Here is a 56,944-nt window from a genome sequence, read left to right on the forward strand (position 1 = left end):
GATGATGGCCAGGAACGTCCAGCCCAGCAGGTAGAAGATGTCGTTGAACGCCATCTGCGAGGCCTGGTGGTTGATCATGTTGTTGAGCACCGCTGCACCACACGGCAGGTCTCGCCACTGCATCAAGGCCACTTGCCCCACCTAAAGAGCCTCGCTCGCTAGGAAATATTTTGTCAGCTATGTTATGAGAACTTGTGTTGATGACAGAGCAAATGGATACGGCGCTGAATCCAAAATCTTTGCCCAAGAGCGGCAAGACAAAGACTGAAGACAGAACCATCGAAACCGATGTCGATGGCGGAAATTTTTCCAACTTTCATTTTTCACGCCTAGTCGCAAAGAAAGTTCGTTTTTGCAATGTTGACTTCCGATATTCCTCTTTCGACTCATGCTACTTGCGGGGCTGCACCTTCGACAGCTGCGATTTTACCGGTTGCAAGTTTGTCGGAACCAACCTTCATGGAGCTCACTTCCTCGGCTGCAAATTTGATTACGCAGTATTTGAGAGAACAGACATTGACGATCATGTTCTTTTATCAAACTGCCCCGAAAGAGAAAACCTCAAGTTAAAATTCGCAAGGACGCTGCGAATGAACTATCAGCAATTAGGAAATGCCCAGTCCGCAAACAAGGCCATTCAAATTGAACTAGATGCGACCGAGGCACACCTACTGAAGGCGTGGAAATCCAATGAATCTTATTATCGAAGAAAATATTCCGGCCTAGCGCGAGTCAGGCAATTCGCCAACTGGCTCTCCTTCAAAAGCCTGGACTGGATCTGGGGAAATGGCGAAAGTTCAATAAAGCTAGGCAGATCTGCGCTCGTTGTGATTGGCATCCTAGCCCTGAATGACACGCTAGAGTTCAAGAATCCCGCACTACTTTCGAGTTACGTCAAGTCCTTCAAAGAAGTGATTCCCATGTTTTTAGGAGTCAATACTTCAACGCCCTACACCCCCTTATTCATGGCTGGCGTCACAACAATCCGGCTCATGATGTTTGGATTCTTGATGTCCATCATCATAAAAAGATTTAATAGGCGGTAGCCATGCACATCTATGCATTTGGATCCGTTTGCCGAGGAGAGGTTGACGATGACTCGGATATCGACATGCTCGCGGTAATTGACGAAAACGACAGAAACGTGAGCGAGATGAATTTTTCCATCTACTCACAAGATAAGCTAAAAGCGATCTGGCGAGAAGGAAACCCTTTCGCTTGGCACCTGCGCCTGGAATCCGCAATGGTGTTCAGCAGCGACGGAACGGATATCATTGAAAGTCTTGGAGAGCCTAGCAAGTACTCCCGCGCACGAGCCGATTGCTTGAGCTTTATCGATCTCTTTGACAGTGCAGCCACCTCAATAAGAATGGGCACAAACAGCATTCACTTCGAGCTATCAACGATATTTATCGCAGCTCGCAATTTTGCAATCTGCTATTCCTTCGAGAAAGAAGGCCGACCGGTCTTCTCACGCCAAGCCCCACTGCTACTCGGAGAGCACAGCCTGAGGCTCCCCTCCACTTCTTACAGCACACTTGAAAGGTCAAGAATCCTAGCTAGCCGAGGCATTGGGGAACAGGTAGAAAGACAGCAACTAAATTCCACAATAGAAGATCTTCCAAAGATTAGACAATGGATGACGAAGCTGATGGAAGGACTAACGTTGTGAGCGGATTCAACGATCGAATTAGCGCACAGCGCTCAATATTAAGCCAGATAAACAGGGTCAGCTGGCCGTCAGAGCCACTCCATAGCCTTTCACAGCACGCTATTGATCGCTGGATCGCCGCCAATAGAATTGAAAAGGAAGACCCAATAGTTCTCCTCGTGTCATCGGCCGCAAAACAGCTGCTATTTCTAGCCAACAAGAGCCAAGACCAAATTACCGAAACCTACTTAGCGCGGATCACTGAGATACAAGCAATCGTTGCAGATCTAGCCAGGAGAATAGAGTTGGAGCTTGGAAAAAGAGCTCTACCTTTCCGCTCTTAAGAGAAAACCCCGCCTTCCGGCGGGGTTTTATTTTTCATCCACAACGATCGATCAATGCCCGCCGGCGGATGCCGCGCCCGCACCAGCACCGAACGGCGGCTTGGCCAGCCACAGGAACGCGATGATCGCCAGGAACACCCAGCCCAGCAGGTAGAAGATGTCGTTGAACGCCATCTGCGAGGCCTGGTGGTTGATCATGTTGTTGAGCACCGCTGCACCGTTCTGCAGGTTGCCCTGCCCCATCGCCGTCACCTGGTCCTGCATGCCCGGCTGGTAGGCCGAGATGTGTTCGGTCAGGTCGGCATGGTGCACCTGGGTGCGACGTGCCCACAGCCACGTGGTCAGCGATGCAGCAAAGCTGCCGCCCAGCGTACGCAGGAACGTGGCCAGGCCCGAACCCGCTGCGATCTCGCGACCGTCCAGGTCCGACAGCAGGATCTGCAGCACCGGCATGAAGAACAGCGCCACGCCTATACCCATGATCAGCTGCACGCCGGCCACGTGCGCGTAGTCCACCTGCAGGTTGAAGTCCGAGCGCATGAAACTGGTGAACGACAGGAACACGAAGGCGAACGAAGCGATCATGCGCATGTCGAAGCGCGAGGCGTACTTGCCAACGAACGGCGTCATGATCACCGGCAGGATGCCGATCGGCGCCGTCGCCAGGCCTGCCCAGATGGCGGTGTAGCCCATGTCACGCTGCAGCCACTGCGGGATCAGCAGCGACACGCTGAAGAACGCTGCATAGGCCACCACCATCGCCAGCGTACCGGCGCGGAAATTGCGGTGACGGAACAGCTTCAGGTCGACGATCGGATCCTTGTCGGTCAGTTCCCAGATCAGGAACACCGCCAGCGCCACCACGGCCACGCAGGCTAGCACCACGATCCTGGTCGAGGAGAACCAGTCTTCGTCGTTGCCCAGGTCGAGCACCAGCTGCAGCGCGCCCACGCCGATCACCAGGGTGATCAGGCCGACGTAATCCATCTTCGGCTTCTCGATCTGCTCCGGGCGCCCCTTCAACTGGTTGCCCACCACCAGCGCGGCGAAGATGCCCAGCGGCACGTTGATCAGGAAGATCCATTCCCAACTGTAGTTGTCGGTGATCCAGCCACCAAGGATGGGCCCGCAGATCGGCGCCACCACGGTGATCATCGCCAGCAGCGCCAGCGCCTGTCCGCGTTTCTCGCGTGGGTAGATCGATACCAGCAGCGACTGCGTGATCGGGTACATCGGACCGGCCACGAAGCCCTGCAGCGCACGCGACACCACCAGCATGCCCATGCTCTGCGCAAGGCCGCACAGCAGCGAGGTGATGACGAAGGCCAGGGTGGCCCAGATGAACAGCTTGCGCTCGCCGAAGCGACGGCTGAGCCAGCCGGTCAGCGGCAGCGCGATGGCCGTGCTGACCGCGAACGAGGTAATGACCCAGGTCGCCTGCTGCGAACTGGCGCCGAGGTTACCTGCGATGGTCGGCAGCGAGACATTGGCGATGGTGGTGTCGAGCACCTGCATGAACGAGGCCATCGCCAGCCCGACGGTGCACAGGGCCACGCTGGGCGGCAGGAACCCGGAGGCCGCACCCGGCGCCGCCGGTGCGCCCGGAGTGCCGGGCGCCGCTGGAGCTTGTGCGGACATGTCGACCTCAGCCCGCGTTGGCCTGCTGCGGCAGGTTGCCTTCGATGATCGTGTGGATCACCTCATCGGCATCATGCAGCTGCTTGGCATACACATCGGTGTCGAACACCGTGCCCTTGGCGGCGGCGGTCGGCAGCACTTCACCCTTCTGGTCGCGCAGGCTCACCTCGGCCTTCATCGACAGGCCGATGCGCAGCGGATGTTCGGCCAGCTGCTTGGCGTCGATGGCGATGCGCACCGGCACGCGCTGCACGATCTTGATCCAGTTGCCGCTGGCGTTCTGCGCCGGCAGCAGCGAGAACGCCGAACCGGTGCCCAGGCCCAGGCTCTGGATGCGCCCCTTGTACTTCACGTCACCGGCGTACAGGTCCGACTTCAGCTCCACTTCCTGGCCCAGGCGCATGTGGCGCAGCTGGGTTTCCTTGAAGTTGGCTTCCACCCACATCTGCTCGGTCGGCACCACGGCCATCAGGGCATTGCCCGGCTGCACGCGCTGGCCAACCTGCACCGAACGACGGGCGACGTAACCGGTGACCGGCGCGACGATGCCGGCGCGGGCATTGTTGAGGAAGGCCTGGCGCAGCTGTGCGGCGGCGGCCAGCACGTCCGGCTGGGTGGCGATGACGGTGTCATCGACCAGCGCGCGGTTGCGCTCGACGGTCTCGCGCGAACCGGCCACGGCGGCTTCGGCTGCGGCCAGCTCGTCGCGGGCGTGGGCCAGTTCTTCGTTGGAAATGGCGCCGGTGGCGGCCAGGTCCTTGCGGCGGGCGAAGTCTTCGCGCACGCGCTTCAGACTGACCTGGCGGGCGTTCAGGTCAGCCTGCGCGCCCTCCACGCTGCGGTACAGGCCGCGGGTCTGGCGCACGGTCTTGGCCAGGTTGGCTTCGGCCTGCTGCAGGGCGACGGAGGTGTCGGCCGGGTCCAGCTGCACCAGCAGCTGGCCACGCTCGACGCGCATGCCGTCATCGACGTTGATGGCGACCACGGTGCCGGCCACCAGCGGGGTGATCTGCACTTGGTTGCCCTGCACGTAGGCATCGTCGGTTTCTTCGAACCAACGGCCGAACATGAAGTACCACAGCGCCAGTGCGGCAAGCAGCAGCACGACGATGACGAACAGGCCGCGCAGCAGCTTGCCGCGGCGGTTGGGAGCGGCCGGGGCCGCGGTGTCTTGGGTCTGGCTCATGGCGTGGGTCTTCAGGAATGCGAGGAATCGGAATGGGAGGCGATCGGTGCGGCGTCGGCGTCACTGGGCTGGAAACCACCGCCCAATGCCTTGCTCAGGCGCACCGAGGTCTGCACCTGCTGCGACTGCAGGCCGGCCAGCTGCTGCTGCGACTGCAGCAGGATGGACTGCGCGCTGAGCACGTCCAGGTAGCTGCCGATGCCGGCGCGGTAACGCTGCTGGGCCAGGTCGAAGGCCGCGTGGGCGGTGTCCACCGCCTGCTGCTGCGCCTGCGCCTGCTGGGCCAGCGAACGCACCGCGTTGACCTGGTCGGCCACGTCGCGCAGCGCGTCCAGCACGGACTGGTTGTAGTTGGCCACCGCCAGGTCGTACTGCGCGTCGGTGTTGTCCAGGTTGGCGCGCAGCTTGCCGCCTTCGAAGATCGGCAGGCTCAGCGCCGGGCCGATGTAGGCGAAGGTAGAGCTGCTCTTCAGCAGGTCGCCCACGTTCGGGGCGACCACGCCGGCCAGCGCGGTCAGGTTGAAGCTCGGGTAGAACTTGGTCTTGGCGACCTTGATCTGCTTTTCCGCCGCTTCCACGCGCCACCGTGCGGCGACGATGTCGGGGCGACGCCCGAGCAGTTCGCTGGGCAGTACGCCCGGCAGCTGCAGGGCAAGCGGGTTCAGCGCCTGCGGGCGTTCGATCGACAGGCCACGGTCCGGGCCCTTGCCGACCAGCGCGGCCAGCGCGGTGCGGGCGGCGTCGATGCGCTGCTGCGCGGCCAGCAGCTGCTGCTGCGCGGCCGGCACGCGGGCCTCGGCCTGGCGCACCTGCAGGTCGCTGTCGATGCCGGCGCTGCGGCGCTGGCGGGTCAGCTCCAGCGACTTCTGCGAGCGCGTCAGTTCCTGCTCGGCCACGTCGTTGAGCTGCCAGGCATAGGCCAGATCGGTGTAGGCCTGGGCAATGCCGGCGGACAGGTTCAGGCGTGCGGCCTGCGCATCCACGGTGGCGGCATGGGCGCCGTCAACGGCGGCTTCCCAGGCAGCGCGCTTGCCGCCCCACAGGTCAACGCCGTAGCTGAAGTTGAAGGCGACCTGGCTGCTGCCGCCGTAGCGGCCGCCCAGCTCGTCACCGAGCATGGATTCGGGCAGGCGCAGGCCGGTGTAGCCACCAGACACCGACAGGCTGGGCAGGCGCTCGGCACGGCTGGTGCCGACCTGCGACTGGGCCTGGCGCAGGCGCGCATCGGCGGCGTCCAGGCTGGGATGGCCGGCCAGGCCTTCGCTGATGAGGGCGTCGAGCTGGGGATCGCCCAGCGCCTTCCACCAGTCCTGGGCCGGGAAGCCGGTGGCGCTCAGGTCGCTGTCGGCCAGCGTGCGCTCGCTGTGCAGGCTGTCCACGTCGAGCACGTGGCCCTGCGGGTTCAGGCCACGGCTGCTGGCGCAGGCGGCCAGGGCCAGGGCCAGCGCTGAAACCAGCAGCGCGCGCCCGGACCGGCGGAGAGTGGGATGCGGGATCGGGTTCATGGGGTCGTCAGGGAATCGCGGATTCGGGTCAGGAGGGACAGCAGCAGCGCGCGTTCGTCGGCGGACAGGTCGCGCAGGGCGAAATCCATCACCGCGTCGCCGCGCTTCTGCAGCCGCGCCCAGAGGGCACGGCCTTCATCGGTCAGAACGATCTGCAGGGCCCGCCGGTCCTGGCTGTGTGGCTCGCGGCGCACGCAGCCCAGGGCTTCCAGTTTGTCCAGCAGGCGGGTGACCGCACTGGGCACCTGGTCGATGGCCTGGGCCAGTTCGTTGGCGGTGCACGGGGCCATGCGGGCCAGCAGCTTCAGGCCGATGTAATGGGTGAAGCCGATGCCGAGGTCTTCTTCGGCCATGGACGCATCGAGCTGGCGGACCAGGCCGTCGCGCACCTGGCGTAGCAACAGGCCGAAGCTGGGAGGGTTGGAGGACGGACAGATCATGGGGGAGCATTTTCTTCCAAAAAAAATATTTCTCAATGGAAATATTCGATCTGGCATCGAATGCTGTGTTGCAGCAACGGGCTCGATCTGTGAAGGCGCTACCTTAATGGCCCGTGGAACTGGCCCGGTAGTACAATCCAGCCAATGAATGTCACATTCCAGCCACCCCCGCCGGTCGTAGCGGCAGGTGAACCGGGCCCGCCCACCCTGCTCCGCGAGGTGGCCATGGACTGGTTCGAGCGCAACGATGGCCCGCCGGTCATCGGTTTCCGCTTCGAAAGCCCGCAGGGCCTGGCCCGTGAAGTGGACTGGCACCATCACGCCCGCGCCCAGCTGATTTACGTCGAACGCGGCCTGCTAACCACCCGCACCTCGCACGGCACCTGGTCGCTGGCACCGGGCTCGGCCGGCTGGATGCCGCCGCTTGAACCGCACACGGTCAGCCTGGATGGCCCGATGCGTGGCTGGGGCATGGCCCTGGCCGCGCCGGCCTGCGCCGGGCTGCCCTCCGACCCCTGCGTGCTGGGCCTGTCCAAGCTGGCCCAGGCGGTGGCCGAGCGCATCTGCGAATGGCCGCTGGACTACGTCCTCAGCGACGACCGCGAGCACATCCTCAGCGTCATGCGCGACGAGATCCGCACCGCGCCGCGCCAGCGCATGCACCTGCCGATGCCGCGCGACCGCCGCCTGCTGAAGATCGCCTCGCAGCTGCTGGCCGAGCCCTCCGACGAGCGCAGCCTGGCCGAATGGGCGCACTGGGCCGGCCTGTCGCCGCGCAGCCTGACCCGCCACTTCCGCGACGAGACCACCCTCAGCTTCGCCCAGTGGCGGCAGCAGGCGCGGCTGGCCGAGGCCCTGCGCCAGCTCAGCGAGGGCCGCAGCGTGGCCGATATCGCCCATGCGCTGGGCTTCAGCAGCGCCAGCGCCTTCGTCACCGTGTTCCGCCGCCACTTCGGCCTGCCACCCGGGCGCTACCTGGCACGGGTCGGCCATGGCCTGGAACCGGGGCTGGATCCCGCACGTGGCTTGGCATCCCCCGCCGCATCCGGATAATCAGTGCATTGAGAGCGCCGACCGCCGTCTTCGCCTCCCGACATAGGTAACAACGCCGCATGACCGAACCTGCCCGCCCCGTATTCCACGGTTTCGAACAACTGCCGCTGCGCGAGTACGCCGAACGCGCCTACCTCGACTATTCGATGTACGTGGTGCTCGACCGTGCCCTGCCGTTCATCGGCGACGGCCTGAAGCCGGTGCAGCGCCGCATCATCTATTCGATGAGCGAGCTGGGCCTGAATGCCGCGTCCAAGCCGAAGAAGTCCGCGCGCACCGTCGGTGACGTGATCGGCAAGTACCACCCGCATGGCGACAGCGCGTGCTACGAAGCGCTGGTGCTGATGGCGCAGCCGTTCTCCTACCGCTACCCGCTGATCGAGGGCCAGGGCAACTTCGGCTCAAGCGACGACCCGAAGTCGTTCGCGGCCATGCGCTACACCGAATCCAAGCTGACCCCGATCGCCGAAGTACTGCTGGGCGAGCTGGGCCAGGGCACCACCGACTGGGCACCGAACTTCGACGGCACCCTGCAGGAACCGACTTGGATGCCGGCGCGCCTGCCGCATCTGCTGCTGAACGGCACCACCGGCATCGCCGTGGGCATGGCCACCGACGTGCCACCGCACAACCTCAACGAGATCGTCAGCGCGCTGCTGCACCTGCTGGATGATCCCGATGCCAGCGTGCGCGACCTGTGCGAGCACGTGAAGGGCCCGGACTACCCGTCGACCGCCGAGATCATCACCCCGGCCAACGATCTGCGCACGATGTACGAGACCGGCAACGGCAGCGTGCGTGCGCGTGCGACCTTCACCAAGGAAGCGAACAACGTGGTGGTCACCGCGCTGCCGTTCCAGGTGTCGCCGTCGAAGGTGATCGAGCAGATCGCCGCGCAGATGCGCGCCAAGAAGCTGCCGTGGCTGGAAGACGTGCGCGATGAGTCCGACCACGCCAACCCGGTGCGCGTGGTACTGGTGCCGCGCTCCAACCGCGTCGACGCCGACCAGCTGATGGGCCACCTGTTCGCGACCACGGACATGGAGCGCAGCTACCGGGTCAACCTCAACGTGATCGGGCTGGACGGCCGTCCGCAGGTAAAGAACCTGAAGATGCTGCTCAGCGAATGGCTGGCGTTCCGCAGCACCACCGTCACCCGCCGCCTGCAGCACCGCCTGCAGAAAGTCGAGCGCCGCCTGCACCTGTTGGAAGGCCTGCTGGTGGCGTTCCTCAATCTGGACGAGGTGATCCACATCATCCGTACCGAGGACGAACCGAAGGCAGCGCTGATCGCGCGCTTCGGCCTGTCCGAAGAACAGGCCGAGTACATCCTGGAAACCAAGCTGAAGCAGCTGGCCCGCCTGGAAGAAATGAAGATCCGCGGCGAGCAGGACGAGCTGGCCAAGGAGCGCGAGAAGATCCTCGGCATCCTCGACAGCAAGGCCAAGCTGAAGAAGCTGATCCGCGACGAACTGACCGCCGACGCCAAGAAGTTCGGCGACGCACGCCGTTCGCCGCTGGTGCAGCGCCAGGCCGCGCAGGCCATCGACGAGACCGAGCTGGTGCCGAGCGAGCCGATGACCGTCGTGCTGTCGGAGAAGGGCTGGATCCGCGCGGCCAAGGGCCACGACATCGATGCCGCCACCCTGTCCTACCGCGACGGCGATGCCCTGCAGGGTTCGGTGCGCGCGCGCAGCACCCAGCAGGTCGCCTTCCTGGACAGCGAAGGCCGCGCCTACTCGACGCCGGTGCATACCCTGCCCTCGGCGCGTGGCAACGGTGAACCGCTGACCGGCCGCTTCTCGCCGGCACCGGGCACCAGCTTCGTGACCCTGGCCAGCGCCGAACCGGATGCCCGCTTCGTGCTGGCCTCGACCCACGGCTATGGCTTCGTCACCCGCTTCGAGAACCTGATCGGCCGCAACAAGGCCGGCAAGGCGATGCTGAACCTGTCGTCCGGCTCCTCGGTGCTGACCCCGTCGGCCGTTGCCAACGTGGCGACCGACCGCATCGTTGCGGTGACCAGCTCGGGCAACCTGCTGGCGATCGCCGCCAACGACCTGCCGGAACTGGACAAGGGCAAGGGCAACAAGATCATCGAGATCCCCAAGGCCAAGCTGGCCACCGAGCGGGTCGTGGCGATCGTGGCGATCAGCCCGGGGCAGACCCTGCAGGTGCGTAGCGGCCAGCGCACCATGGGCCTGAAGTTCAACGAGCTGGACGCCTACCTCGGCGCCCGCGCCACCCGCGGCCACCTGCTGCCGCGCGGCTGGCAGAAGGTCGAAGGGTTGTCGGTGGAATGACGGGGAATGGGGTCGGATCCCTTTCCACGGGAAAGGGCTCTGACCCATCCGACATGGCGGGGGGTCAGAGCCGTTTTCGTTGAAAACGGATCTGACCCCGGACACGAAGAAGCCGGGGATTCCCCGGCTTCTTCATTTGTCGGCTGGCGGGCGGTGGAGCGGCTGGCTGGCGAAGGCTGGCTCGCGATGCTCCGGTGCTGGCGGGCGACAGAACTTTTGTAGAGTCGAGCCATGCTCGACCTGGATCCAACAGCAGCCGAGCATGGCTCGGCTCTACATGAAACGAGGCAGCCGGCCAACGGTCGGCTCTACCCCGGCGCGGAGCCGGCTCAGTGCGCCGGGGCGCCGTTGCCGTCGATCTTGCTCAGCTGGTACAGCTCCAGGCCGATGCGCTTGATCAGGCCCAGCTGCTGCTCCAGCCACCAGGCGTGGTCTTCCTCGGTGTCCTTCAACTGCGCCAGCAGCATGTCGCGGCTCACGTAGTCGCCCTTCTCCTCGCACAGCTTCATGCCGGCGGCGAGATTGTTGCGGACTGCGTATTCAGTATCGAGATCCTTCTGCAGCATCTCCTCCACGGTCCTGCCCGGCTCGGTGGCATGCGGGCGCATGTCCGGGTCGCCGCCCAGGAACAGGATGCGGCGCAGCAGCGCGTCGGCGTGCTGGGTTTCCTCTTCCATCTCGTGGTTCAGGCGTTCGTACAGCGCGAACAGGCCCTGGTCCTCGTAGCGGCGGGAATGGATGAAGTACTGGTCGCGGGCGGCAAGCTCGCCGCGCAGCAGTTCCTTCAGGCAGGCGATGACGTCCGGGTTGCCTTTCATGGGGGTGCTCCTGTGGATCGATGCGGCATAGGGTGCCGCATTTCAAAATACGGTGATCTAATCGGAATCAGTCGCAGTTGCGCCTGCGGCTACAATCCCCCACGAATGCCGGAAGGACCTGCAATGCGACGTACCTGGCGTTGGATACCGGCTGTGCTCATCGCCATCGTGCTGGTCATCGCACTGGTCCTGTGGCTGCTGCTGTGCGGCAGCCTGGCTGAACTGGAGGGCGAACAGGCCCTGCCTGGGCTGGCCGCGCCGGTCAGCATCGAGCGCGACGCGCTGGGGGTGGTCACCATCACTGCCGACAGCCAGGCCGATGCCATGCGTGCCCTCGGCCATGTGCATGCACAGGAACGCTATTTCGAGATGGACCTGATGCGCCGCAGTGCCGCAGGCGAACTGTCGGCGCTGTTCGGGCCGGTGGCCATCGACGCCGACAAGCACATGCGCGTGCACCGGCTGCGCGCGCGCACCGAAGCGCACCTCGACGCGGCCCTGGGCGACAACCCGCAGGCCGTGCGCGCCTATGTGGAAGGGGTCAACGCAGGTCTCTCTGATCTGTCGGTGCGGCCCTGGGCCTACCTGCTGCTGCGGCAGTCGCCCGCACCCTGGCAGGCCAGCGACAGCGTGCTGGCCGGGCTGGCCATGTACGCTGACCTGCAGGACCCGGGCAACCAGAACGAGCTGGCGCTGAGCCGTATCCGCGACGTGGTGCCACCGGCCCTGCATGCGCTGCTGGCCCACGATGGCAGCAGCTGGGACCCGCCCCTGCAGGGCGAGCCGCGCGGCGATGCGGTGCTGCCCGATGCCACCCAGCTGGACCTGCGTACGCTCGCCGCCGCACCGACCGCGCCTGCCGCCGACGCCGACGCGGTCGGCAGCAACAACTTCGCCGTGGCCGGTGCGCTCACTGCAGATGGCCGCGCCATCGTCGCCGACGACATGCACCTGGCCCTGCGTGCGCCCAGCCTGTGGTTCCGCGTGCGCCTGCGCTATCCGGATCCGCAGGCACCGGGTGGCCAGGTCGATGTCAGCGGCTTCTCGCTGCCGGGCGTGCCGGCGGTCATCGTCGGCAGCAACGGGCACGTGGCCTGGGGCTTCACCAACAGCTACATCGACACCGCCGATTTCCGCCGCGAGCCAGCGAATGCGCCGGTGACCGTGCACGAGGAACGCATCGCCGTGGCCGGCAAGCCCGATGTGCTGTTCCCGGTGCGCGAAACCGCCTGGGGGCCGATCCTGCACACCCATGCCGATGGCAGCGGCGATGCCCTGCGCTGGGTCGCCCACCTGCCCGGCGCGGTGCGCATGGACTTCGCCGACATGGCCCGCGCCGGTGACCTCGACCAGGCCCTGAAGACCGCCGACCACGCCGGCATTCCCGCGCAGAACCTGGTGATCGGCGACCGCAGCGGGCGCATTGCCTGGCGCCTGGTCGGTGCACGCCCGGACCGTGGTCCCGGCTGCGAGCCGCAGGGCTTCAACACCCTGCAGGACAGCGCGCTTGATGACGGCACGGACTGCGCGCCGTGGCCCATCCGCAGCGACGCCGCGCCGGCCCTGATCGATCCGCCCGGGCAGCGCCTGTGGACCGCCAACAGCCGCGTCGTCGACGATGCCACCCTGGCCGTGGTTGGCAACGCCGGCTACGACCTGGGCGCACGCGGCCAGCAGATCCGCAACCTGCTGGCCACCCAGGACCGCTTCGACGAGCGCGACCTGCTGGCGATCCAGCTCGACGACCGCGCAATATTCCTGCAGCGCTGGTGGGTACTGCTGCACGAAACCGCCGAGCACAGCGATGACCCGTCATTGAAGCGTCTGGCCGCCGCAAGCGAACACTGGAACGCCCGCGCCTCGGCCAATTCAACCAGCTACCGCATCGTGCGCGGTTTCCGTGGCGAGGTGCTCGATGCCATCGAAAGCGCGCTGCTGGCACCGGCCAAGGCGCGACTGGGGGATGACTACCTGCCGCTGCGGCTTGCGCAGCTGGAAGGCGTTGTCTGGCCGATGCTGCAACAGCGCCCGGCCAACCTGCTGCCGCCCGGCGTGGACAGCTGGGATGCACTGCTGGCCAAGGCCGCGCATACGCTGGAAGCCGACCTGGGCAAGCAGGGGCCGTTGCAGCAGCGCACCTGGGGCGAGCGCAACGTGGCCGACATCTGCCACCCGGTCTCGCGTGCCCTGCCCGCCTTCACCCGCCGCTGGCTGTGCATGCCGGCCGACCAGCTGCCTGGCGACCGCGACATGCCGCGCGTGCAGGGCCCGAGCTTCGGTGCCTCACAGCGCATGGTGGTTTCGCCGGGCCATGAAGCCGACGGCATCGTGCACATGCCGGGCGGCCAAAGTGGCCATCCGCTGTCGCCGTACTGGGGCGCCGGCCACGAGGACTGGGTGCATGGGCGCGCGACCCCGTTCCTGCCGGGCAAGGCGCAGCACGTGCTGAAGCTGGTGCCGGCACGGTAAATGTAGAGCCGAGCCCCTGCTCGGCTGCCTTGGCGTGAAGCCGAGCGCAGGCTCGGCTCTACAGCGCGGTCAGAGGTAGCGCCGGGCCATGCCCGGCGACGCGCGATCCATCCGCGCTGCGCGCTCGCCGGGCATGGCCCGGCGCTACCGGATCAGGCCTTGCGGCGTTCGATCAGGTTCAACAGCGGCCCGGTCATCGCCGTGGTCACCAGCGCCATGATCACCAGCACCGCGAACAGGCGGTCACCCAGCAGACCCAGCTCGTAGCCCAGGTTGAGCACGATCAGCTCCATCAGGCCACGGGTGTTCATCAGCACGCCGAGGCGCCAGGCTTCGCGATTCTCCATGCCGGTGCTGCGCGCGGCACTCCAGGTGCCCAGCAGCTTGCCGGCCGTGGCCACCACGATCACCACCACGCACAGCAGGATGTCGCTGGTCTGCAATGCATCGGCGCGCATGCGCAGGCCGGTCATCGCGAAGAACAGCGGCAGCAGCAGGGTCGCTGCGAACGGTTCGACCTTGGCCACCAGCAACTCGCGCAGCTGTGTGTTGGATGACACCGCCACGCCGGCCGCGAACGCGCCGAACAGCGCATGGATGCCCAGCACTTCGGTCACCAGCGCGCTGGCCAGCGACAGCAGCAGGATGCCGAGCAGCCAGCGCCCTTCGCGCCCCGGGGCAATCTGCTGGCGGGCGAACCACGGCTCCACCGCCCCCAGCATCACCGCGATGAACAGCAGCACGCAGACCAGGTTGAGGCTGGCCGACAGCCAGCCGGTCGCCTGCGCGGCGGCCACGATCAGCGCCAGCATGCACCACGCCGTGGCGTCGCCCAGCGCCGCACAGGCGATGGAGGTCTGCCCCAGCGGGGTCTGCGTGATGCCCCGGTCGGCAAGGATGCGCAGCAGCACCGGGAAGGCGGTGATGCTCATGGAAATGCCGACGAACAGCGCGAAGGCAGTGAAGCCCACGCCCTGCGGGCCGTGCTCGGGATACAGCCAGATGGCCAGGCCGACACCCATCACGAAGGGCACGGCGATGCTGGCATGGCTGACGGTGAAAGCGAATGTGCGGCGGCCACGCACCGCGCCCAGGTCGAGTTCGGCACCAGCCACCAGCAGGAACATCAGCACGCCCAGCTGGCTGAGCATGCCCAGCGGCCCCAGCGACGCGGCGGGGAACAAGGCCCCGTGCAGCTGCGGCAGCAGGCTGCCCAGCACCAGCGGGCCCATCATCAGGCCAGCGGCCATCTCACCGATCACCGCCGGCTGGCCGAAATGCTTCAGCAGCGCGCCCGCGCCCTTGGCCACCAGCAGCAGTACCAGCAGCTGCAGCAGGAACAGGCCCAGCGGCGATGCCAGGTGGTGGGCCCAGTCACTGCCGGCCTCGGCCTTGGCCGCCACCGACGGAGCGCCCGGCCCCGCGTAGTGCGCCAGCACCAGGCCGATCGCCAGCGGAACCGCCGCCCAGGCCAGGTAGCGCCATCCCCACTTCATCGGCGTCGCGCTGCCTCCGGTCTGTACGTCCATGAACATTCCCCAATGTGCAGGGGCCCGATGATACGTCCTTCTTCGCGCGCCCGCCGGGCATGGCCCGGCGCTACCGGGGAAGGTAGCGCCAGCCCGTGTCCGGCGGAATCATTCTTCGGTGGCGCCGGGCCATGCCCGGCGGAAAGATCAGGCCAGGGCCTGCTCGTGGACGCCGGCGATGGCACGGCCGGACGGGTCAGCGGCTGCAGCAAAGCTCGCATCCCAGGCAATCGCGGCCGGCGACGAACAGGCGATCGACTTGCCGCCCGGCACGGTTTCGGCCGCGGCACGGCTCGGGAAGAACTGCTCGAACAGGTGGCGGTAGTAGTACGCCTCCTTGGTCTGCGGCGGGTTATGCGGGAAGCGCTTGTCGGCCGCTGCCAGCACGCGGTCACTCACCTGCGCCTCGGCGTGCGCCTTCAGCCCATCGATCCAGCCATAGCCAACGCCATCGCTGAACTGCTCCTTCTGTCGCCAGAGGATGCTGTCCGGCAGGTAGCCATCGAACGCCTCGCGCAGAACCGCCTTTTCGATGCGGCGGCCGCCAAAGCCGGCACCGACCATCTTGTGCGCGGCATCGAAGCGCATCGCTACATCGAGGAACTCACGGTCGAGGAACGGCACGCGCGGCTCCACGCCCCAGGCCATCATCGACTTGTTGGCGCGCAGGCAGTCGTAGTTGTGCAGGGCATCGAGCTTGCGCACCAGTTCCTGGTGGAATTCGCGAGCATCCGGCGCCTTGTGGAAGTACAGGTAGCCACCGAAGATCTCGTCGCTGCCCTCGCCGGACAGCACCATCTTCACCCCCATCGCCTTGATCCGGCGCGCCAGCAGGAACATCGGCGTGGAGGCACGGATGGTGGTGACGTCGTAGGTCTCGATGTGGCGGATCACTTCCGGCAGCACGTCCAGGCCTTCCTCGAAGCTGTATTCGAAACCGTGATGGACGGTGCCCAGCGCTTCGGCAGCGATGGCGGCAGCGGCCAGGTCCGGCGACCCCTTCAGCCCGATCGCGAACGAGTGCAGGCGCGGCCACCAGGCTTCGCTCTGGCCGCCATCCTCGATGCGGCGGCGTGCATAACGCGCGGCCACGGCGGCCACCAGCGAGGAATCCAGGCCACCGGACAGCAGCACTCCGTACGGCACGTCGCTCATCAGCTGGCGCTCGACCGCCTGTTCGAAGGCTTGGCGCAGTTCGGCCAGGTCGGCCTGGCGGCCTTCCACGTCGGCATACTCGCGCCACGGCTGCTGGTAGTAGCGCACCAGTTCACCGCTGGCGCTGTCGTAGTAGTGGCCCGGCGGGAACTGCGCGACGTCGGCGCAGGAATCTACCAGCGCCTTCATTTCCGAGGCCACGCGCAGGCGCCCCTGCGCATCGTGGCCCCAGTACAGCGGCACCACGCCGACCGGGTCGCGGGCCACCAGCACGCGGCCGGCATCGCGGTCCCACAGCGCGAAGGCGAAGATGCCGTTGAGCTGTTCCAGCCACTGCGCCGGCGAGCCGCCCTGGCGGTACAGCGCGTTGATCACCTCGCAGTCCGAACCGGTCTGGAAGTCATACGCGGTGGTCAGCGCGGCCTTCAGGGCCTGGTGGTTGTAGATCTCGCCGTTGACCGCCAGGGCCAGCTGGCCGTCGGCCGACAGCAGCGGCTGCGAGCCGCCGGCCGGGTCGACGATGGCCAAGCGCTCGTGCACCAGCAGCGCGCCTTCGTCCAGGTACACGCCGCTCCAGTCCGGGCCGCGGTGGCGCTGGCGCTGCGACAGTTCCAGCGCGTGGCGACGCAGGGCGGGAAGATCGTCACCGGCCTGCAGGCCGAAGATTCCGAAGATCGAACACATGGGTGGCGCTCCTGTTGTGGGGGATTACACGGGGGGAAGGTGTTCGACCGGCCAACCAGACCCGGGAGGGCTGCGCCCGGGCACAAAAAAACCCGCATCGGCCGATGCGGGTTTTCTGGTGTCCGGGCGTATGTTGCTGTCTATCTACCCAGGGCGCAGTCCCGCATCGGCCGCGCACGATTATTCGCGCGCAGATTATTGCGGTTGCTATTGTTGACGGCGGTGGCCAGGTGGATTGACATGGCACTGACCGTATCGCGGTTTCTGGGGCCGTGCAACAGTTGCGTTGGCAACCACAGGAGCCGTGCCGACCAACGGTCGGCACCCACCAACTGCGGGGTCGCCACTCTGCCGACCATCGGTCGGCACCCACCCGGGCGGGATTGCGGGGTTACGCCAGCAGGCGCTCCACCAGCCGCTGGTACAGGCCCGGCAGGGCCTCCAGCTCGTCCACGCGTACGTTCTCGTCAACCTGGTGGATGCTGGCGTTGACCGGCCCCACTTCGATGCACTGCGCACCCAGCGGTGCGATGAAGCGCGCATCGGAGGTGCCACCGCCAGTGCTCTCTTCCGGGGCACGGCCGATGTGTTCGGCCAGCACCGCGCGCGCGGCCGCACGCAGCGGGCCTTCCGGGGTGTAGAACGGCTCGCCGCTGCGGTGCCACTTCAGCGTGTACTGCAGGCCGTGCCGGTCCAGCAGCGCGCTGATCTCCGCTTCCAGCTTCGGTGCATCCCAGTGCGGGTTGTAGCGGATGTTGAAATCCACCTCCAGCTCGCCGGGAATCACGTTGTTGGCACCGGTACCGGCGTGGATGTTGGAGATCTGCAGGCTGGTCGGCGGGAAGCTTTCATAGCCCTCGTCCCAGCGCCGCGCACTCAGTTCGGCCAGAGCCGGCGCCGCCTGGTGGATGGGGTTGCGTGCCTTGTCCGGATAGGCCACGTGGCCCTGCACGCCCTGCACGCGCAGCTTGGCCGACAGGCTGCCGCGGCGGCCGACGCGCAGCAGGTCGCCCAGCGTCGCCGTCGATGAGGGCTCGCCGGTGATGCACCAGTCGATACGCTGGCCACGCTCGGAGAACAGGCGCGCGACATGGCGCACGCCGTCGATGGCATCGCCTTCCTCGTCGCTGGTGAGCAGCACGGCCAGCGTGCCGGCATGGTCAGGATGCGCGGCCACGAACTGCTCGGCGGCAATGATGAAGGCCGCCACGCTGCCCTTCATGTCCGCAGTACCACGGCCATACAGCACGCCGTCGCGGATCTGCGGAGTGAACGGATCGCTCTGCCACGCTTCGCGCGGCCCCGGCGGCACCACGTCGGTGTGGCCCAGCAGCACCAGCACCGGTGCGCCGCTGCCGTGGGTCGCCCACAGATTGTCGACCTCGCCCAGGCGCAGGTGTTCGCACTGGAAACCGGCCTGCTGCAGGCGCGCGGACAGCAACGCCTGGCAGCCCGCATCGTCGGGCGTCACCGACGGCCGCGCGATCAGCTCGCAGGCCAGGTCGAGGACGGCGCTCACGCGCCACCCACGCCGAAGCGCGCCTTGAAGCCGTTGTCACTGAAGCCCTGGCTCACCGTGCCGTCGCCGGTGACCACCACCGGGCGCTTGATGAGCTGCGGATACTCGCGCAGCAGCAGCTTCCACTCGGCATCCGAATCAGCGGCCTTGCGGTTGTCCGGCAGCTGTCGCCAGGTGGTGGACGATTTGTTGACCATCGCGCCCAGCCCGCCCAGCTGCGCGGCCCATTCCAGCAGGGTTTCCGGGCTGGGCTTGTTGTCGCGGTAGTCGACGAAGGTGTACGGCACGCCGAAGCGGTCCAGCCACTTGGTCGCCTTCTTGCAGGTATCGCAGTTCTTCAAACCGTAGACAGTGGTGCTCATGGCCATCTGTGATGCAGGAAAACAGAGGGCCAGAATCTCACAACAGGCGCTCGGACACGACCCGCAACGGCGCGGCAGCACCCGTCCGAACAGGCTGTCGGACGGATGCCGGTAGATCGCCGACGGCGCCAGGTCCTCCGGCGCAGTCACCTTCAGTCGGCCAGGCCACGCAGCAGGTCGTTCACGCTGGTCTTGCTGCGGGTCTTGGCATCGACCTGCTTGACGATCACCGCGCAGTACAGCGAATGGGTGCCGTCCTTGCTCGGCAGCGAGCCGGACACCACCACGCTGTACGGCGGGATGTAGCCGTAGGTGATCTCGCCGGTGGCGCGGTTGTAGATGCGGGTGCTCTGGCTGAGGAACACGCCCATGCCGATCACGCTGTGGTGGCCGACGACCACGCCTTCCACCACTTCCGAACGCGCACCGATGAAGCAGTGGTCTTCGATGATGGTCGGGCTGGCCTGCAGCGGCTCGAGCACGCCGCCGATGCCGGCGCCGCCGGACAGGTGGCAGTGCTGGCCGATCTGCGCGCAGGAACCGACGGTGGCCCAGGTATCGACCATGGTGCCTTCGCCGACGTAGGCGCCGATGTTGGTGAAGCTCGGCATCAGCACCACGTCCTTGCCGAAGTACGTGCCGCGACGGGCGATCGCACCCGGCACCACGCGCACGCCAGCACGACGGAACTTCGCTTCGTCATAGCCGGCGAAGCGCGACTCGACCTTGTCCCAGAACGGCGCCGGGCGCGCGTCGACCACAGCCATGTCGTTGACGCGGAAGTACAGCAGCACGGCCTTCTTCAGCCACTCGTTGACCTTCCAGCCACCGTGGCCGTCCGGCTCGGCAACGCGGAATTCACCGGTTTCCAGGCCATCGATCACGCGGTTGACCAACGGGCGGGTGGACCCTTCCAGCTCGTGCAGGGTCAGCGTGGCACGGCGATCGAAGGCGCTTTCGATGCCGAACTTCAGTTCTTCCACGCCCGGCACCGGCGGCTTGCGCAGCGACTTGCGGGCGATGGTTTCGGCGCGTGCGGCTTCGGCGCTCTTGGCGGGGACCTTCTTCGCAACCGGCTTCTTCGCAACAGCGGCCTTCTTCACCGGAGCCTTGGCCGGGGCGGCCTTCTTCGGTGCGGCAGTCTTCTTCGCCGCTGCGCTCTTGGCGGTCGCAGCAGTCTTTTTCACGGGCTTGGTGGCCATCAGGTGGGGTCTCCGGCGTTTCGATCAGGGTCCAGGCAGGACAGCATTGCGTCATGCAGCTGCTGCCGGGCGGGTTCGGTCAGGGGGAGGTCGTGTTCGTCACTGATCACGAAGGTGTCTTCGGCGCGTTCGCCGAACGTGGCAATGCGCGCGTCATGAACGCGCAGGCCCTGGTTGCGCAGCACGAACGCCACGTCGGCCAGCAGGCCGGGGCGGTCGGGGGCGACCAGGGCGAATCGGGTCGCGCCGGGTTCATCGCGGAACTCGATGCGCGGGGCGAAACGGAAGTGGCGCAGCTGGCGGGGCACCACACGCCGCGAGGGGCGCAGCAGGGTCAGGTCGCCACCCAGCGCTTCGCGCAGCGCGGCCTCCAGATTGGCGCTGCTGCCGTCGGCGAAGGTGTCGGCCGGGCTCACTTCGAAGGTATCGAAAATGGTGTCCGACGGGCCATCCAGCACGCGTGCGCGGTGGATGCCGTAGCCCTTGCGGTCCAGGGTCATCACGATCGCAGCGAACAGGCCATCGCGGTCGGGCGAGTGCACGAACACTTCCAGCGCGGGGTCGTCCACGCTGATCCGGCGCACCTTCACCAGGGTGTGGCCCTGCTTGATCGGCACCAGCGCCGAGGCCTGCCAGGCCAGCTGTTCCGGGCGCAGGCGCATGAAACCCTCGTCGGGCATCACCGCGAACTGGCGGTCGATGGTGGCATCGTCGTAGCCCTGCTCGCGCACCAGCGCGCGCACGCTGTCGCGCGCCTCGGCCACGCGTTCGGCGGCCGGCATCGGGTGCTCCAGCCCATCGCGCAGCGCACGCCGGGTGGCGAAGTACAGGTCGGCCAGCAGCCGGTCCTTCCACGCGTTCCACAGCTTGGGGCTGGTGCCGGCGATGTCGGCGCAGGTCAGCAGGTACAGGTAGTCCAGGCGGTCGCGGCTGCCGACCAGGGTGGCGAAGCGATGGATCACCACCGGATCGGCGATGTCCTGCTTCTGCGCGGTCACCGACATGCGCAGGTGCTGCTCCACCAGCCAGGCCACCAGTTCGGTATCGCTGCCGCTCAGGGCGTGGGCGTGGCAGAACGCGCGTGCGTCCACCGCCCCCAGTTCGGAATGGTCGCCGCCGCGGCCCTTGGCGATGTCATGGAACAGGCCGGCCAGCAGCAACAGCTCGGGCTTGCGCAGGCGCGGCCAGACTTCGTGGGCAATGGAAAAACGTTCGTCGGCACGGCTGCTGGCGAACAGGCCGATGTTGCGCAGGACCATCAGCGTGTGCTGGTCGACCGTGTAGACATGGAACAGGTCGAACTGCATGCGCCCGCTGACCTGAGCGAAGGCGGGAATCCACTGCCCGAGCACGCCCAGCCGCGCCATGCGCGACAGCGTGTCGACCGGGCGCTGGCCACGCAGCAGGGCCATGAACTGCTCGCGCGCATTGGCGTCGGCGCGGTCGTAGGCCGGCAGCAGCGGCAGCGCCTCGGCCAGCGCGCGCGCGGTCAGCGAATGCAGGCCGCGAATCTGCGGGTTGTTGGCCCAGCTTGCGAACAGAGCGAAAACCTGGCCGACGTCACCGCACGGCCACTCGGCATCATTGGCGGCCAGGTAGCCGCGGCGCAGCGAAAAGCCCACGGTCAACGGTTCCGGCTGCGCCTCGCCGTCGAACTGCTCCTCGAAGCGCTGTAGCAGGCGGTCGCTGATCCGGCGCACCACCAGGGCGGCGCGGTAGAAGCCCTGCATCATCTTCTCGACGCCCAGGTTCTCGGCGTCGTCTTCGAAGCCCAGGCGCGCGGCCAGGGTCTTCTGGTAATCAAAGCGCAGGCGCTCTTCCGGGCGGCGCGCCACCAGGTGCAGGCCGAAACGCAGGCGTGCCAGCACCGCGCGCTCGCGCTTCAGCGCAGCCGCTTCATCGGCGCCCAGGTGGCCCAGGCCGACCAGCGCTTCCAGGTCACGCACGCCGAACGCACGCAGGGCCATCCAGCCCAGGGTGTTGAGATCGCGCAGGCCACCGGGGCCGTCCTTCAGGTCCGGCTCCAGGTTGTCGGCGGTATCACCGAAGCGCTCGTGGCGGTTGCGCAGCTCTTCCAGCTTGGCCAGGAAGAAGGTGCGTGCCGGCCACAGTTCGCGGTCGTCGATGGCCCCGCGCAGCGCGCGCCGGGCCGCCTCGTCGGCCACGATCGGGCGGGCTTCGATCAGTGCGGTCAGCACGGTCTGGTCGGCGGCAGCCTCACGGCACTGCGCCGCCGAGCGCACGGCATGGCTGACCGCCAGGCCGCAGTCCCACAGCAGTGCGAACAGTCGCGACAGCCCAGCCTCATGGGCCAGCTGCGCAGGCGCATCGCCGAACACCAGCAGGTCGATATCCGAGCGCGGGAACAGCTCACCGCGGCCGTAGCCCCCCACCGCGAACACCGACAACCCGCTGCCGGCCGGCACGCAACGCTGCCAGGCCAGGCGGATCAGGTGGTCGGCGGCGCGCGCGCGCAGCGCGATCAGGCGCTCGATGTTGTCGCCCTGGTCGAAGCGGCGGTACAGGCGCGCATCGGCCTGCTGCAGCGCCTGCCGTGCGGCAGACGCCCATTCGGGATCCTCGAGCGAATCGGCCGGCGCGTCCAGCAGTGAACCCGCCGGCAGCATCGTCAGGAGACCTGCGATTCGCCCGGCGACAGGGTCAGCACGTCCACGCCGGTCTCGGTGACCGCGATCATGTGCTCCCACTGTGCCGACAGCTTGCGGTCCTTGGTCACCACGGTCCAGCCGTCCGGCAGCACCTTGTTGTAGCGGGTGCCCTCGTTGATCATCGGCTCGATGGTGAAGGTCATGCCCGGCTGCAGCACCAGGCCCTGGCCCGGGCGGCCGTAATGCACCACCTGCGGCTCATCGTGGTAGACCTTGCCAATGCCGTGGCCGCAGTACTCGCGTACCACGCTGAAACGCTCGCTTTCGGCATAGCTCTGGATGGCATGGCCGATGTCGCCCAGGGTCGCGCCCGGACGGACCGCGCGGATGCCGCGCCACATCGCTTCGTAGGTGGCTTCGACCAGGCGGCGGGCCATCACCGACGGCGTGCCGACGAAGTACATGCGGCTGGTATCGCCGTGCCAGCCGTCCTTGATGACGGTGACGTCGATGTTGATGATGTCGCCGTCCTTGAGCACCTTCCCTTCGCTGGGGATGCCATGGCAGATGACATTGTTGACCGAGGTGCACACGCTCTTGGGGAAGCCGCGGTAGCCGACGTTGGCCGGCGTGGCGCCCTGCACGTTCACGATGTGGTCGTGGCAGATGCGGTCCAGCTCCTCGGTGGTGACACCGGGCTTGACGTGGGGGGTGACGATGTCGAGCACTTCGCTGGCCAGGCGGCCGGCGATGCGCATCGCCTCGATTTCCTGCGGGGTTTTCAGATTCACGCTCATGGCACCCATTATCGCCGATCCGGCCGCAATCTGAACGAACGCCACCCAACTGGGGATACTGACGATGCACGGATCCGGCAAGGACCGTGAAAACGTGACCCACCCCACGCTTTGTTCAACGCAAATATCACTGAATACAGACACTTACCCGCCCAGGCTGAACCAGACAGTCACAAATGCGGTCCAGAACGTGCCGCACCGTCCTGTTCAACAGACCCTCGGGTCAGGGAGGTTGTACATGCGATCTGTAGTCCGTTCCCCCATCATCTGGGCCGTGGCCCTGCTTCTGGCCGGCCCTGCCGCCGCCGCCGATACCACCACCTTCAACGTCACCCTGGTCGTCACCAAGGCGTGCACGATCACCGCAGCTGCCGCCACCAACGTCGACTTCGGCACGGCCGCGTCGACCACCGCCACCCCCACGGTCGGCCAGGGCACGGTCACCGCACAGTGCTCGGCACTGACCCCCTACACGATCTCGCTCAACGCGGGCGCCAATGCCGGCACCGCGAACGACGTGACTACCCGGCGGATGAAAAACACCAATGCGGCGGTCACGGCGAACAATTTCGTCGGCTACCAGCTCTACCAGGATGCCGCGCACACCCTCGTGTGGGGCGCCACTTCGGGCACCAACACCCAGGCCGGTATCGGCACGGGTCTGGCGGTGCCCTACCAGGTGTATGGCCAGATCACCAACCTGAGCACCAACAACGCCGCGGCCGGTAATTACCTAGACACTGTCACCGCAACGATCACCTATTGATGGGGTAGCATCGGATGGCCCTTCCCCGCCCGTGGCTCGCCATCGGGGTGGCGCTGCTGCTCGGCCTCGCCGTGGCGGCCACCGCGGCGGCGGCCACCAGCATGCAGGTGGCGCCCACCAGCCTGCAGATGGACCCGCGCCAGCGCGCCGCCGAACTGTGGCTGACCAACAGTGGCGCGTCACCGGTGAAGGTACAGGTGCGGGTGTTCCGCTGGAGTCAGCAGGACGGCGAGGAGCAGCTGCTGCCCACCACCGACCTGATGGCCACCCCGCCGATGCAGGAAATGGCGGCCGGCCAGCAGCAGCTGATCCGGGTAATGCGCACCGATCCGCAGCCACCTGCCAGCCAGCAGTTCTACCGCCTGATCGTCGACGAGGTGCCGGACCTGGCCACCCGCGCCGAAGGCATGCAGTTCGTCCTCCGTTATTCCATCCCGGTGTTCATCCAGCCCGGCGGTGGCGGCACGGTGGCCCCGCAGCTACAGGCGCAGCTGGTGCGGCTGGACGATGGCCGCAACGGCGTGGAAATCCGCAACAGCGGCAACAGCTATGCGCAGATCGCCGACCTGGCGCTGGGCAGCGCGAAGCGGCCGCGCATCATCTACCCCGGGCTGCTCGGCTACGTGCTGCCCGGGCAGGTAATGCGCTGGCCGCTGGAACGCACGGCGATCGACCGCGACAACGACGAGATCACGGCCAAGCTCAATGGCGAGTCCGCGCAGACACCGCTATCGCCCCCAGCGGCTCGCTGAGGCCCTGGTGAGCGCGCTGCTGGGTGCGGCCCTGGCTCCCGCGGCAACGCTTGCCGCCGATGTTTCCGGGGTGTCGGCCGATGCCATCCTACCGGCACCGGCACCGACCCCGCTCACCGCCACCCAGACCCTGTACCTAGACGTGCTGCTGAACAGCACGCCGCGCGGGCTGCTGCCCTTCGTCGAAGACCGTGGCCGCCTGCAGGCCAGCCCCGAGGTGCTGCGCCAGCTCGGCTTCAACGCTACCGGCCAGGCGCCGGTTTTCCTGGACCAGCTCAACGGCGTGGTGGTGCGCTATGACGCCGGCCTGCAGACCCTCGCGCTGGACGTGCCACTGGACCAGCTGATCCTGCCGACCACCGTGCTCAGCCGCCCGCAGGTGAATGCGCCCAGCGGCGAGGCCTCGCCCGGCGTGCTGTTCAACTACGACGTGTACGGCAGCCACGTCGACGACCTGGCCAACCTGAGCGTGGCCTCGGAACTGCGCATCTTCGGGCTCGGCGACGGCACGTTCGAGAACACCGCCATCAGCCGCCGCTACCAGCAGGCCGAGGATCGCCACTGGCGCAGCGAGAGCGTGCGCCTGGACACGCGCTGGACGCTGGATTTTCCGGAGCAGGCGCTGACCCTGGAAGTGGGTGATTTCTACAGCGGCTACGTCGACTGGTCACGACCGGTGCGCCTGGGCGGCATCCAGATCGGCCGCAACTATGGGCTGCAGCCCTACCGCGTGCTGACCCCGACCCCGTCGTTCCTCGGCCAGGCCGTGGTGCCCTCCACCGTCGAGCTCTACGTGGACGGCCTGCGCCAATACAGCGGCCAGGTCCCGATCGGTCCGTTCCAGCTGGCTGCGCAGCCGGGGATCAGCGGCACCGGCAGCGCCCAGGTGGTGGTGACCGATGCGTTCGGCCGCATGCAGACCCTGGACTTCAGTTTCTATGGCACCCAGCAGCTGCTGGCCAAGGGCCTGTCGGACTGGTCGCTGGGCGTGGGCCGGCTGCGCGAGCAGTTCGGCGAGCGCTCCTTCGCCTACGACGACCGTACCGTGGCCAGCGCCACCTGGCGCGGCGGCATCAGCGACCGTTTCACCGGCGAGGCCCATGCCGAGGGCGGCGCCGGCCTGGCCGAGGCCGGCCTGGGCGGCTGGTGGCAGCTGGGCAGCGCCGGCGTGGTCAACGTGGCCTACGCGCACAGCCGCTATCAGGGCCTGCAGGGCGGGCAATGGGCGGTGGGCTACAGCTGGAACAACCGCCGTTTCAACTTCAACCTGCGCAGCGTGCGCAGCCACGGCGATTTCCGCGATCTGGGCGCACTGCAGGACAATCTGCCACCCAGCATCAGCGAGCAGGCCACCGTCGGCGTGGACCTGCTGAAACTGGGCACGCTCAGCGCCAGCTACCTGCGGCTGCGCTACCCCGACGGCGACGACAACCGCTATGCCAGCCTGTTCTGGTCACGCAGCTGGAGTGCGCGCTGGTCGGCCTACCTGTCGGTCAACCAGAATCTGGACAGATCCGAGGACCGCAGCATCTACCTGTCACTGACCGCCAGCCTGGGCAACAACCGCCAGGCCAGCGTGTCCAGCCAGCGCAACGGCGGTACCCAGAGCTGGGTGGCCGATGTCACCCAGCCGGTGCCGGGCGATGGCAGCGCCAGCGGCATCGGCTGGCGCGCCCAGGTCCGCCAGGGCGACGACGGCACCGGCGGCCTGGCCGAGGTCGGGATCCTCAACGACGTCGGCCGCTACTCATTCGGCGCATCGCGCCAGGGCGGACTGAACTTCGCCTATGCCAGCGCCAGTGGCAGCCTGGTGTGGATGGACGGGCATACCTTCGCCACGCGCGAAGTTTCCGATGCCTTCGCGGTGGTCAGCACCGGCGGCGTCGGCGGCGTGCCGGTGCGGCTGGAAAACCGGCTGATCGGCGTGACCGACGACCGCGGCCTGCTGCTGGTCAGCCCACTGCTGTCCTGGCAGCGCAACCGCGTCTCGATCGACACCCTGGACCTGCCGGCCAACATGCGTGCCGACCGCATCGAGGACTGGGTCACGCCGCGCCAGCGTGCCGGTACCGGGGTGACCTTCAAGCTGCGCGCAAGGCCGTCGGTGACTCTGATCCTGCAGGACCTGCAGGGCCAACCGCTGGAACCCGGCAGCGAGGTCCGGTTGCCGGATGGCCGCCAGGCCACGGTGGGTTACGACGGCCTGCTGTACCTGGAAGACGTCAGCCCCGGCACGACGCTGTACGTCACTACCAGCAGCGGCCAGTGCCGTTCCCGCGTACCGGAGCAGCAGCAGGTCGTGGCCAGCGGCGCGCAGCCGCGCCCGGCCGCCCTGCAATGCATCCCGGAGACCGCGCGATGACCGCCCGAGACTTGCTGCTGGTCCTGCTGCTGCTGGCCGGCTTGGCGTTGGCGGCGCCGGCCCGCGCCACCGCGACCTGCGTGGCGACCGCCAACCCGACCCTGCCTTTCAAAACCATCAACAGCCTCGCGGCTGGCCCCACCACCGCCACGCTGAACATCACCGTCACCTGCAACACCGCCGCGCTGAGCCTGCTGGCCACCACCGGCGTGCGGGTCTGCGTGGGCATTGGCCCCGGCACCGGCGGCAGCAACTCCGCCTGGCGGACGATGACCACCGGTACCGCCGACACCATGAATTTCCAGCTCTACAACACCCCGAGCCTCAGCGAGGTCACCGGCCTGGTGCCGCGCGGGACACCGCCGGCGCAGGAACTGACCATGAGCTACAACGTGCCACTGCTGACCGGCGGCAGCGGCGCACAGAGCACCAGCCTGACGGCTCAGATCCCGGCCAACCAGGTGCTGGCCTCCGGTGGCTACAGCAGCACCTTCAGCGGTGCCAGCGTGGTGCTCACCTGGGCCTGGAACGAAGTCCTGCTCGGCACCGCGACGGTGCCGGCCACGTGCAACGGCGGCGCCACAGGCAACGCCACGGCCAGCGCGGCCTTCAGCTTCACCGCCACCGCCAACGTGCTGCCGCTGTGTGGCAGCTACGTCACCACCGACATGAACTTCGGCAACGTCACCGGCGGCATCCCCGCCAACATCGACCAGACCGCCACCCTGACCCTGACCTGCCTGAAGAACACCGCCTACCAGGTCAGCCTCGACAACGGCCAGAACAACCCCGCCACCAGCACCCGGCGGATGAGCACGACCATCGGTGGCAGCAGGTACTACCTGGGCTACGAGCTGTACCGCGATGCCGCGCGCAGCCAGCGCTGGGGCAACACCCTCACCGTGGACACTGCCAGCGGCACCGGCACCGGCACGGCGCAGCAGCTGACCATCTACGGCCGCGTGCCGCCGGTTACCGGGCAGCCGCCGGCCGGTACCTACAACGACCGGATCACGGTGACCATCACCTATTGAATCCCCGCGCACCTTGTAGAGTCGAGCCATGCTCGACTGCGCCTTTTGTAGAGTCGAGCCATGCTCGACTGCACCTTTTGTAGAGTCGAGCCATGCTCGACTGCGCGGAAGTCGAGCAAGCTCGACGCTACAGATCCGCCGATCGCGGCCGATACCGCGCTCAGGGATTTCCAGCAGGGCAGACAGCCGGTGGTACGTGCGCTATCGATGACAGCCATGCTGGCAGCCAGCATGACCGCCCGCGCCGAGCCGGCGACCACCGCCCTGCAGATCCGCCTGGTGGTGGTCGAGGGCTGCGCCACCACGCCCGGCACGACCGACCCCTGCCCGGTCCCCGCACAGTACAGCGAGGCCCCTGCCCTGCCCGCACAGGTCCGCGAGCTCGCACCGCCGACCGGGGACGAAGGCGACCCCGCGCTGCCCGAACCACCGACGGTCTACTACTGATGCCCAGGCGCTGGCTGCCCGGCCTGCTGGCCCTGCTGCTGGCCCTGCCGGCGGCGGCACTGGAGCTGGTGCCGACCACCCTGCAGCTGCCCGCGGCCGGCGGCCGTACCGAACTGTGGCTGCACAACCCCGGCCCGGCGCCCTGGCGCGGGCGCCTGCAGATCTGGGCCTGGGACCAGCAGACCGGTGCCGAACGGCTGCAGCGCAGCGAGCAGGTCCTGGCCAGCCCCACCCTGATCGACCTGCCCGCCGGCGCCCGCCAGCGGGTCTGGCTGCTGCCACGCACGCCCGCACCGGTCGCCGCCGAACAGGCCTACCGGGTGCTACTGACCCCCGATGACCGCCGGCAGCCCCGCTATTCCCTGCCGCTGTTCCGCGGCGGTGATCCCGCCCGCGCGCGGGCTCGCCTCTGGGTGGAGAGGGCCGGCGATGCGGCGCAGCCCGAGCTGAGACTGCATAATGAGGGGCTCCGCCACGCCCGCCTCAGCGACCTCGTGTACGAGGACGCACAGGGCCAGCCGCACGTGCTGCTGCCGGGTCTCGCCGGGTATGTGCTGGCAGCCCGGGAGCGCCATTGGCAGCTGCCGGCCCGTGCCGACGGCTACCGCGGCGGCCGTTTCCGGGCCCAACTGCAGGATGGGCAGGCGCTGATCCTGCCCGCACCGGAACCCGTAATTGCAGTGGACGCCGCCTCCGGGCTATAATTCCCCGGATGTCCTGCCGCCCTGTGCGCGGGACACCGTCCACGCCGTACGTCATCGGCGAATCCACACTTGTTGCCCCCATCCGTGCCGGGGTGCTCCGCAAGGAGTTCGGCCACGGAGGCAACAGGGAAGCCCAACCCCGGAACCATCAGCGCTTCCACGCGTCCCGCATACCTATCCCGCGGGCGGAATCGCCGGTTCCCCATCAGGAGTATTGCAATGCCCCAGGTCACCATGCGTCAGATGCTGGAAGCCGGCGTCCACTTCGGCCACCAGACCCGCTACTGGAACCCCAAGATGGCTCCGTACATCTTCGGCGCCCGCGGCAAGATCCACATCATCAACCTGGAAAAGACCGTCCCGCTGTTCAACGACGCGATGAACTTCATCTCGTCGGTTGCCCAGAAGCGCGGCACCGTCCTGTTCCTGGGCACCAAGCGCAGCGCGCGCGAAACCATCCGTGAAGAAGCCGAGCGTTGCGGCATGCCGTTCATGAACCAGCGTTGGCTGGGCGGCACCCTGACCAACTTCCGTACCGTAAAGCAGTCGGTTGCCCGCCTGAAGGAACTGGAAGCCGGTGAATCCGACGGCACCTTCGAGAAGCTGGTCAAGCACGAAGTGCTGGGCCTGCGTCGCGAGCGCGACAAGCTGGAGGCCTCGCTGGGCGGCATCAAGGACATGAACCGTCTGCCGGACGCCATCTTCGTGATCGACATCGGCCACGAAGACATCGCGATCAAGGAAGCCAAGAAGCTGGGCATCCCGGTCATCGCCGTGGTCGACACCAACTACAACCCGGAACTGGTCGACTACGCGATCCCGGGCAACGACGACGCCATCCGCGCTGTGCAGCTGTACGCCCGCGCCGCTGCCGACGCCGTGCTGGAAGGCAAGGCTGCTGCTCCGCACGCTGCTTCGGTGCGTGAAGAAGAGTTCGCCGAAGCCGCTGCCGCCGAAGAAGGCAAGCCGGCCCGTCGCGCACCGGCCAAGAAGGCTGCTGCTGACAAGGGCGAAGCCCAGGCCTGATCCAGGCCCCGGTGGGCGCCCTGCGCCCACCTGTCCTGACCGCTGCCACTGGCGCGGCGACCGGACACTGTCACACGGGCCGGCCACCATGCCGGCCCAACCCCTTTCTTTCGTGAGGTAATCCCGTGGAAATCACTGCTTCCCTGGTCAAGGAACTGCGCGAGCGCACCGGCGCCGGCATGATGGAATGCAAGAAGGCGCTGACCGAAGCCGGCGGCGACATCAACGCCGCTGCTGAAGCCCTGCGCAAGTCGGGCGCCGCCAAGGCCGACAAGAAGGCTGACCGCGTGGCCGCCGAAGGCCGTCTGGGCCTGGCCCAGGACGGCGGCAAGGCCGTGCTGGTCGAGATCAACTCGGAAACCGACTTCGTTGCCAACGACGTCAACTTCAAGAACTTCGTCGATTCCGTCGCCGCTGCCGCTCTGGCATCGGGCGCCGTTGACGCCGAAGCCCTGAAGACCGCCAAGCTGGCCTCCGGCGAAACCGTCGAAGAAGCCCGCGCCACCGCGATCCAGAAGCTGGGTGAAAACATCCAGATCCGTCGCCTGGTCAAGGTCGACACCACCGGCAACGTCGGCGCCTACGTCCACACCAACGGCAAGGTCGGCGTGCTGGTTGACCTGATCGGCGGCGACGTCGAGCTGGCACGCGGCCTGGCCATGCACGTGGCTGCGCTGAAGCCGCCGCACAACAAGGCTGCCGATGTGCCGGCCGAGTTCGTGGAAAAGGAAAAGGAAATCGAACTGGCCAAGATGTCCGAGAAGGACAAGTCCAAGCCGGCCGACATCCTGGAAAAGATCATCGCCGGCAAGATCAACAAGATCGTCAGCGAAGTGACCCTGTACGGCCAGACCTACGTGCTGGGCGACAGCACCGTCGAGCAGGTGGTCAAGGCCGCCGGCGCCGACGTGGCTGGCTTCCAGCTGCTGGTCGTGGGCGAAGGCATCGAGAAGGTGGTTGAAGACTACGCCGCCGAAGTTGCCAAGGCGATGCAGGTCTGATTCCAGCCCACCGGCTGCGAAACGACCAGAAGGAGCCGCGGGAAACCGCGGCTCTTTTTTTATGCCTGTGGGCCCGTGGACCCGAGGCCTTCAGACCTGTGGGTGCGCACTGTTAGTGCGCACACCCCTCTCATCTATGGGTGCGCACCGCTGGTGCGCACATCCAGGACAAGGATCTTTGCGTTATCCGCCATTCAAGCCGATACTCGACACAGGGGAATACGCAATCGCATAACAGGAACAAAAGTCGCAGACTGTGATGTATCCCTAGGTATTCTTGTCCTAATGGAATTGAACGATCCGACATGCCTCCTGAGCTGACTGCTGCCCTGGCGCTGTGCCGCAACCTGCCCTCGCCTCCCGGTATTGCCCTGCGCATCATCGAACTGGCCCAGGACCCGGAAGCGGACATCGCCACCGCCGCCGACATCATCGCCATCGACATGGCGCTGAGCGCTCGCATGCTGCGCATCGCCAACTCGCCGCTGTATGCCAGCCGGCGTCGCATCGAGAACCTCGGCCAGGCACTGACCATGCTCGGCCTCAACGCCACCATCAGCCTGGCGCTGGGCTTCACCGTCACCCAGGGCCTGACCGGCGGCAGCGGCGCCGACCACGACCTGCGCCAGCGCGCCTGGAAGCGCAGCATCCTCAGCGCCCTGGCCGCCAGCCAGCTGGGCCAGGCCCGCGGCCTGCGCCGGCTGGAAGAGCTGATGCTGGCCGGCCTGCTGCAGGACATGGGCGTACTGTGCCTGGCCCAGGCCGAATCCGAGCGCTACCTGCCCCTGCTGCGCGAAGCCGGCGGCAACCTGGACCTGCTCGCCCGCGAGCGCCAGGAACTGGGCTGCACCCACGCCGACGTCGGCGCCTGGGTGGCCGAACAGTGGGGCCTGCCGCGCTACCTGGTGGACAGCATCCGCCTGAGCGAGTCCGAGCCCGCCACCGACAACACGTTCCAGGCCTGCGTACAGCTCTCAGGCGCGGTCGCCGACATCTGGCTGGACGAGGATGCCGACGGCGCGCGCGAACGCGCCCTGCACGAGGTCCACGAGCGCCTGCAGCTGGACAGCGCGCGCTTCGACCAGATGCTGGCGCGCATCAGCGACGCGCTGCCGGACATCGCCAGCCTGTTCGAGACCGGCCTCAGCTCGCCCTCCCGCGTGCGCGAGCTGATCGACCACGCACAGGAACTGACCACGCTGCGCAACCTGCGCGAAATGCAGGATGCCGAGCAGGCGCGCCGCCGCGCCGACGAATTCGAGGCGCGGGCCAAGCGCTTGGCCGACCAGGCCCACCGTGACGCCCTCACCGGCGTACTCAACCGCCGCCAGCTGGAAACCGTGCTCGACCAGGAGTTCCAGCGCGCCGGCCGGCAGGGCTGGCCGCTGTCGGTGGCCTTCATCGACCTGGACGATTTCAAGAAGATCAACGATGCCCACGGCCACCTGACCGGTGACGAGGTGCTGCGCGTGTTCGCCAGCAAGCTGCAGGGCCAGCTGCGCAACAGCGACACCGTGGCCCGCTTCGGCGGCGAAGAATTCGTCGCGCTGCTGCCCAACACCAGCGAAGCGGTGGCCCTGGACGTCATCCGCCGCGTCCTGGCCAGCATCGTCTCCACCCCGATGGTCGAGCTGGAGGGCGGGCCGCTGTTCGTGACCTTTTCCGCCGGCGTGGCCACCCAGGGCGGTTACGAGCGCTTTGCCGGCGTGCAGGACCTGCTGCGGGCGGCCGATGACGTGCTGTACCGCTCCAAGAACCTGGGCCGTAACCGCGTCATCGCGCGCTCGCCCGGCGAACTGGGGCATGATGAGCTGTCTGCCACCGCAGGCGCCGAACTGGGCTGAACCCGCTGCTCCGGCTGAACGGGGCAGTGCGACCTTCTGCGCCGCAGTGCACAAAATACTTTGGCCGCGCGCCGCATGCGCGTAGAATCCCCGCGATTTCCACGCTCACGAGGTCCCTATGTCCAAGCTCGCCTATCGCCGCATCCTTCTGAAACTGTCCGGGGAGGCGCTGATGGGAGATGAGGACTACGGCATCGACCCGAAGATCATCAACCGCTTGGCCCGTGAAGTGATCGAGGCCCAGCAGGCGGGCGCCGAAGTGGCGCTGGTGATCGGCGGCGGCAACATCTTCCGCGGCGCCGGCCTGGCCGCAGGCGGCATGGACCGCGTCACCGGCGACCAGATGGGCATGCTGGCCACGGTCATCAACGCCCTGGCCATGCAGGACGCGCTGGAGAAGCTCGGCGCCAAGGCCCGCGTGATGAGCGCCATCAAGATCAACGACGTGTGCGAAGACTACATCCGCCGCCGCGCCATCCGCCACCTGGAAAAGGGCCGCCTGGTGATCTTCGCCGCCGGCGTCGGCAGCCCGTTCTTCACCACCGACTCGGGCGCCGCCCTGCGCGCGATCGAGATCGGCGCGGACCTGCTGCTGAAGGCCACCAAGGTCGATGGAGTGTACGACAAGGACCCGAACAAGCACAGCGATGCGGTCCGCTTCGACAGCCTGAGCTACGACGAAGTGATCCGCCGCGGCCTGGAAGTCATGGATACCGCGGCCTTCGCCCTGGCCCGTGACAGCGACCTGCCGATGCGCGTGTTCGACATGGGCCAGCCGGGCGAGCTGCTGAAGATCCTCGGCGGCGCCAACATCGGCACCCTGGTCCAGGGCCGCGATCCGGCCTGAGCCTGAGCGGCAGGCGTGCTGCGGGCCGATCCAGGCCCGTCAGCGTCCCGTATTCGCCTATAATCGCCCGATTCCAGTTACATCCAGGACCCGGGCGATGCTCAACGACATCAAGAACAACGCGCAGACGCGCATGGCCAAGAGCATCGACGCTCTGAAGCACACCCTCACCTCGATCCGCACCGGGCGTGCCACTCCCGCCCTGCTGGACCGCGTCACGGTCAATGCCTACGGCAACGCCAGCACCCCGCTGAACCAGGTCGCGTCGATCTCGAACGCCGATGCCCACTCGCTGCTGGTCACGCCCTTCGACAAGAGCATGATCAAGGAAATCGAGAAGGGCCTGTACAACCACGAGTTCACCCCGAACACGCTGGGCGCGGCCATCCGCATCAACATGCCGCCGCCGACCGAAGAGCGCCGCAAGGAGCTGGCCAAGCAGGTGCAGAAGGAAGGCGAGGGCGCCAAGATCGCCATCCGCAACATCCGCCAGGACGCCAACAAGGAAGTGGCCAAGCTGGTCAAGGACAAGGCGATCAGCGAAGACGAGAAGAAGCGCGGCGAAGACGACATCCAGAAGCTGACTGACAGCAGCATCAAGGACGTCGACAAGGTCGTCGCCGACAAGGAAAAGGAACTGTTGTCGGTCTGAAGTCGATGCCTTCAGTCCCGCCTCCGTTGCCGGCCGCCCTGCCCCGCCACGTCGCCATCATCATGGATGGCAACGGGCGCTGGGCACAGCAGCGCCGCCGCCCGCGCGTGATCGGCCACCGTGCCGGCGCGCGCGCGGTCAACCGTACCATCGACCGTTGCCTTGAACTGGGCATTCCGGCGCTGACCCTGTTCGCGTTCTCCAGCGAGAACTGGGGCCGCCCGCAGGAAGAAGTCGATGCCCTGATGAAGCTGTTCCTCGGCGCCCTCGACCGTGAAGTGGACGAGCTGCATCGCCGTGGCGTACGCGTGCGCTTCATCGGCGAGCGCGAGCGCTTCGGCGCCGGGCTGGTCAGCCGCATGCAGCTGGCCGAACAGCGCACCGCCGACAACACCACGCTGACCCTGTCGATCGCCGCCAGCTATGGTGGCCGCCAGGACATCGCCCGCGCCGCCCGTGCGCTGGCCGCGGAAGTGGCTGCCGGCCGCCTGCTGCCCGAGCAGATCGACGAATCGCTGCTGGGCCGCCAGGTCGCCCTGGCCGACCTGCCGCCGCCGGACCTGTTCATCCGCACTGGTGGCGATACCCGCATCAGCAACTTCCTGCTGTGGCAGCTGGCGTACACCGAACTGTGGTTCACCGAGGCACTGTGGCCGGACTTTGATTCCGGGCAGCTGCAGCAGGCGCTGGACGCCTACGCCAGCCGTGAACGCCGCTTCGGCCTGACCAGCGCCCAGATCGCCGCCCTGGCCACCGAGACGCCCAGCCCATGACCAAAACCCGAGTTCTCGCCGCGCTGATCATGGCGCCGGTGGCCATTGCCGCGATCCTGCTGCTGCCCACCCAGTGGCTGGCTGCCGCCGCCGCCGCCGTGTTCCTGATCGGCCTGTGGGAATGGCTGAAGCTGGCCGGCATCGAAGACACCCTGGCCCGTACCGTGCTGCTGGTGCTGAACCTGCTGCTGATGGTGCTGATGGTCTGGGCCGATGGCAGTTCGCTGGTGCTGTTCCAGCTGGCGACCCTGGTTGGCGTGGCCTGGTGGCTGGCGGCCCTGGTCTGGCTGCGCTTCTTCACCTTCGGCGCGCAGCCGGGCAGCCCGGCCCGCATCCTCAAGCTGCTGGCCGGCACCCTCGCCAGCGTCCCGGCCTGGGCCTCGCTGGTGCTGATCCATGCCGGCGGCGATCCGCCGGGCCACAACGGCCACCTGTGGCTGCTGGCTGCGCTGGCGCTGGTCTGGGCCGCCGATTCGGGCGCCTATTTCGCCGGCCGCCACTTCGGCAGGCACAAGCTGGCCCCGCGCATCAGCCCCAACAAGACCTGGGAAGGCCTGTTCGGCGGCCTGCTGGCCGGTGTCGCCGTGGCCGTCGGCCTGGGCTGGCTGGCCGGCGTGGACGTCGCGCACCTGCCGGGCCTGCTGGTCACCTCGGTGGTGGCCGTGTTCGCCTCGGTGCTGGGCGACCTGTACGAAAGCCTGATCAAGCGCCATGCCGGCGCCAAGGATTCGGGTCACCTCATTCCTGGCCACGGCGGCGTGCTGGACCGCGTCGACGGTGTGCTGGCTGCCCTGCCGGTGTTCGCGCTGGGCAAGGAAATCTTCGGATTCTGACCATGGATGCTGTTGCAGACCTGCGCCGGGTCGCCGTATTCGGCGCCACCGGCTCGATTGGCGCCTCCACGCTGGACGTGATCGCCCGCCACCCGCAACGCTACCAGGCCACCGTGCTCGCCGCCGGCCGCCAACTGCAGGCGCTGTTGGCGCTGTGCCGCCAGCACCGCCCCGCGCATGCGGTCATCGCCGACGAGAGCCTGTACGCCGAGCTGCGTGACGGCCTGCGCGACGCCGGCCTGGCCACCGAGGCGCACGCCGGCGCTGCCGCATTGGACCAGCTGGCCGCCAGCGATGCCTGCGACACCGTGGTGGCCGCCATCGTCGGTGCGGCCGGGCTGTCCTCGACCCTGGCGGCCGCCGCCGCCGGCAAGCGCATCCTGCTGGCCAACAAGGAATCGCTGGTGCTTGCCGGCGAGCTGCTGACCCGCACCGCCGAGCGTGCCGGCGCCGAAATCATCCCGATCGACAGCGAGCACAGCGCGATCTTCCAGTGCCTGCGCTCGCGCGATGCCAGCCTGGACGGGGCCGGCGTGCGCCGGATCCTGCTGACCGCCTCGGGCGGTCCGTTCCGTGGCCGCAGCCGCGCCGAACTGGAGCAGGTGACCCCGGCCCAGGCCGTTGCCCACCCGAAGTGGTCCATGGGCCCGAAGATCTCGGTCGATTCGGCGACGTTGATGAACAAAGGCCTGGAAGTGATCGAGGCGCACCACCTGTTCAAGGTGCCCGGCGAACGCATCGAGGTGCTGGTCCACCCGCAGAGCCTGGTCCATTCGCTGGTCGAGTTCGTCGACGGCTCGACTCTGGCCCAGCTGGGCCTGCCGGACATGCGCACCACCCTGGCCGTGGGCCTGGGCTGGCCGCAGCGCATCGAATCGGGCGTGTCCGGGCTGGACCTGCTGGCCCAGGGCCGGCTCGATTTCGAAGCCCCGGACACCGAGGCCTTCCCCTGCCTGGCCCTGGCCTGGCAGGCGATGCAGGCCGGCGGCACTGCTCCGGCGGTGCTGAACGCGGCCAATGAAGAGGCTGTTTCAGCGTTTCTTCAGGGCCGGATCGGTTTCCTGAGCATTCCCGCGCTGGTTGCTAACGCTCTTTCAACACTGCCGACCGAAGCAGCCGATACACTGGACGGCCTGTTGTCCGCCGACCAACGGGCCCGCCAGTTGACCCTGAACGCCATCGACGCCGCCTGAACGCCACGCCCATACCGCATGACGCCGCTGCCATTGACCGCCACCGTGAGCCTGCATGACTGACTTCATCGGATCGGTCTGGTGGATGATCGTCAGCCTCGGGCTGCTGGTCACCTTCCACGAATTCGGGCACTACGCGGTGGGCCGCCTCTGTGGGGTGAAGGTGCTGCGCTTCTCGGTCGGCTTCGGCCGCCCGCTGTGGTCGCGCCGCGACAAGCACGGCACCGAGTTCGCCATCGCTGCCCTGCCGCTGGGCGGCTATGTGAAGTTCCTCGACGAGCGCGAGGTCGAGGTCCACCCGCATGAGCGCGGGCAGGCCTTCAACCACAAGACCGTCTGGCAGCGCATCGCGATCGTCGCCGCAGGCCCCATCGCCAACCTGCTGCTGTGCATCCTGCTGCTGTGGGCGATGTTCGTGATCGGCAAGCAGGATTATTCGGCCACCATCGGCCGCACCACCGGCATCGCCGCCAGCGCCGGCCTGGCCAGCGGCGACCGCGTGCTGCGCGTGGACGACCGCGACGTGGTCACCCTCGGCGATGCCAGCATGGCCCTGACCGCGGCGGCGATGGACCGGCGTGACGTGACCCTGGAGGTACTGGACGGCAGCGACCAGGTGCGCAAGCGCACGCTGCCGCTGTCGCAGCTGCCGGCCGGCTTCGATGAACGCCGCGTGCCGAGCCTGGCCGGCCTGCAGTGGCAGGCATCGCTGCAGCCGGCGCAGGTGGACAGCCTTACCGCCGATTCGGCCGTGGCCGGCCTGCTACAGCCGGGTGACCTGATCGTAGCCATCGACGGCCAGCGCATCGATGGCGCCGACCAGGTCAGCGCGCAGATCCAGGAACTGGGCCGCCGTGGCGGCCCGGGCATGATCGAAGTGCTGCGCGGTGGCGAGCGCCTGGCGCTGGAAGTGACCCCGCGCGCGGGCAAGGACGGCCAGGGCAGGCCGGTCTGGCAGATCGGCGTGGGCTTCTCGGGCGCCTTCAGCCCCGCCTACGACACCCTGATGCGCTACGGGCCGCTCGATGCGGTGACCGTGGCCGTGCGCGAAACCGGCCGCCTGGCCTCCGATTCGCTGGGCATGATGGCCCGCATCGTCACCGGCAAAGCCTCGCTGCAGAACGTTTCCGGCCCGGTCACCATTGCCCGCGTGGCCAATGTTTCGGCCAAACGCGGCCTCGATTGGTTTCTGCAGTTCCTTGCCCTGCTGTCGCTGAGCCTGTGCATCATCAACCTGCTGCCGATTCCCATCTTGGACGGCGGGCACCTGCTGTATTACCTTATCGAGTTGGTCAAGGGCAGCCCGCTGAGCGAGCGTGCCATCGCCGCAGGTCAGTACATCGGCCTGGCGTTGCTGGCCGGGCTGATGGGACTGGCGTTCTACAACGACATCCTCGGCCTGGTCCCGCGATGAACTTTTCCACGTTTTTGGCGTCTACAGCGCCGGCATCCCGTACCAATGAAATCGACCTTCCTACCGGACGTGACATGACGCGACTCCCCAATCGCCGCCTGCTGGCCCTCGCCCTCGCCGCCGTCACCGGCGCTCCCGCCCTGGCCCAGGCAGCCGAGCCCTTCACTGTCAGCGACATCCGCGTCGACGGCCTGCAGCGCATCAGTTCGGGTACGGTGTTCACCTACCTGCCGGTGGAACGTGGCGAGACGGTCACCGACAGCAAGGTCGGCGAGACCATCCGCGCCCTCTACAAGACCGGCTTCTTCGAAGACGTGCAGCTGGATCGCCAGGGCAACATCCTGGTCGTGACCGTCAAGGAACGCCCGGCGATCAACAAGCTGACCGTGACCGGCAACAAGGACATCAAGTCCGACCAGCTGCTCAAGGGCCTGTCCGACATCGGCCTGACCGAGGGCGGCACCTTCGACCGCCTGAGCCTGGACCGCGTGACGCAGGAACTGCGCCGCCAGTACAACGACCGTGGCAAGTACAACGTCGAGATCACCCCGACGGTGAGCCCGCTGGACCGCAACCGCGTGGACATCGCCATCGCGATCAAGGAAGGCAAGGCCGCCAAGATCCAGCACGTCAACCTGGTCGGTACCGAGAAATACGACAGCCAGGACATCCTGGAAACCTGGGAATCCAAGGAGCACAACTGGGCGTCGTGGTACCGCCGCGATGACCAGTACTCCAAGGAAAAGCTGTCCGGCGACCTGGAAAAGCTGAACTCGTGGTACCTGGACCGCGGCTACGTCGACTTCAGCATCGACTCGACCCAAGTCTCGATCAGCCCGGACAAGCGCGACATGTTCGTGACGGCCGGCGTGACCGAAGGCAACCAGTACAAGATCTCCGAGATCAAGGTCAGCGGTGATACCGTCCTGCCGCAGGAAGATGTCGAGCGCATGGTCGTGCAGCGCGCCGGCGACACGTTCTCGCGTGCGCTGCTGGAGTTCAGCTCCGACGCGATCACCAATTCGCTGTCCAACATCGGCTACGCGTTCGCCAAGGTGAACCCGATCCCGACCACCAACCGTGCCGAGCAGACCGTCGCGGTGAACATGCAGGTCGTCCCCGGCCCGCGCGTGTCGGTGCGTCGGATCATCTTCAAGGGCAACACCCGCACCTCCGACGAAGTGATGCGTCGCGAAATGCGCCAGTTCGAGAACAGCTGGTACTCGCAGGCCGCGATCGACCGCTCCAAGATCCGCCTGCAGCGCCTGGGCTACTTCGAGTCGGTGGACGTTGAAACCCCGCCGGTCAGTGGCAGCAACGACCAGGTCGACGTGGTCTACAACGTCAAGGAAACCACCTCGGGCAGCTTCGTGTTCGGCCTGGGCTACTCGCAGTCCTACGGCATGACCACGTCGGTGCAGCTGTCGCAGAACAACTTCCTCGGCGGCGGCAACCGCGTGTCGGTGGAAGCCTCGCGCAGCAGCTACCTGCAGCGTTACGGCTTCAGCTACACCAACCCGTACTTCACCGATGACGGCGTGTCGCTGGGCTACAACCTGTCCTGGCGCGAACTGGACTACTCCGACTTCAACACCGCGCAGTACAACAGCACCAATGGTTCGGCACAGGTGGTGTTCGGCGTGCCGCTGACCGAGACCGACAGCGTTTCGCTGATGTTCGGCATCGACAGCAACCAGATCACGACGTACCCGGGTTCCACCCCCGAGTCGATCATCGACTACATCAACGCCATCGGCAGCAAGACCTTCCATGCCTGGCGCACGGAGCTGGGCTGGGCGCGCGATTCGCGCAACGACTACTTCATGCCGACCCGCGGTACCTACCAGCGCATCGGCCTGGAAACCACGCTGCCGGGTTCGACTGTCGAGTACTTCAAGCTGAACTACCAGATCAGCAAGTACTGGCCGATCATGCCGTCGCTGGTGATCAACACCCGCGCCGAAATCGGCTACGGCGACAGCTACGGCAAGGACTACACCCGCAACATCTGCTACACGCCGTCTACCACCGACAATCCGAACCCGACCCAGACCGTGGACTGCACCCCGGCTTCGTCGGACTACGTGAAGACGGTGACCGCCACGGGCCTGCCGTTCTACGAGAACTTTTACGCCGGCGGCACCAACTCGGTGCGCGGCTTCGAAGACAACACCCTGGGCCCGCGCGAGGCGACCTCGGGTTACCCGAACGGCCAGCCGCTGGGCGGCTCGGTGAAGACCGTCGGTTCGGTGGAAGCGTACTTCCCGCGCCTGTTCGACAGCCCGTCGGCACGTGTGTCGGCCTTCGTCGACTTCGGCAACGTCTACAACGGCACCAGCAACGTCAAGGCCAACGAACTGCGCGTGTCCACCGGTGTGGCCCTGCTGTGGCGCGCCCCGGTCGGCCCGATCTCGATCAGCTACGCGTTCCCGCTGAAGAAGAAGGACGGCGACGAAATCGAGCGCCTGCAATTTACGTTTGGTGGCCAGTTCTAACTGGCCCCCAAACGTTCCCACGGTTTGCGATGCAAACCGCGGGGCCTATCCTGTTCCCTATCCCCCGCGCCGTTGGCGCGCCCCCCTTAACAAAGGGGGGCTCTCCTCCAGATACATCGCGGGGGCTCTGACCCCTTGGGCTCAGGCGCCGAAGCGCTCGTCGTCCATCGCCATCAGTGGGGCGGCGCCGGCCTGCATGGCGGCGGCGTGAGCCAGGGTGCGCGGCAATACGCGGGCGAAGTAGAAGCGGGCGGTTTCGCGCTTGCCCTGGGCGAAGTCGGCGCCGTGCGCGCTGGCGTCGGCGGCGGCCACGCTGCGCGCCCACCAGTAGGCCAGCACCACGTAACCCGAATAGAACAGGTAGTCGTAGCTGGCTGCGCCCAGTTCGTCCGGGTTGCCGGCGGCGCGCTTGAGCACGTCCATCGTCAGGCTGCCCCACTCGGCGGCTTTGGCCTGCAGCGGGCCGATGAACTCGGCCAGTGCCTCGTTGCCTTCGTGTTCCTTCGCGAACGCTTCGATTTCGGCCAGCATCAGCTTCAGGCCGGCGCCTTGGCTGGAGGCGGTCTTGCGGCCGATCAGGTCCAGCGCCTGGATGCCGGTGGTGCCTTCATACAGCGTGGTGATGCGCGCATCGCGGGCCAGCTGCTCCATGCCGTGCTCGCGGATGTAGCCGTGGCCACCGAAACACTGCAGGGCGTTGTAGGTGTTCTCGATGCCCCATTCGGTCTGGCAGGCCTTGGAGATCGGGGTGAGGAAGCTGACCAGGGTGTCGGCGCGCTCACGCTCGGCGGCATCGTCGGCGCTGTGCGCAACATCGATGAGCGTGGCGGCGTGCAGGGCCAGCAGGCGGCTGCCTTCGACCAGCGACTTGATGGTGAGCAGCATGCGCCGCACGTCCGGGTGCACCAGGATCGGGTCGGCGGCCTTCTCCGGGAACTTAGCGCCGCTGAGCGCGCGCGACTGCAGGCGCTCACGGCTGTACTTCAGCGCGTTCTGGTAGGCGCGTTCGGACAGGCCGATGCCCTGCAGGCCGACGCCCAGGCGTGCGGTGTTCATCATGGTGAACATCGCCTGCAGGCCCTTGTGCGGCTGGCCGACCAGGTAGCCCTGCGCACCGTCGAAGTTCATCACGCAGGTGACCGAGCCCTTGATGCCCATCTTGTGCTCGATCGAGCCGCAGCGCAGTGCATTGCGCTCGCCGACGTTGCCGTCGCGGTCGACCTTGAACTTGGGGGTGACGAACAGTGAGATGCCCTTGGCACCCGGAGGGGCGTCGGGCAGCTTGGCCAGCACCAGGTGCACGATGTTCTCGGTCAGGTCGTGCTCGCCGGCGGTGATGAAGATCTTGGTGCCGGTGATCGAGTAGCTGCCATCGGCATTCGGCTCGGCCTTGGTCTTCAGCAGGCCCAGGTCGGTGCCGCAATGCGGTTCGGTCAGGCACATGGTGCCGGTCCAGCGACCCTCGATCAGCGGCTTGAGGAAGGCGTCGTGCTGCCAGGCTTCGCCGTGCTGCTTCAGTGCTTCGATGGCGCCGTGGGAGAGCAGCGGGAAGTTGCCCCACGCCAGGTTGGCGGCGTTGATCATCTCGTTGAGCGGCACGCCCAGGGTGTGCGGCAAGCCCTGGCCGCCCAGTTCCGGTGCGGCGGTCAGGCCGGTCCAGCCGCCATCGACGAACTGGTCGTAGGCCTGCTTGAAGCCGGGCGGAGTAGTCACTTCACCGGTGGCCTGGTCGAGCACGCAGCCGATCTCGTCGCCCACGCTGTTGAGCGGAGCCAGCACGCTGGCGCTGAAACGGCCGGCTTCTTCCAGCACGGCATCGACAACGTCGGCGGTGGCGTCGGTGAAACCCAGGCGGGCGAACAGCGGTTCGACCTTGAGCACGTCGTGCAGGGCGAAACGGAGGTCGGAAAGCGGGGCGGTGTAGCTGCTCATCGGTGACGTCTCGATCAGGACAAAAGGGCGCGGCAGGCAATGCCGCGGCGAAAGGGGAATCTCAGCGCAGCACGCCGGGCAGGCCCGGGGCCTGGTTGAGGGTGCTGCGGCCGCTGATGTCGAAGCTGCGCTGCTTCTTTTCCTGCGGGGTGGCGGCCACCGTGCCCTTCAGGCCATAGGCCAGGGTGCGGTTGCCGGCCAGGGCGTCGGCCACGACCAGGCGCGCGCCGGAGCTGGGCACCAGGTTGATGTTGATGACGTCGGCCGAGGTGCCGCCGATGGAAATGGCCGGCTTGGCCTGCAGGGTGCCCGCTTCGGTGTCGCCGACGGTCAGGGTCAGCGAGACATCGTCGAAGGTCATGGGCATCGAGCTGTAGTTCTGCAGGCGCAGGGCCACGGTCCAGTTGCCGTCGGCGCCCACGGTGAGCTGCTGCAGGCTGGCCGCCGGTTCCGAAACACGCTTGACGATGCCATCGCTGCAAGCAGCCAGGGTCAGGGTGCACAGGACGATCAAGGCGAAACGGAAACGGTGGAGCATGGGCGCAGGTCCTTTATAGGGGGTGCGTGGGATAAGCATACTACGGCGTATGGTGGAATGGATCGCCGGCGGCGACCCGCCGCAGAGGGTAGCGCGTGAACATGAACGCAGGCGCGCGCTGAGCGCCGCCCATGGCGGCATTCAGTCGGCCGGCGTGGGCGCGGGATCGCGCAGCGGGGCCATCATCTTCAGCGGCGCAAGGTCGTAGCCCATCGCTTCGGCCTTGGCCTTGAGCTGCTCGAACAGGCTGCGGTCCATGTCCGGCAGGCGCGAGAGGATCCACAGGTACCTGCGGTCGGGTTCGCCGACCACGGCCCACTGGTACTCCGGGTCCAGGGCGATCACCCAGTAGTCGGCCCAGACCAGCGGCACCCAGCTCAGCCAGTCCGGAGCGAAGCGCACCTGCAGCTGGCCGGGCTGGCCTTCCACCGGGCGTGCCACGCCATCGGCGACCACCCGTTCGCCCTCGCGGTTGCGGCAAGCATTGGTGACGCTGATGCGGCCATCGCGGCGCAGCCCGTAGTTCGCGGTGATCTCGCCCACGCACTGTTTCTGGAACGATACCGGCAGGTGCGCGATTTCGTGCCATTGGCCGGCATAGCGGTCGATGTCCAGGGCCTCGACGGCGCGCACGGGTTCGGCAGCTAAGGCCGGCGCGGCGGCCAGCAGCAGGCAGGTCAGCAGGGCAGGGCGCAGGCGCATCGGCATGGGCGGGCTCCGGGCGAGAGCTTCGAGCGTAGGCGAGTGGCGGTGGTGGGGTGTGAATGCCGCGAGTGGGCAAAAAAAAAGACCTGCATTTCTGCAGGTCTTCAAACTGGTGGCCGAGGACGGAATCGAACCGCCGACACGGGGATTTTCAATCCCCTGCTCTACCAACTGAGCTACTCGGCCAGTTTGGCAGGCCAACCGCGCGGACGCAGTGGCCGGAAAAAAAAGACCTGCATTTCTGCAGGCCTTCGAAAGTGGTGGCCGAGGACGGAATCGAACCGCCGACACGGGGATTTTCAATCCCCTGCTCTACCAACTGAGCTACTCGGCCACTTGTTTCGTTGCAGCGAGGTCGCTGCCGAGGACGCGCATGTTACGGAGGTAGACCGCATTCGGCAAGCGTTTTGGCAAAAAACCTTCACATTGCCGTCTGCGCGCGCGCAAGTGCTTGATCCTGCGTGCGCGGCGGAATGCGCGCGGCTGGTTGGCGGGGATGCAGGTAGCGCGGGGGCATGCCCCGCGAGCGTGCTCTGCGACGGAAATCAGCGGTGCGCCGATATCGGCAAAGTCGCAGCGGCAGGGGCTGTGTCGGGCTGCGTGTGCGGCGGCCGGTGGAACGCTGTTTCCGTCGCCGCCCAAGGCCGGCGCGGAGGCGTACCGTCGGCTCTCCCTTTCGATGCTGCACGCAGCAGAGACCCTTGCCATGTCCGATACCCCGATCAACACCACGCGCATCGTCCTGGCCTCACGCCCGCAGGGAGCGCCGACCGACGCCAGTTTCCGCCTGGAACAGGCCCCGCTGCCGGCACTGCAGCCAGGCGAGGTGCTGCTGCGCAACCGCTACCTGTCGCTGGACCCGTACATGCGCGGACGCATGGACGATGGCCCGTCCTATGCTGCGCCGGTAGCGCTGGGCGCGGTGATGGAAGGGCAGACCGTGTCTGAGGTGCTGCAGTCCACCGTGGCCGATGTTGCCGTGGGTGACCATGTGCTGGCACCGGGTGGCTGGCAGACCCATGCGGTGCTGCCGGCCGCCGCGCTGGGGCGCCGCCTCGACGTGGCCGGATTGCCGCTGAGCACGGCGTTGGGCGTGTTCGGCATGCCTGGCTTCACCGCGTATTCCAGTCTGCATGAAATTGCCCGCTTGAAGCCGGGCGAGACGCTGGTGGTGGCGGCGGCGAGCGGGCCGGTCGGCGCCACCGTTGCCCAGCTGGCGCGCCTGCAGGGCGCGCGCGTGGTGGCGATTGCCGGGGGCGCTGCCAAGCAGGCTTACCTGCACACGCTGGGCGTGGACGTGGCGCTGGATCATCGCGCGCCGGACTTCGCCTCGCAGCTGCGCGACGCAGTGCCGGATGGCATCGACGTCTACTTCGAGAACGTCGGCGGCCATGTATTGGAGGCGGTGCTGCCTCTGCTCAACGATTTCGCGCGTATTCCGGTGTGCGGCACCATCGCCACCTACAACGCACGCGGTGTCGAGCAACCGGGTCCGGACCGGTTGCCAGCCCTGTTCAGCCAGATCCTGCGCCAGCGGTTGACCGTGCGCGGGTTCATCGTGCATGACTTCAAGCACCTGTGGCCGGAGTTCGAGCGCGAGATGGCGCAGTGGCTGCGCGAAGGGCGCATCCGGTACCGCGAGGACGTGGTGGAAGGATTGCAGCGTGCCCCGGAAGCATTCTTCGGCCTGCTGCAGGGGCGCAACTTCGGCAAGCTGGTGGTGAAGCTTGATTGAGCCTGTCAAGGCGATTCGGCCGGGCAGGGCGGTGCGCTAGCGGTAGGACAACCCACTGCTGGCCATGAAGCCCTTCGGGTCGAACACCGCCCAGGCCTCGCCCCACTCGAAACGGGCGCGGCCGGCGTTGAGCGGGCGTCCGAGCGCTTTGGCCAGGGCGCGGCGCATGAACGCGACTTCGGCATCGATGGCGGCCTCGGTAGGCCAGCCGTCTTCCATCGGCGCGCCGGGCAGCTGCACGCCGATGGACAGCATCGACAGCGCCTGCCCTTGGAAGCACAGGGCGACTGCCGCCGGCACGCCCTGCAGCTGCAGGCCGCGCAGGTGCAGCCACTGGTAGCCGTTGCCGAGGTCGCGGCTGTCCTGCAGCAGCACGGCAAAACCCGCGCGGGCCTGCGCCAGCGTGAGCGTTGGGCCGATCCTCAGCGGCAGCTCACCCAGGCCGATGCTGCCGTCGGCGGCATCGAAATCAAGCGCCCGCGGTGCGCTGCCGGGCGCACTCACGGGGCGAAACGCACCTGGCGTGGATCGCTGACGCTGATCTGCGTCTGGTAGTAGTACTTGCCGCTGGGCTGGCCGCTGGCGTTGATGAAGTCGATGCGGACCCGGCGCGCGGTACCGCCCACCAGCAGGCGGCGATTCTGCAGGTAGTCCAGCTTCAGGCCCAGTGCTTCTTCCAGTGCGGGGCGCAGCGCGGCATCCATGCTGAGGGTGATGTTCAGCGGGTGCCGGTAGTCGCGTTCGCTGTTGAGGTAGATGCGGCCACCTTCGCTGCCGACGGCTTGCACGGACAAGGCGAAGGTGCCGGAAATGCCGCGCGCTGGATCGTCCTGCGCGGCACGCACGGCTTCGTAGTTGCCGATGTAGCCGGGCACCGGCGGCGCGGCGGCCAGGCGGTGGGCGCAGCCGGTTGTCAGCAGCAGCGGGACCAGCAGTGAGGCCAGCAGGGCGGGGCGATTCATGGCGCTTCCTTGTGCGTCGGTGGCTGTGCCGATTGTGGCCGGGCGTCGGTTGCAGCCACAAGCGCGCTGTCCAATCGGCCCGTTGATGGGGCATGCTGGGCGCCTACCGCATCGACCAGGGAAGGACATGCCAAGGACCGCGGAAGTTCATGCCATCGATTGGGGCACGCTGCAGTGTGCCTATGGCGACGCCTCTGAAGCGGGTGCACTGCTGGCCGAGCTGATGGACCCGCAGCACCAGCAGGACTGGAACGACATCTGGTCGCATCTGTGCCACCAGGGCACGGTCTACCCGGCCAGCCACGCCGCGCTGCCGGTGCTGCTGTCGATCGCACGGCAGACCGGGCGCAGCGACGGCGATGATGCGTTGCTGCTGGCTGGCGCCATCGTTGCCGGCTCGGACGTGGGCGATCCCGGGCTGGTGCCGCATGGCGATGTCATCCAGGCGCTGCGCAGCAAGGTGCAGAAACGCCTGCGGGGCAGTGGCCGGGAGGCGGTGCCACTGTCCGAGGATGGACATGGCGAGCGTGGCTGGCTGCGCCAGGCCTGGCTTGGGCTGAGCGGTGAAAAAGCCTGGTCGCAGCACCTGGACCGGCTTGCCGAGGGCGAGATCGTGGGTGAGTGCGTGGCCTGTTCGGCCGATCTGTACTGCACGCTGGATATTGAAGCGCCGTATGTCTGCCATGAGGACCCGGTGTCCGGTGCCCCGTCGGCGACGTCTGCGCTGCTGCCCGGTGAACCGGTTGGCGTGGCCGAGCAGTGGCTGATGCAGCAGGTGCGCGGCGATGGTGATATCCGCGCCGAGCAGCTGCTGGAACTGGCCTTCGGTCATTCCGAATGCAGTGCCTGTGGACATCCGTTTGCGGTGCGCGAGTGCGTGCAGGCCTGAGCCGCAGGCGTCCTGCACGCGGCGCTCGCGGCGGCCTGACCATCGCATCACCGGCGCGCGTCTAGCGTGCGTTGACCGGGTCGGCCTGTTGCCGGCCGGAGAGCCCCCATGAACGACAAGCAGAATCCCAACCAGCAGCAGGCCCGCGAAGGTGCCGAGGAAAGCCGCCAGGACCGCCGTCAGGACGAGGTGGCGAAGCAGCGGCCTGGCCAGCGGGACCAGCAGGTGCATGACGCGCATTCGCGGCGGCCGCAGCGCAAGGATGGGAGCCAGGAGCCGGGTTGAGGGCGGCGACGGCTGCGGCTGCCCGGGCGTTCAGTCCTGCAGCGTGAACCCGGCAGGCGCGCGCGGCACAGGTACGGCCGGGCAGTGGTACATGTCCATGTAGACCGCGGTGGTGGTCTCGCCGCAGTGCACGTCGTAACGGTCGATGACGTGGTAGTCGGGCGTGCCTTCGGCCAGCGGCGCGAAGGTCATCATCGCCTCGAACTGATGTTCGCGGACGACACGGTCGCTGGACGGTGGATTGCGGCTGCCGACGTTGCCGCCACGCTCGAAACGCGGGCGCGTCTGATCGCTGCAGACCAGCTGTTCGAGATAGGCCCGCTGGCCATCAGGCTGGCATACCTTGATCGGGCTTTCCTTGCGCAGGCCCCACTGTGCGCTGTCTTCCGGCGCGCCATCGTCGGCAAGTGCAGGGGCGGCGGGAACGGCCAGCGCGACCAGTGCGACCAGCGCCAGCAGGGCAGTGACTGCATGCATCCGTGCATCCTCGGTCGGTGTCGAGATGATGATCCTAGCGCAGGGGCGTGGGATGGGTGACCGCCACCGCGACGGCGGCCCAAAGAAAAAGCCCGCGGATCGCTGGGATCTACGGGCTTCTCTGAATAGTGGTGGAGCCAAGGAGGATCGAACTCCTGACCTCGTCATTGCGAACGACGCGCTCTCCCAGCTGAGCTATGGCCCCACGGCGGGGCTAGTGTAGCGCTGCGGACACCCCTTGCCAAGTGCAGGGCAAGATGACTTCCGCCACTGCGGGCATGCGGTCACAACTGCCAGCATGGGCCATTCATCGCCATGGGAAGGAATCCGTATGCGCCGCTGCCTGTTCGCGTTGCTGCTCTCGCTGTGCCCGGTGACACATGCGGCGGAGCTTGGGTCGCCTCTGGTGTCCGTTGATGAACGCATCGAACTGGCTGCGGTCGTGGCTCGCCTGGCCGGCTTCGAGGAGTTCCAAGGCGAGGGTGTTGCGTCCTACGATGCGGCTGTAGCGGCTTATTTCCTGCCCTTCGCCGCGCACCCTGCGGTTCTTCGTTTGCGCCAGTACAGGCACGAACGCAACATCGGCTACGGCGATACAGTTGCCTTGGCGGTACTGGCTGCCGATGCGGAGTGGACGCCGGCTGTCCCCGTCAGTGACTGGCTGCCCGTTGCTTCCACCCATTGGGATGAGGTCTCCGCCACTCGGATGATGCGCGACCTGGCCGCGTTCGCAGAAGCAAGCCGGGCGACAGCTTTCTTTGCATCGCAACGGGGCGAACTGCAGCAGATGGCCGCGGGACTGCAAACTGCGCTGGGTGATGGCGTCGACGTGTCCTGGTTCAGCGCGCTGGAAGGCATGGCACACGTCGTACGGCTGCATATCATCGTGGCCCCGTTGCATGGCCGTGGGAACTACGGACCTCGTGTCGTCCGTGCCGATGGCAGCATGGACGCCTGGGCGGTTATCGGGGTCGGGCAGGCACCGGACGCGGCACATGTGCAGTGGAATGCAGAAGCCGTGCAGCGCCTGCTCGTGCACGAGACAGCGCATGCGTGGGCAAATCCCTGGGTGGACCGTAATGCGGCAGCCCTGCGAACGTCGGGCGAGCGGAGGGTGATTCCGGGTGTCTATGGCCAATGGAGACCGGTGCTGTATGAAACGGTGGCGCGCGCGCTGACGATCCGCTATTTCCTGGATCACGCGCGTCCCGACGCCGCGCGACGCGCGATGGAAGAGGACGTGCAGCGCGGGTTTGAATGGACGGCTGCGCTGGCCGAACGATGGGCAGGCATGCACGCGCCGCTGCACGAACATGCGAGCGTGGCTGTGCTGAGGCAGGTGCTGGCCGCGCCGCGGATGCCGCCAGCCTGGCAGGCGTGGAGGCTCCAGTACTGGCCCGCCAGGGGCGCTACTGGGGTCGCGCCCGGACAGGCCGAGCTGCGCCTGCAGTTTGATCGCCCGATGCGCAGTGCGATTGGCGTGTTCGGGGAAAAACTGCCTGATTTCCTTGGACCTCCTCAGTGGAGCCCGGACGGTCGGGCGCTGGTGATGCCGGTAAGGATGGCTGCCGGCCGCGAGTATGAAATCCTGCTCAATGATCCCGACGTGCCTGGCGGCTTTCGCAGTGCACAGGGCGAGCGCCTGCCACCGCTGCGGTGGCAGTGGCGCACGGCGGCGCAGGCCGGGCCGGAGACTGGGTCGGAACGGCCATGATGGACGGCGCTGCCGCAAGGGCGGTCAGGCCGCAGGCGCTCAGCCGTGACAGACTTTGTTTCCTCACCTGATGGAAGAGCAGCGCATGACCGACTACCACCCGCTGGATTGCGACCTGCACGATGTGCTGGAAATCGCCTGCCTGCACCACGCCCTGCTGCAGGTCGAACTGCGCGATGGCAGCCGCTTCGTTGCGCGTGCGCGGACCACGATCAGCACTGCGGACAAGGAGGAATTCCTGCTGCTGGATACGGACGATGGCGAGCGACGCATCCGCCTGGACCAGCTGCATGCGGTGGCGACTTTGGGCGCCGATGGGCAGCCGGGTGCACGCACGCTGCTGGGGCCCGGACCGGCCAACGCGGCGCAGGAATAGGGGGCACGGCCCACTTTGCCGCAGCGGGCGGCAACCTGACTGCGACGGGGTGCGCAACGAAATCGTAACAATTCGGGCGATAATGAACGCTTGCGCAGCGTCTCCCTTTTCTACCGCCCGGCTCGCGCAGGCCGCACGGATGCCTCCTCAGAGCTCTCGATGCCTTCCCATACCGATTCCCGCCGTTCGTCGGGCATGTCGTCCGTTGTTTCCTTCCGTCGCCATCCGTTGGCCCTGGCCTGTGCCGGCCTGGCCCTGGCTGCCAGCTTCGGCGCCGCCGCGCAGGACCACGCGCCGAGCGCGACCGCGCTGGACACGATCACCGTGACCGCCGAGCACCGCGAACAGAACCTGCAGGAAGTGCCGGTGTCGGTGGGCGTGGTGCAGGGCGAGCGCATGCGCGACTTCACCGCCGGCGGCGACGACACCCTGCTGGCGCTGTCCGGCCGCGTGCCGAGCCTGTATGCGGAAACCACCACCGGCCGCATTTTCCCGCGCTTCTACATCCGCGGCCTGGGCAACATCGACTTCTACCTGGGTGCCTCGCAGCCGGTGTCGATCATCCAGGACGACGTGGTGCTGGAACACGTGGTGCTGAAGTCCAACCCGGTCTATGACGTGGACCAGGTGGAAGTGCTGCGCGGCCCGCAGGGCTCGCTGTTCGGCCGCAACACCACCGCCGGCATCGTCAAGTTCGACACCCTCAAGCCGACCGACGAGTACACCGGCCGCGTCAGCGCCAGCTATGCCAGCTACAACAGCGTGTCGATCGACGGCGGCTTCGGTGGCCCGATCAATGACGTCGCGGCGTTCCGCGTGTCGGCCCTGTACCAGCACCGCGACGACTACGTCGACAACACCTACACCGGCCCCAGTGCCGATGGCACGGTCAGCCCGAAGAAGAACGCCATGGGCGGTTTCGACGACCGCAACGTGCGCGCGCAGCTGATGCTCAAGCCCAGCGACCAGTTCTCGATCCTGGCCTCAGCCCACGCCCGCGACTACGACGGCACCTCGACCCTGTTCCTGCGCAACGCGCTGTCCAAGGGTTCAAACCAGACCGACGTGCCGCGCGACAAGGTCGCCTACGACGAAGCCGACAACAACCCGCAGGCCTACAAGACCTACGGCGGCTCGGTGAAGGCGCGCTATGACTTCGGCGCGGTCGATTTCACTTCGATCACTGCCTACGAAACCACCTCTGGTTACAGCCGTGGCGACACCGACGGCGGCGCCGCAGTGAATTTCCCGGTCAACGGCGTGCCGAACGGCTACGGCCAGTCGATGGGCCAGATCCGCGATCTGGACCAGTGGACCCAGGAATTCCGCCTGGCCAGCCATGACGACAACGCCCTGCAGTGGCAGGCCGGCGCGTTCTACTTCAACGGCAGCGACACCACCGACTTCTACCAGCGCGCGTGGTTCCTGCAGGGCGCGGCCCGCAACCCGAACAACTGGGTGCGCCTGCGCAACAAGAACACCTCGTGGGCCGGTTTCGGCCAGATCAGCTACGCCTTCACCGACAAGTTCAGCATCACCGCCGGCCTGCGCCAGACCAAGGACGAGAAGCACACCCGCCTGCTGAAGACCGCTGACACCGCTGCCGGCGTGGTCACCTACAAGGGCCGTACGGACGTGAAGATGTCCGATACCACCCCGAGCTGGGACCTGAGCGCGATGTACCAGTTCAACCCGAACGTGAGCGTCTACGCGAAGGTGGCACGTGGCTTCCGCGGCCCGACCATCCAAGGCCGCTCGGCCGTGTTCAACGCCGACTTCACCACCGCCGATTCGGAAACGATCCTGTCGTGGGAAGCAGGCGTGAAGAGCAGCCTGTGGGACAACCGCCTGCGCCTGAACGCCACCGCCTTCACCTACACCGTCAACGACATCCAGCTCAACGGCAATGATTCGGACGGCAACGGCGTGCTGTTCAACGCCGACAAGGCCAAGGCCTACGGCTTTGAAGCCGACATGGAACTGCGCCCGATTCCGAACCTGACCCTGAGCGCCGGCCTGAGCCTGCTGCACAGCGAGATCCAGGACAAGCGCGTGTATGCGCAGGTCTGCGCGCTGAACGGCGCCGTGGTGTGCACCGTGAACGACCCGACCATCAAGGTCGGTGCGAACACCTTCGCACAGATCGACGGCAACCCGCTGCCGAACGCGCCGAAGTACAACGTGAACTTCGCTGCGCGTTACGACTTCCCGGTCAGCGACGCCGGCACCATGTTCGTGTCCACCGACTGGAACAAGCAGGGTTACACCAGCTTCGTCCTGTACGACAGCAAGGAGTTCAACTCCAAGGGTGATTTCGAAGGCGGCCTGAAGCTGGGTTACTCCGGCAACTACGGTGCCTACGAAGTGGCGCTGTTCGCGCGCAACATCACCAACGAGAAGAACCTCAAGGGCGTGATCGAGAACTACATGGCCGCGGTCTACAACGAACCGCGTACCGTGGGTGTCTCGCTGAACATGAACTGGTAAGCACAGGTTCCATGCGGCACCCGGCAACGCCCCGCATCTGCGGGGCGTTGTCGTTTCCGCGACCTGCGTGCCATGACGGCGCGGATGCACATGCTATGGTCGCGCGCCGTGTTGAATGGATCTCGACCATGCTCCAAGGCGCTGTACCAGGCCCACGCCGAACCCGCTGCCGCCCTCCCGCTGCAGGCGCGCTGCGAAGCGCAGGTGGTCAGCTGGCGCGGGGCGACCGCATCGATGGGGTACATCACGCCGTACCCGCGCGAATCCAGTGGCACGCCGCCGCCGCGCTGGGTGGCCGACGCGAAGGCGGATGCGCGCAAGCACGTGCAGCACGGCCTGGATGAGGCAGGGCGCATCGTGTTCGAGCGCAGCCCGTCCGGCCGCATCGGCGTGTGGCTGCATGCGCCGGGTCGTCGCCAGTACCTCAGCTTCCATGAAGCTGGCCGCATCAACGCCGCCTGGGAGTTCCGCGAGGAAGGAGGACGACTGCAGGCGCTGGACCTGGTGGACGAGGGCCGCGGCATCGACCGCACCTGCCACTGGGAAGGCGACCGCCTGCTGCGTGAAGTGATGTGCAACTAAAGCACGGCGGGGCGCACGTGGTGGTGCCAGGATATCTACAGCTATGACGATGCCGGCCAGCTCGACCGCATCGTGCTGGAGTACCTGGACAAGAATGGCCGCGCTACCGGCCAGCGCCGCCTGCAGTACCAGCGGCCACGCCCGGGCGAGACGCTGGCGACGGTCACCGCCGGGGTCGAGCGGCTGCTGGTCGAGGCAATTACCGCGCAGCTGTCCCGCATCCCGCGCGATGAACCGCTGTACTGCCTGCTGCTGTGCTTCACCGAAAGCGACTTCACCGCGGCCTGGCCACCGTTCCTGGTGTGGGGCCGGCAGTCATACCGCGACGCGGTGCTGGCCCGTGGCGAGGATGTGGCGTACTACCTGTGGGCGCCGGATGAGATGCGCGGCGGGCAGGGCGATGCGGACGAATGCTGGTTCGATGACGAGGCGCTGGTCGAGGCCTGCAAGCGCCATTCGCAGTACATGGAGCTGCGCCGCAGCGACGTGTCGGCCAAGCGGGTGCTGAAGAACGTCGCGGCCTGGCTGGACGCGCCCGAGCGCCGCGCGCTGCTCAACACCACCGATGATTTCGTGGTGGCCGTGGCCGACAACACGGGCAGCATCGATCCGCTGCCCGGGATGCGCCGGGCGATCGGGCCGGAGCGCTGGGCCCGGTTGAAGGAGCGCGGTTACGTCTGAGCGACGGCGGCGGGGAAGCGTTGTGGACGTTCCCCGGTAGAGTCGACTGTCAGTCGACTGCTCTGGGCGCTGCAGAAGAGTTCCCGCGCTGCGGGCGATAGTCGACCAGCGGTCGACTCTACCCAGCCGGGATGCGCTGAGGATGGCGCCGGCACGAACCGGCGCCGTGCCATCAACGTGCCGGCAGCAAGGCCTTCAGGCGGGCTTCCAGCTCCTGCTGGCGCCAGCCGACCAGGGCGGCCGGCCACTGCCGGCGCTCCAGGTAGCTTTCCAGGTGCTTGCGCGAGGCCAGCACGCCGTCGGCCAGGCCCAGTTCGCGGCTGCGCTCGGCCACCGCATCCTGCAGCTTCTTCACCAGCTGCTTGTTGGTGTCGGTGGCCTGCATGGCCAGCGGCGCATCTGCTTCGTCGTCCAGCGGCGTCGACAGCGCCTGCCAGACCGCGCCGGCCAGCTTGCGCGGTGCCTTCGGGAACTGCTCGAACAGCTTGCCCAGCGCGGCCGCATCGGCCGGCGGCGTGCGCGCCAGGGTGGCGGCCAGTTCGTTGTCCAGGATCCAGCTGCGCGGGCGATCACTGCTGCGGGCCTGCACGTCACGCCAGCGCAGCAGGCGCAGCAGGCGGTGCTGGGCCGGTGCATCAAGGAACTGCGCCGCACGCATGGCCAGGTGCGGCCAGCGCTCTTCATCGTTGGCGACACTGGCCAGCAGGCGCTCTGCATCGTCGTGCAGCCACTGCTGGCGGCCCAGCGCCTGCAGCTTGCCGTCAATCGCATCATGCAGCGCGAACAGGTGCTCGACATCGTCGGCGGCGTACTGCAGCTGCGATTCGGACAGCGGCCGGCGCATCCAGTCCGACCGCGTCTCGCCCTTGGCCAGGGCGACGCCGGTGATTTCCTGCACCAGCTTCTGGTAGCCCATGCCGGCACCGATACCGGCCAACGCCGCGCCGATCTGGGTGTCGAACAGCGGCCGCGGCATCACCCCGCAGGTCCACTTGAAGGCCACCAGGTCTTCGCTGGCGCTGTGCATCACCTTGGTGATCGATTCGTCGGCCAGCCACGGCGCCAGCGCTTCGGGCATGCCGGGAATCAGCGGGTCGATCAGCAGGATGTCATCGCCGACGGCCATCTGCACCAGCGCAAGCTGCGGCCAGAAGGTGCGTTCACGGATGAATTCGGTGTCCAGGCCGATGCGGCTCGGGCGCTGCTGGCGGTAGGTGTCCAGCTCGGCGGGGGTGGTGATCCAGGTTGCCACGGGTCAGGGCCTACTACTCGGGTTTGCTCAGGCAGGGGAGAATAGCCTAACGTCGGTCCGCGTCCGTGTTGAAGGAGCTCCCGCTTGCGTTTTCCGCTGTCGTCCGCGCTGTGCACCGCCCTGGCCGTGGCCCTGGTCGGCTGCACACCGCCGCCTCCGGTGCCCGCCGACGGGGCCGGTGACGAGCGCCCGGCCCGGGAGCAGCCGGCACCGGCACCGGGGCAGGGCACGGTGACCATCGCCGATGACGATGCGGCCGAGGACATCCAGCAATGGACCCCGCCGCGGGTGGACCGGCAGCAGCGCAACCAGGCACAGCTGCGGCGTGCGGCCGAGCAGGCCTTCGCCCGCGACCACCTGTATGAGGATGCCGAGGCGGCCATTCCATTGTGGCTGGCCGTGCAGGAGGTTGATCCGGACGATCGCCAGGCCCGTGCCGGCCTGCAGCGTGCCCGGCGGCGCCTGCTGCAGCAGGCCGATGCGCTGCTGGCGCGGCCGCTGAAGCAGCGCGAAGCACTGGCCGAGGCCAGCCGCCAGGCGCTGGTGCTGCTGACCCTCGCGCCGAAGGACGAGAAAGTGCGCGTGCTGCAGGGTCGGGTCGAGACCGCGCAGCGCGTGGTGGCCTACAACCGTGCCGGTGAGGAGGACCTGCGTGCCGACCGCATCGGCGAAGACGGCGACGGTGCGATTCCCAATTTCCGTGAAGCCCTGGCCCTGGACGAGGACAACCAGCGTGCGCGGCAGGGCCTGGCTGCGGCCGAGAGCGGGCTGATCCGTCGTGCCGAGGACGCCGCGCGTGCGCGCGACTTCGCCAGTGCCGGTGCCTGGCTTGCCGAGGCCAGCAAAGTCCGCGATTCCTCGCCGACCATCGCTGATGCCTTCGAGCGCATCGAACAGATCCGCGCCGCCGCCCTGGTGCAGC

The 56,944-nt window shown here is 67.1% G+C and carries 49 protein-coding genes and 3 tRNA genes (1 of these 52 cut by a window edge); 30 read left to right on the top strand and 22 right to left on the bottom strand.

Annotation, left to right across the window (positions count from 1 at the left end):
• The first annotated feature begins 212 nt into the window (after positions 1 to 212).
• Entirely contained in the window at positions 213 to 1,046 is an 834-nt protein-coding gene (locus DCO49_RS04635) for a pentapeptide repeat-containing protein (protein WP_116863063.1), read from the top strand.
• A gap of 2 nt (positions 1,047 to 1,048) precedes the next feature.
• A complete protein-coding gene (locus DCO49_RS04640; protein WP_116863020.1) occupies positions 1,049 to 1,672 on the top strand; it encodes a nucleotidyltransferase domain-containing protein in 624 nt (207 codons plus the stop codon).
• A gap of 374 nt (positions 1,673 to 2,046) precedes the next feature.
• On the opposite strand, the gene emrB is transcribed toward DCO49_RS04640, so the two are convergent.
• From emrB to DCO49_RS04665, 4 genes are read right to left on the bottom strand one after another with little or no spacing between them, the layout of a single operon-like run.
• Positions 2,047 to 3,633 (bottom strand): multidrug efflux MFS transporter permease subunit EmrB, encoded by a 1,587-nt coding sequence (gene emrB, locus DCO49_RS04650; protein WP_116863022.1) that lies wholly within the window; start codon positions 3,631 to 3,633, stop codon positions 2,047 to 2,049.
• A 7-nt stretch (positions 3,634 to 3,640) separates the two neighbouring features.
• Positions 3,641 to 4,819, bottom strand: a complete 1,179-nt coding sequence (gene emrA / locus DCO49_RS04655; RefSeq protein WP_108768325.1) for a multidrug efflux MFS transporter periplasmic adaptor subunit EmrA — start codon at positions 4,817 to 4,819, stop codon at positions 3,641 to 3,643.
• 11 nt (positions 4,820 to 4,830) lie between these two features.
• A complete protein-coding gene (emrC, locus tag DCO49_RS04660) occupies positions 4,831 to 6,324 on the bottom strand; it encodes a multidrug efflux transporter outer membrane subunit EmrC (protein ID WP_116863023.1) in 1,494 nt (497 codons plus the stop codon).
• On the bottom strand, positions 6,321 to 6,764 hold the full coding sequence (locus DCO49_RS04665; RefSeq protein WP_116863024.1) for a MarR family transcriptional regulator: 444 nt from the start codon (positions 6,762 to 6,764) through the stop codon (positions 6,321 to 6,323). The genes emrC and DCO49_RS04665 overlap by 4 nt, the downstream gene beginning before the upstream one ends.
• A gap of 225 nt (positions 6,765 to 6,989) precedes the next feature.
• Between DCO49_RS04665 and DCO49_RS04670 the strand changes: the two genes are divergently transcribed.
• Together DCO49_RS04670 and parC are read left to right on the top strand one after the other, a co-directional pair.
• Positions 6,990 to 7,817, top strand: coding sequence for a helix-turn-helix transcriptional regulator (locus tag DCO49_RS04670; RefSeq protein ID WP_243402662.1), 828 nt, complete (start codon positions 6,990 to 6,992; stop codon positions 7,815 to 7,817).
• A gap of 59 nt (positions 7,818 to 7,876) precedes the next feature.
• A complete protein-coding gene (gene parC / locus DCO49_RS04675) occupies positions 7,877 to 10,120 on the top strand; it encodes a DNA topoisomerase IV subunit A (RefSeq protein WP_116863026.1) in 2,244 nt (747 codons plus the stop codon).
• Between the two features lie 329 nt (positions 10,121 to 10,449).
• Here parC and bfr read toward each other — a convergent pair whose 3' ends face one another.
• Entirely contained in the window at positions 10,450 to 10,938 is a 489-nt protein-coding gene (gene bfr, locus DCO49_RS04680; RefSeq protein ID WP_116863027.1) for a bacterioferritin, read from the bottom strand.
• Between the two features lie 123 nt (positions 10,939 to 11,061).
• On the opposite strand from bfr, the gene DCO49_RS04685 reads away from it, so the two are divergent.
• Entirely contained in the window at positions 11,062 to 13,407 is a 2,346-nt protein-coding gene (locus tag DCO49_RS04685; protein WP_116863028.1) for a penicillin acylase family protein, read from the top strand.
• A 152-nt stretch (positions 13,408 to 13,559) separates the two neighbouring features.
• On the opposite strand, the gene DCO49_RS04690 is transcribed toward DCO49_RS04685, so the two are convergent.
• From DCO49_RS04690 to map, 7 genes are all read right to left on the bottom strand, one after another.
• Positions 13,560 to 14,942, bottom strand: coding sequence for a cation:proton antiporter (locus DCO49_RS04690; protein ID WP_116863029.1), 1,383 nt, complete (start codon positions 14,940 to 14,942; stop codon positions 13,560 to 13,562).
• Positions 14,943 to 15,083: 141 nt separating this feature from the next.
• Positions 15,084 to 16,775 (bottom strand): asparagine synthase B, encoded by a 1,692-nt coding sequence (gene asnB, locus DCO49_RS04695; protein WP_116863030.1) that lies wholly within the window; start codon positions 16,773 to 16,775, stop codon positions 15,084 to 15,086.
• Positions 16,776 to 17,166: 391 nt separating this feature from the next.
• Positions 17,167 to 18,294, bottom strand: a complete 1,128-nt coding sequence (gene dapE / locus DCO49_RS04705; RefSeq protein WP_116863032.1) for a succinyl-diaminopimelate desuccinylase — start codon at positions 18,292 to 18,294, stop codon at positions 17,167 to 17,169.
• Positions 18,291 to 18,662 (bottom strand): arsenate reductase, encoded by a 372-nt coding sequence (locus DCO49_RS04710; RefSeq protein ID WP_207776459.1) that lies wholly within the window; start codon positions 18,660 to 18,662, stop codon positions 18,291 to 18,293. Before DCO49_RS04710 ends, dapE begins: the two co-directional genes overlap by 4 nt.
• Positions 18,663 to 18,808: 146 nt before the next feature.
• A complete protein-coding gene (dapD, locus tag DCO49_RS04715) occupies positions 18,809 to 19,858 on the bottom strand; it encodes a 2,3,4,5-tetrahydropyridine-2,6-dicarboxylate N-succinyltransferase (protein ID WP_116863033.1) in 1,050 nt (349 codons plus the stop codon).
• The gene (locus tag DCO49_RS04720) at positions 19,858 to 22,485 is read right to left on the bottom strand and encodes a [protein-PII] uridylyltransferase (protein ID WP_116863034.1); all 2,628 of its coding nucleotides are present in this window, start codon (positions 22,483 to 22,485) and stop codon (positions 19,858 to 19,860) included. Before DCO49_RS04720 ends, dapD begins: the two co-directional genes overlap by 1 nt.
• Positions 22,486 to 22,487: 2 nt before the next feature.
• Entirely contained in the window at positions 22,488 to 23,264 is a 777-nt protein-coding gene (gene map / locus DCO49_RS04725) for a type I methionyl aminopeptidase (protein ID WP_207776460.1), read from the bottom strand.
• A 238-nt stretch (positions 23,265 to 23,502) separates the two neighbouring features.
• Here map and DCO49_RS04730 point away from each other — a divergent pair, with 238 nt between their 5' ends.
• From DCO49_RS04730 to bamA, 16 genes are all read left to right on the top strand, one after another.
• Positions 23,503 to 24,030, top strand: a complete 528-nt coding sequence (locus DCO49_RS04730; protein ID WP_116863035.1) for a spore coat U domain-containing protein — start codon at positions 23,503 to 23,505, stop codon at positions 24,028 to 24,030.
• A 14-nt stretch (positions 24,031 to 24,044) separates the two neighbouring features.
• A complete protein-coding gene (locus DCO49_RS04735; protein ID WP_116863036.1) occupies positions 24,045 to 24,782 on the top strand; it encodes a molecular chaperone in 738 nt (245 codons plus the stop codon).
• A gap of 7 nt (positions 24,783 to 24,789) precedes the next feature.
• On the top strand, positions 24,790 to 27,144 hold the full coding sequence (locus DCO49_RS04740) for a fimbria/pilus outer membrane usher protein (protein WP_243402663.1): 2,355 nt from the start codon (positions 24,790 to 24,792) through the stop codon (positions 27,142 to 27,144).
• Positions 27,141 to 28,178 carry a spore coat U domain-containing protein gene (locus tag DCO49_RS04745; protein WP_116863038.1) on the top strand — a complete coding sequence of 346 codons (1,038 nt, stop codon included), beginning with the start codon at positions 27,141 to 27,143 and terminating at the stop codon, positions 28,176 to 28,178. The genes DCO49_RS04740 and DCO49_RS04745 overlap by 4 nt, the downstream gene beginning before the upstream one ends.
• Before the next feature lie 60 nt (positions 28,179 to 28,238).
• Complete coding sequence (locus DCO49_RS20485; RefSeq protein WP_243402664.1) at positions 28,239 to 28,625, top strand: hypothetical protein; 387 nt, start codon at positions 28,239 to 28,241, stop codon at positions 28,623 to 28,625.
• Positions 28,625 to 29,329 (top strand): fimbria/pilus periplasmic chaperone, encoded by a 705-nt coding sequence (locus tag DCO49_RS04755; RefSeq protein ID WP_116863040.1) that lies wholly within the window; start codon positions 28,625 to 28,627, stop codon positions 29,327 to 29,329. The genes DCO49_RS20485 and DCO49_RS04755 overlap by 1 nt, the downstream gene beginning before the upstream one ends.
• Before the next feature lie 219 nt (positions 29,330 to 29,548).
• Positions 29,549 to 30,355, top strand: a complete 807-nt coding sequence (rpsB, locus tag DCO49_RS04760; protein ID WP_116863041.1) for a 30S ribosomal protein S2 — start codon at positions 29,549 to 29,551, stop codon at positions 30,353 to 30,355.
• A gap of 125 nt (positions 30,356 to 30,480) precedes the next feature.
• Positions 30,481 to 31,356 (top strand): translation elongation factor Ts, encoded by an 876-nt coding sequence (gene tsf / locus DCO49_RS04765; protein ID WP_116863042.1) that lies wholly within the window; start codon positions 30,481 to 30,483, stop codon positions 31,354 to 31,356.
• A gap of 305 nt (positions 31,357 to 31,661) precedes the next feature.
• Positions 31,662 to 33,200, top strand: coding sequence for a GGDEF domain-containing protein (locus tag DCO49_RS04770; protein ID WP_116863043.1), 1,539 nt, complete (start codon positions 31,662 to 31,664; stop codon positions 33,198 to 33,200).
• Positions 33,201 to 33,318: 118 nt separating this feature from the next.
• The gene (pyrH, locus tag DCO49_RS04775; protein ID WP_079221256.1) at positions 33,319 to 34,047 is read left to right on the top strand and encodes a UMP kinase; all 729 of its coding nucleotides are present in this window, start codon (positions 33,319 to 33,321) and stop codon (positions 34,045 to 34,047) included.
• Between the two features lie 97 nt (positions 34,048 to 34,144).
• Entirely contained in the window at positions 34,145 to 34,699 is a 555-nt protein-coding gene (gene frr / locus DCO49_RS04780; protein ID WP_108768305.1) for a ribosome recycling factor, read from the top strand.
• 5 nt (positions 34,700 to 34,704) lie between these two features.
• Positions 34,705 to 35,472, top strand: a complete 768-nt coding sequence (gene uppS, locus DCO49_RS04785) for a polyprenyl diphosphate synthase (RefSeq protein WP_116863044.1) — start codon at positions 34,705 to 34,707, stop codon at positions 35,470 to 35,472.
• Positions 35,469 to 36,305: a phosphatidate cytidylyltransferase gene (locus DCO49_RS04790; RefSeq protein ID WP_116863045.1), complete on the top strand. Its 837-nt coding sequence runs from the start codon at positions 35,469 to 35,471 to the stop codon at positions 36,303 to 36,305. The genes uppS and DCO49_RS04790 overlap by 4 nt, the downstream gene beginning before the upstream one ends.
• 2 nt (positions 36,306 to 36,307) lie before the next feature.
• Positions 36,308 to 37,498, top strand: a complete 1,191-nt coding sequence (locus DCO49_RS04795) for a 1-deoxy-D-xylulose-5-phosphate reductoisomerase (protein WP_116863046.1) — start codon at positions 36,308 to 36,310, stop codon at positions 37,496 to 37,498.
• Between the two features lie 55 nt (positions 37,499 to 37,553).
• Positions 37,554 to 38,912 (top strand): RIP metalloprotease RseP, encoded by a 1,359-nt coding sequence (gene rseP, locus DCO49_RS04800; RefSeq protein WP_116863047.1) that lies wholly within the window; start codon positions 37,554 to 37,556, stop codon positions 38,910 to 38,912.
• Positions 38,913 to 38,986: 74 nt separating this feature from the next.
• On the top strand, positions 38,987 to 41,407 hold the full coding sequence (bamA, locus tag DCO49_RS04805) for an outer membrane protein assembly factor BamA (protein ID WP_116863048.1): 2,421 nt from the start codon (positions 38,987 to 38,989) through the stop codon (positions 41,405 to 41,407).
• 141 nt (positions 41,408 to 41,548) lie between these two features.
• Here bamA and DCO49_RS04810 read toward each other — a convergent pair whose 3' ends face one another.
• The 5 genes from DCO49_RS04810 to DCO49_RS04830 form a co-directional block, all read right to left on the bottom strand.
• Positions 41,549 to 43,339 (bottom strand): acyl-CoA dehydrogenase C-terminal domain-containing protein, encoded by a 1,791-nt coding sequence (locus tag DCO49_RS04810; RefSeq protein WP_116863049.1) that lies wholly within the window; start codon positions 43,337 to 43,339, stop codon positions 41,549 to 41,551.
• Between the two features lie 61 nt (positions 43,340 to 43,400).
• Complete coding sequence (locus DCO49_RS04815; RefSeq protein ID WP_116863050.1) at positions 43,401 to 43,877, bottom strand: LEA type 2 family protein; 477 nt, start codon at positions 43,875 to 43,877, stop codon at positions 43,401 to 43,403.
• A gap of 141 nt (positions 43,878 to 44,018) precedes the next feature.
• On the bottom strand, positions 44,019 to 44,585 hold the full coding sequence (locus tag DCO49_RS04820; protein ID WP_116863051.1) for a lipocalin family protein: 567 nt from the start codon (positions 44,583 to 44,585) through the stop codon (positions 44,019 to 44,021).
• A gap of 107 nt (positions 44,586 to 44,692) precedes the next feature.
• A tRNA-Phe gene (locus DCO49_RS04825) sits at positions 44,693 to 44,768 on the bottom strand.
• Positions 44,769 to 44,840: 72 nt separating this feature from the next.
• Positions 44,841 to 44,916, bottom strand: a tRNA-Phe gene (locus DCO49_RS04830).
• Between the two features lie 372 nt (positions 44,917 to 45,288).
• On the opposite strand from DCO49_RS04830, the gene DCO49_RS04835 reads away from it, so the two are divergent.
• Complete coding sequence (locus DCO49_RS04835; RefSeq protein WP_116863052.1) at positions 45,289 to 46,317, top strand: NADP-dependent oxidoreductase; 1,029 nt, start codon at positions 45,289 to 45,291, stop codon at positions 46,315 to 46,317.
• Between the two features lie 36 nt (positions 46,318 to 46,353).
• Here DCO49_RS04835 and DCO49_RS04840 read toward each other — a convergent pair whose 3' ends face one another.
• Both DCO49_RS04840 and DCO49_RS04845 read right to left on the bottom strand, forming a co-directional pair.
• Complete coding sequence (locus tag DCO49_RS04840; RefSeq protein WP_116863053.1) at positions 46,354 to 46,821, bottom strand: hypothetical protein; 468 nt, start codon at positions 46,819 to 46,821, stop codon at positions 46,354 to 46,356.
• On the bottom strand, positions 46,818 to 47,279 hold the full coding sequence (locus tag DCO49_RS04845) for a hypothetical protein (RefSeq protein WP_116863054.1): 462 nt from the start codon (positions 47,277 to 47,279) through the stop codon (positions 46,818 to 46,820). Before DCO49_RS04845 ends, DCO49_RS04840 begins: the two co-directional genes overlap by 4 nt.
• 127 nt (positions 47,280 to 47,406) lie before the next feature.
• On the opposite strand from DCO49_RS04845, the gene DCO49_RS04850 reads away from it, so the two are divergent.
• Positions 47,407 to 48,168, top strand: coding sequence for a hypothetical protein (locus tag DCO49_RS04850; protein WP_116863055.1), 762 nt, complete (start codon positions 47,407 to 47,409; stop codon positions 48,166 to 48,168).
• A 108-nt stretch (positions 48,169 to 48,276) separates the two neighbouring features.
• Positions 48,277 to 48,453 (top strand): hypothetical protein, encoded by a 177-nt coding sequence (locus DCO49_RS20275; RefSeq protein ID WP_165835676.1) that lies wholly within the window; start codon positions 48,277 to 48,279, stop codon positions 48,451 to 48,453.
• Between the two features lie 30 nt (positions 48,454 to 48,483).
• Here DCO49_RS20275 and DCO49_RS04855 read toward each other — a convergent pair whose 3' ends face one another.
• Both DCO49_RS04855 and DCO49_RS04860 read right to left on the bottom strand, forming a co-directional pair.
• Positions 48,484 to 48,930, bottom strand: a complete 447-nt coding sequence (locus DCO49_RS04855) for a hypothetical protein (protein ID WP_116863056.1) — start codon at positions 48,928 to 48,930, stop codon at positions 48,484 to 48,486.
• Between the two features lie 129 nt (positions 48,931 to 49,059).
• Positions 49,060 to 49,135, bottom strand: a tRNA-Ala gene (locus DCO49_RS04860).
• A 126-nt stretch (positions 49,136 to 49,261) separates the two neighbouring features.
• Between DCO49_RS04860 and DCO49_RS04865 the strand changes: the two genes are divergently transcribed.
• The 5 genes from DCO49_RS04865 to DCO49_RS04885 all read left to right on the top strand — a co-directional run bounded on the left by DCO49_RS04865 (position 49,262) and on the right by DCO49_RS04885 (position 54,770).
• Positions 49,262 to 50,644: a DUF4932 domain-containing protein gene (locus tag DCO49_RS04865; RefSeq protein WP_165835677.1), complete on the top strand. Its 1,383-nt coding sequence runs from the start codon at positions 49,262 to 49,264 to the stop codon at positions 50,642 to 50,644.
• An 85-nt stretch (positions 50,645 to 50,729) separates the two neighbouring features.
• Positions 50,730 to 51,020 (top strand): Rho-binding antiterminator, encoded by a 291-nt coding sequence (locus tag DCO49_RS04870; RefSeq protein WP_116863066.1) that lies wholly within the window; start codon positions 50,730 to 50,732, stop codon positions 51,018 to 51,020.
• A 159-nt stretch (positions 51,021 to 51,179) separates the two neighbouring features.
• Positions 51,180 to 53,507 (top strand): TonB-dependent receptor, encoded by a 2,328-nt coding sequence (locus DCO49_RS04875; protein WP_116863058.1) that lies wholly within the window; start codon positions 51,180 to 51,182, stop codon positions 53,505 to 53,507.
• A 90-nt stretch (positions 53,508 to 53,597) separates the two neighbouring features.
• Entirely contained in the window at positions 53,598 to 54,089 is a 492-nt protein-coding gene (locus DCO49_RS04880; RefSeq protein ID WP_133249388.1) for a hypothetical protein, read from the top strand.
• Positions 54,090 to 54,161: 72 nt separating this feature from the next.
• Positions 54,162 to 54,770, top strand: coding sequence for a hypothetical protein (locus DCO49_RS04885; protein WP_116863060.1), 609 nt, complete (start codon positions 54,162 to 54,164; stop codon positions 54,768 to 54,770).
• A gap of 172 nt (positions 54,771 to 54,942) precedes the next feature.
• On the opposite strand, the gene rnd is transcribed toward DCO49_RS04885, so the two are convergent.
• On the bottom strand, positions 54,943 to 56,022 hold the full coding sequence (gene rnd, locus DCO49_RS04890; protein WP_116863061.1) for a ribonuclease D: 1,080 nt from the start codon (positions 56,020 to 56,022) through the stop codon (positions 54,943 to 54,945).
• A gap of 84 nt (positions 56,023 to 56,106) precedes the next feature.
• Between rnd and DCO49_RS04895 the strand changes: the two genes are divergently transcribed.
• A protein-coding gene (locus DCO49_RS04895; protein WP_116863062.1) for a formylglycine-generating enzyme family protein crosses the window boundary here: on the top strand, positions 56,107 to 56,944 show its 5' end (the start). The gene runs 1,034 nt beyond the window's last position; 838 of the gene's 1,872 nt are visible here — the first part of the coding sequence; it begins with the start codon at positions 56,107 to 56,109; the stop codon falls past the right edge of the window.

It is taken from the genome of Stenotrophomonas sp. SPM (assembly GCF_003105135.1).
Lineage (GTDB): Bacteria > Pseudomonadota > Gammaproteobacteria > Xanthomonadales > Xanthomonadaceae > Stenotrophomonas.

What these genes read in the sequence shown, in the direction of transcription:
- DCO49_RS04635 (WP_116863063.1), top strand. Translation starts at nt 213, where the DNA reads ATGGATACGGCGCTGAATCCAAAATCTTTGCCCAAGAGCGGCAAGACA.
- DCO49_RS04640 (WP_116863020.1), top strand. Translation starts at nt 1,049, where the DNA reads ATGCACATCTATGCATTTGGATCCGTTTGCCGAGGAGAGGTTGACGAT.
- emrB (WP_116863022.1), bottom strand. Translation starts at nt 3,633, where the DNA reads ATGTCCGCACAAGCTCCAGCGGCGCCCGGCACTCCGGGCGCACCGGCG.
- emrA (WP_108768325.1), bottom strand. Translation starts at nt 4,819, where the DNA reads ATGAGCCAGACCCAAGACACCGCGGCCCCGGCCGCTCCCAACCGCCGC.
- emrC (WP_116863023.1), bottom strand. Translation starts at nt 6,324, where the DNA reads ATGAACCCGATCCCGCATCCCACTCTCCGCCGGTCCGGGCGCGCGCTG.
- DCO49_RS04665 (WP_116863024.1), bottom strand. Translation starts at nt 6,764, where the DNA reads ATGATCTGTCCGTCCTCCAACCCTCCCAGCTTCGGCCTGTTGCTACGC.
- DCO49_RS04670 (WP_243402662.1), top strand. Translation starts at nt 6,990, where the DNA reads ATGGACTGGTTCGAGCGCAACGATGGCCCGCCGGTCATCGGTTTCCGC.
- parC (WP_116863026.1), top strand. Translation starts at nt 7,877, where the DNA reads ATGACCGAACCTGCCCGCCCCGTATTCCACGGTTTCGAACAACTGCCG.
- bfr (WP_116863027.1), bottom strand. Translation starts at nt 10,938, where the DNA reads ATGAAAGGCAACCCGGACGTCATCGCCTGCCTGAAGGAACTGCTGCGC.
- DCO49_RS04685 (WP_116863028.1), top strand. Translation starts at nt 11,062, where the DNA reads ATGCGACGTACCTGGCGTTGGATACCGGCTGTGCTCATCGCCATCGTG.
- DCO49_RS04690 (WP_116863029.1), bottom strand. Translation starts at nt 14,942, where the DNA reads ATGTTCATGGACGTACAGACCGGAGGCAGCGCGACGCCGATGAAGTGG.
- asnB (WP_116863030.1), bottom strand. Translation starts at nt 16,775, where the DNA reads ATGTGTTCGATCTTCGGAATCTTCGGCCTGCAGGCCGGTGACGATCTT.
- DCO49_RS04710 (WP_207776459.1), bottom strand. Translation starts at nt 18,662, where the DNA reads ATGGCCATGAGCACCACTGTCTACGGTTTGAAGAACTGCGATACCTGC.
- dapD (WP_116863033.1), bottom strand. Translation starts at nt 19,858, where the DNA reads ATGGCCACCAAGCCCGTGAAAAAGACTGCTGCGACCGCCAAGAGCGCA.
- DCO49_RS04720 (WP_116863034.1), bottom strand. Translation starts at nt 22,485, where the DNA reads ATGCTGCCGGCGGGTTCACTGCTGGACGCGCCGGCCGATTCGCTCGAG.
- map (WP_207776460.1), bottom strand. Translation starts at nt 23,264, where the DNA reads ATGAGCGTGAATCTGAAAACCCCGCAGGAAATCGAGGCGATGCGCATC.
- DCO49_RS04730 (WP_116863035.1), top strand. Translation starts at nt 23,503, where the DNA reads ATGCGATCTGTAGTCCGTTCCCCCATCATCTGGGCCGTGGCCCTGCTT.
- DCO49_RS04735 (WP_116863036.1), top strand. Translation starts at nt 24,045, where the DNA reads ATGGCCCTTCCCCGCCCGTGGCTCGCCATCGGGGTGGCGCTGCTGCTC.
- DCO49_RS04745 (WP_116863038.1), top strand. Translation starts at nt 27,141, where the DNA reads ATGACCGCCCGAGACTTGCTGCTGGTCCTGCTGCTGCTGGCCGGCTTG.
- DCO49_RS20485 (WP_243402664.1), top strand. Translation starts at nt 28,239, where the DNA reads ATGCTCGACTGCACCTTTTGTAGAGTCGAGCCATGCTCGACTGCGCGG.
- DCO49_RS04755 (WP_116863040.1), top strand. Translation starts at nt 28,625, where the DNA reads ATGCCCAGGCGCTGGCTGCCCGGCCTGCTGGCCCTGCTGCTGGCCCTG.
- rpsB (WP_116863041.1), top strand. Translation starts at nt 29,549, where the DNA reads ATGCCCCAGGTCACCATGCGTCAGATGCTGGAAGCCGGCGTCCACTTC.
- DCO49_RS04770 (WP_116863043.1), top strand. Translation starts at nt 31,662, where the DNA reads ATGCCTCCTGAGCTGACTGCTGCCCTGGCGCTGTGCCGCAACCTGCCC.
- pyrH (WP_079221256.1), top strand. Translation starts at nt 33,319, where the DNA reads ATGTCCAAGCTCGCCTATCGCCGCATCCTTCTGAAACTGTCCGGGGAG.
- frr (WP_108768305.1), top strand. Translation starts at nt 34,145, where the DNA reads ATGCTCAACGACATCAAGAACAACGCGCAGACGCGCATGGCCAAGAGC.
- uppS (WP_116863044.1), top strand. Translation starts at nt 34,705, where the DNA reads ATGCCTTCAGTCCCGCCTCCGTTGCCGGCCGCCCTGCCCCGCCACGTC.
- DCO49_RS04790 (WP_116863045.1), top strand. Translation starts at nt 35,469, where the DNA reads ATGACCAAAACCCGAGTTCTCGCCGCGCTGATCATGGCGCCGGTGGCC.
- DCO49_RS04795 (WP_116863046.1), top strand. Translation starts at nt 36,308, where the DNA reads ATGGATGCTGTTGCAGACCTGCGCCGGGTCGCCGTATTCGGCGCCACC.
- rseP (WP_116863047.1), top strand. Translation starts at nt 37,554, where the DNA reads ATGACTGACTTCATCGGATCGGTCTGGTGGATGATCGTCAGCCTCGGG.
- bamA (WP_116863048.1), top strand. Translation starts at nt 38,987, where the DNA reads ATGACGCGACTCCCCAATCGCCGCCTGCTGGCCCTCGCCCTCGCCGCC.
- DCO49_RS04810 (WP_116863049.1), bottom strand. Translation starts at nt 43,339, where the DNA reads ATGAGCAGCTACACCGCCCCGCTTTCCGACCTCCGTTTCGCCCTGCAC.
- DCO49_RS04815 (WP_116863050.1), bottom strand. Translation starts at nt 43,877, where the DNA reads ATGCTCCACCGTTTCCGTTTCGCCTTGATCGTCCTGTGCACCCTGACC.
- DCO49_RS04820 (WP_116863051.1), bottom strand. Translation starts at nt 44,585, where the DNA reads ATGCCGATGCGCCTGCGCCCTGCCCTGCTGACCTGCCTGCTGCTGGCC.
- DCO49_RS04835 (WP_116863052.1), top strand. Translation starts at nt 45,289, where the DNA reads ATGTCCGATACCCCGATCAACACCACGCGCATCGTCCTGGCCTCACGC.
- DCO49_RS04845 (WP_116863054.1), bottom strand. Translation starts at nt 47,279, where the DNA reads ATGAATCGCCCCGCCCTGCTGGCCTCACTGCTGGTCCCGCTGCTGCTG.
- DCO49_RS04850 (WP_116863055.1), top strand. Translation starts at nt 47,407, where the DNA reads ATGCCAAGGACCGCGGAAGTTCATGCCATCGATTGGGGCACGCTGCAG.
- DCO49_RS20275 (WP_165835676.1), top strand. Translation starts at nt 48,277, where the DNA reads ATGAACGACAAGCAGAATCCCAACCAGCAGCAGGCCCGCGAAGGTGCC.
- DCO49_RS04855 (WP_116863056.1), bottom strand. Translation starts at nt 48,930, where the DNA reads ATGCATGCAGTCACTGCCCTGCTGGCGCTGGTCGCACTGGTCGCGCTG.
- DCO49_RS04865 (WP_165835677.1), top strand. Translation starts at nt 49,262, where the DNA reads ATGCGCCGCTGCCTGTTCGCGTTGCTGCTCTCGCTGTGCCCGGTGACA.
- DCO49_RS04870 (WP_116863066.1), top strand. Translation starts at nt 50,730, where the DNA reads ATGACCGACTACCACCCGCTGGATTGCGACCTGCACGATGTGCTGGAA.
- DCO49_RS04875 (WP_116863058.1), top strand. Translation starts at nt 51,180, where the DNA reads ATGCCTTCCCATACCGATTCCCGCCGTTCGTCGGGCATGTCGTCCGTT.
- DCO49_RS04880 (WP_133249388.1), top strand. Translation starts at nt 53,598, where the DNA reads ATGCTATGGTCGCGCGCCGTGTTGAATGGATCTCGACCATGCTCCAAG.